Source organism: Enterobacter sp. NFIX59, from assembly GCF_900113755.1.
Lineage (GTDB): Bacteria > Pseudomonadota > Gammaproteobacteria > Enterobacterales > Enterobacteriaceae > Enterobacter > Enterobacter pseudoroggenkampii.
In genome coordinates, this window is sequence record NZ_FOQN01000002.1 from 55,658 (window position 1) to 113,328 (window position 57,671).

Annotated in this window: 50 protein-coding genes and 1 pseudogene (2 of these 51 running past the window's edge); 24 read left to right on the plus strand and 27 right to left on the minus strand. The window is 56.4% G+C overall.

Annotation, left to right across the window (positions count from 1 at the left end):
• From BM007_RS09035 to cspF, 3 genes and pseudogenes are all read right to left on the minus strand, one after another.
• A protein-coding gene (locus tag BM007_RS09035) for a GH36-type glycosyl hydrolase domain-containing protein (protein WP_049102035.1) crosses the window boundary here: on the minus strand, positions 1-6,566 show its 5' portion. It extends 2,017 nt beyond the left edge of the window; the window shows 6,566 of its 8,583 coding nt (coding positions 1-6,566); its start codon is at positions 6,564-6,566; the stop codon falls past the left edge of the window.
• 155 nt (positions 6,567-6,721) lie between these two features.
• A complete protein-coding gene (locus tag BM007_RS23265) occupies positions 6,722-6,892 on the minus strand; it encodes a YnfU family zinc-binding protein (RefSeq protein ID WP_305955329.1) in 171 nt (56 codons plus the stop codon).
• Positions 6,893-6,967: 75 nt separating this feature from the next.
• Positions 6,968-7,180 (minus strand): annotated as a pseudogene (cspF, locus tag BM007_RS09040) (cold shock-like protein CspF).
• A gap of 278 nt (positions 7,181-7,458) precedes the next feature.
• On the opposite strand from cspF, the gene BM007_RS09045 reads away from it, so the two are divergent.
• The 3 genes from BM007_RS09045 (at position 7,459) to BM007_RS09055 (ending at position 9,140) form a co-directional block, all read left to right on the plus strand.
• Positions 7,459-7,677 (plus strand): cold shock domain-containing protein, encoded by a 219-nt coding sequence (locus tag BM007_RS09045; RefSeq protein WP_032938040.1) that lies wholly within the window; start codon positions 7,459-7,461, stop codon positions 7,675-7,677.
• 268 nt (positions 7,678-7,945) lie between these two features.
• Positions 7,946-8,173, plus strand: coding sequence for a hypothetical protein (locus BM007_RS09050; protein ID WP_010434226.1), 228 nt, complete (start codon positions 7,946-7,948; stop codon positions 8,171-8,173).
• 562 nt (positions 8,174-8,735) lie between these two features.
• On the plus strand, positions 8,736-9,140 hold the full coding sequence (locus tag BM007_RS09055; protein WP_024274587.1) for an H-NS family histone-like protein: 405 nt from the start codon (positions 8,736-8,738) through the stop codon (positions 9,138-9,140).
• A gap of 303 nt (positions 9,141-9,443) precedes the next feature.
• Here the strand turns inward: BM007_RS09055 and arsC are convergent, their stop codons facing one another.
• The 3 genes from arsC to BM007_RS09070 are packed head-to-tail and all read right to left on the minus strand — an operon-like array spanning position 9,444 to position 11,536.
• The gene (gene arsC, locus BM007_RS09060; protein ID WP_024274588.1) at positions 9,444-9,869 is read right to left on the minus strand and encodes a glutaredoxin-dependent arsenate reductase; all 426 of its coding nucleotides are present in this window, start codon (positions 9,867-9,869) and stop codon (positions 9,444-9,446) included.
• 12 nt (positions 9,870-9,881) lie between these two features.
• Entirely contained in the window at positions 9,882-11,171 is a 1,290-nt protein-coding gene (locus BM007_RS09065) for an arsenic transporter (RefSeq protein ID WP_090418280.1), read from the minus strand.
• 44 nt (positions 11,172-11,215) lie between these two features.
• On the minus strand, positions 11,216-11,536 hold the full coding sequence (locus tag BM007_RS09070) for a metalloregulator ArsR/SmtB family transcription factor (protein ID WP_032938043.1): 321 nt from the start codon (positions 11,534-11,536) through the stop codon (positions 11,216-11,218).
• A gap of 85 nt (positions 11,537-11,621) precedes the next feature.
• On the opposite strand from BM007_RS09070, the gene arsH reads away from it, so the two are divergent.
• Together arsH and BM007_RS09080 are read left to right on the plus strand one after the other, a co-directional pair.
• Positions 11,622-12,320 (plus strand): arsenical resistance protein ArsH, encoded by a 699-nt coding sequence (arsH, locus tag BM007_RS09075; protein WP_032938044.1) that lies wholly within the window; start codon positions 11,622-11,624, stop codon positions 12,318-12,320.
• A 300-nt stretch (positions 12,321-12,620) separates the two neighbouring features.
• Entirely contained in the window at positions 12,621-12,839 is a 219-nt protein-coding gene (locus tag BM007_RS09080) for a hypothetical protein (RefSeq protein ID WP_010434242.1), read from the plus strand.
• Between the two features lie 484 nt (positions 12,840-13,323).
• Here BM007_RS09080 and BM007_RS09085 read toward each other — a convergent pair whose 3' ends face one another.
• The 4 genes from BM007_RS09085 to BM007_RS23005 form a co-directional block, all read right to left on the minus strand.
• On the minus strand, positions 13,324-14,370 hold the full coding sequence (locus BM007_RS09085) for a bifunctional transcriptional activator/DNA repair enzyme AdaA (RefSeq protein WP_090418283.1): 1,047 nt from the start codon (positions 14,368-14,370) through the stop codon (positions 13,324-13,326).
• The gene (locus BM007_RS09090; RefSeq protein ID WP_090418286.1) at positions 14,354-15,130 is read right to left on the minus strand and encodes an isocitrate lyase/PEP mutase family protein; all 777 of its coding nucleotides are present in this window, start codon (positions 15,128-15,130) and stop codon (positions 14,354-14,356) included. Before BM007_RS09090 ends, BM007_RS09085 begins: the two co-directional genes overlap by 17 nt.
• Before the next feature lie 132 nt (positions 15,131-15,262).
• Complete coding sequence (locus tag BM007_RS09095; protein ID WP_090418289.1) at positions 15,263-16,054, minus strand: hypothetical protein; 792 nt, start codon at positions 16,052-16,054, stop codon at positions 15,263-15,265.
• 305 nt (positions 16,055-16,359) lie between these two features.
• Positions 16,360-16,674 (minus strand): hypothetical protein, encoded by a 315-nt coding sequence (locus BM007_RS23005; protein ID WP_061714591.1) that lies wholly within the window; start codon positions 16,672-16,674, stop codon positions 16,360-16,362.
• A gap of 401 nt (positions 16,675-17,075) precedes the next feature.
• Here BM007_RS23005 and BM007_RS09100 point away from each other — a divergent pair, with 401 nt between their 5' ends.
• The 3 genes from BM007_RS09100 (at position 17,076) to BM007_RS09110 (ending at position 18,490) form a co-directional block, all read left to right on the plus strand.
• Positions 17,076-17,432 (plus strand): hypothetical protein, encoded by a 357-nt coding sequence (locus BM007_RS09100; RefSeq protein WP_008502540.1) that lies wholly within the window; start codon positions 17,076-17,078, stop codon positions 17,430-17,432.
• An 87-nt stretch (positions 17,433-17,519) separates the two neighbouring features.
• Positions 17,520-17,864: a cupin domain-containing protein gene (locus tag BM007_RS09105; RefSeq protein ID WP_090418290.1), complete on the plus strand. Its 345-nt coding sequence runs from the start codon at positions 17,520-17,522 to the stop codon at positions 17,862-17,864.
• 68 nt (positions 17,865-17,932) lie between these two features.
• Positions 17,933-18,490 (plus strand): YceI family protein, encoded by a 558-nt coding sequence (locus BM007_RS09110; RefSeq protein ID WP_032645317.1) that lies wholly within the window; start codon positions 17,933-17,935, stop codon positions 18,488-18,490.
• Here BM007_RS09110 and BM007_RS09115 read toward each other — a convergent pair.
• The 3 genes from BM007_RS09115 to BM007_RS09125 are packed head-to-tail and all read right to left on the minus strand — an operon-like array spanning position 18,482 to position 20,335.
• On the minus strand, positions 18,482-19,273 hold the full coding sequence (locus BM007_RS09115; protein WP_090418293.1) for an anti-sigma factor family protein: 792 nt from the start codon (positions 19,271-19,273) through the stop codon (positions 18,482-18,484). The genes BM007_RS09110 and BM007_RS09115 overlap by 9 nt on opposite strands.
• The gene (locus tag BM007_RS09120) at positions 19,270-19,800 is read right to left on the minus strand and encodes an RNA polymerase sigma factor (RefSeq protein ID WP_090418296.1); all 531 of its coding nucleotides are present in this window, start codon (positions 19,798-19,800) and stop codon (positions 19,270-19,272) included. The genes BM007_RS09115 and BM007_RS09120 overlap by 4 nt, the downstream gene beginning before the upstream one ends.
• A 7-nt stretch (positions 19,801-19,807) precedes the next feature.
• Positions 19,808-20,335 carry a tetratricopeptide repeat protein gene (locus tag BM007_RS09125; RefSeq protein WP_024908319.1) on the minus strand — a complete coding sequence of 176 codons (528 nt, stop codon included), beginning with the start codon at positions 20,333-20,335 and terminating at the stop codon, positions 19,808-19,810.
• 756 nt (positions 20,336-21,091) lie between these two features.
• On the opposite strand from BM007_RS09125, the gene BM007_RS09130 reads away from it, so the two are divergent.
• The 4 genes from BM007_RS09130 (at position 21,092) to BM007_RS09145 (ending at position 36,060) form a co-directional block, all read left to right on the plus strand.
• Complete coding sequence (locus BM007_RS09130) at positions 21,092-31,192, plus strand: BapA/Bap/LapF family large adhesin (protein WP_090418299.1); 10,101 nt, start codon at positions 21,092-21,094, stop codon at positions 31,190-31,192.
• An 80-nt stretch (positions 31,193-31,272) separates the two neighbouring features.
• Positions 31,273-32,676 (plus strand): TolC family outer membrane protein, encoded by a 1,404-nt coding sequence (locus BM007_RS09135; RefSeq protein WP_048992709.1) that lies wholly within the window; start codon positions 31,273-31,275, stop codon positions 32,674-32,676.
• Complete coding sequence (locus tag BM007_RS09140) at positions 32,673-34,880, plus strand: type I secretion system permease/ATPase (RefSeq protein ID WP_090418302.1); 2,208 nt, start codon at positions 32,673-32,675, stop codon at positions 34,878-34,880. Before BM007_RS09135 ends, BM007_RS09140 begins: the two co-directional genes overlap by 4 nt.
• Positions 34,881-34,890: 10 nt before the next feature.
• Entirely contained in the window at positions 34,891-36,060 is a 1,170-nt protein-coding gene (locus BM007_RS09145) for a beta-barrel domain-containing protein (protein ID WP_086374946.1), read from the plus strand.
• Here the strand turns inward: BM007_RS09145 and BM007_RS09150 are convergent, their stop codons facing one another.
• On the minus strand, positions 36,061-36,846 hold the full coding sequence (locus BM007_RS09150) for an AraC family transcriptional regulator (RefSeq protein WP_090418305.1): 786 nt from the start codon (positions 36,844-36,846) through the stop codon (positions 36,061-36,063).
• A gap of 97 nt (positions 36,847-36,943) precedes the next feature.
• Between BM007_RS09150 and BM007_RS09155 the strand changes: the two genes are divergently transcribed.
• Complete coding sequence (locus BM007_RS09155; protein WP_090418308.1) at positions 36,944-37,363, plus strand: nuclear transport factor 2 family protein; 420 nt, start codon at positions 36,944-36,946, stop codon at positions 37,361-37,363.
• Between the two features lie 2 nt (positions 37,364-37,365).
• Here BM007_RS09155 and BM007_RS09160 read toward each other — a convergent pair whose 3' ends face one another.
• The 3 genes from BM007_RS09160 to BM007_RS09170 form a co-directional block, all read right to left on the minus strand.
• Positions 37,366-37,884: a DUF6622 family protein gene (locus BM007_RS09160; RefSeq protein ID WP_048992716.1), complete on the minus strand. Its 519-nt coding sequence runs from the start codon at positions 37,882-37,884 to the stop codon at positions 37,366-37,368.
• A gap of 85 nt (positions 37,885-37,969) precedes the next feature.
• Positions 37,970-39,151, minus strand: coding sequence for an aminotransferase-like domain-containing protein (locus BM007_RS09165; RefSeq protein WP_090418310.1), 1,182 nt, complete (start codon positions 39,149-39,151; stop codon positions 37,970-37,972).
• A gap of 20 nt (positions 39,152-39,171) precedes the next feature.
• On the minus strand, positions 39,172-40,059 hold the full coding sequence (locus tag BM007_RS09170; RefSeq protein WP_090418313.1) for a LysR family transcriptional regulator: 888 nt from the start codon (positions 40,057-40,059) through the stop codon (positions 39,172-39,174).
• A 97-nt stretch (positions 40,060-40,156) separates the two neighbouring features.
• Here BM007_RS09170 and BM007_RS09175 point away from each other — a divergent pair, with 97 nt between their 5' ends.
• A complete protein-coding gene (locus BM007_RS09175) occupies positions 40,157-40,759 on the plus strand; it encodes a short chain dehydrogenase (RefSeq protein ID WP_061714584.1) in 603 nt (200 codons plus the stop codon).
• Here BM007_RS09175 and BM007_RS09180 read toward each other — a convergent pair.
• The 7 genes from BM007_RS09180 to BM007_RS09210 form a co-directional block, all read right to left on the minus strand.
• On the minus strand, positions 40,753-41,487 hold the full coding sequence (locus BM007_RS09180) for a class I SAM-dependent methyltransferase (protein WP_090418316.1): 735 nt from the start codon (positions 41,485-41,487) through the stop codon (positions 40,753-40,755). The genes BM007_RS09175 and BM007_RS09180 overlap by 7 nt on opposite strands.
• Before the next feature lie 102 nt (positions 41,488-41,589).
• On the minus strand, positions 41,590-42,969 hold the full coding sequence (locus tag BM007_RS09185) for an amidohydrolase family protein (protein WP_090418319.1): 1,380 nt from the start codon (positions 42,967-42,969) through the stop codon (positions 41,590-41,592).
• 1 nt (position 42,970) lies between these two features.
• Complete coding sequence (locus tag BM007_RS09190; protein WP_090418321.1) at positions 42,971-43,927, minus strand: carbamate kinase family protein; 957 nt, start codon at positions 43,925-43,927, stop codon at positions 42,971-42,973.
• Complete coding sequence (locus tag BM007_RS09195) at positions 43,924-45,504, minus strand: xanthine permease (RefSeq protein WP_090418324.1); 1,581 nt, start codon at positions 45,502-45,504, stop codon at positions 43,924-43,926. Before BM007_RS09195 ends, BM007_RS09190 begins: the two co-directional genes overlap by 4 nt.
• A gap of 11 nt (positions 45,505-45,515) precedes the next feature.
• Positions 45,516-46,931 (minus strand): YlbE family protein, encoded by a 1,416-nt coding sequence (locus BM007_RS09200; RefSeq protein WP_175557796.1) that lies wholly within the window; start codon positions 46,929-46,931, stop codon positions 45,516-45,518.
• Positions 46,931-48,472 carry an acyl-CoA synthetase FdrA gene (gene fdrA, locus BM007_RS09205; protein ID WP_090418328.1) on the minus strand — a complete coding sequence of 514 codons (1,542 nt, stop codon included), beginning with the start codon at positions 48,470-48,472 and terminating at the stop codon, positions 46,931-46,933. Before fdrA ends, BM007_RS09200 begins: the two co-directional genes overlap by 1 nt.
• Positions 48,473-48,578: 106 nt before the next feature.
• A complete protein-coding gene (locus BM007_RS09210; protein WP_090418331.1) occupies positions 48,579-49,184 on the minus strand; it encodes an ankyrin repeat domain-containing protein in 606 nt (201 codons plus the stop codon).
• A 320-nt stretch (positions 49,185-49,504) separates the two neighbouring features.
• Here BM007_RS09210 and BM007_RS09215 point away from each other — a divergent pair, with 320 nt between their 5' ends.
• Positions 49,505-50,434, plus strand: coding sequence for a LysR substrate-binding domain-containing protein (locus BM007_RS09215; RefSeq protein WP_090418334.1), 930 nt, complete (start codon positions 49,505-49,507; stop codon positions 50,432-50,434).
• Here BM007_RS09215 and BM007_RS09220 read toward each other — a convergent pair.
• The gene (locus BM007_RS09220) at positions 50,431-50,589 is read right to left on the minus strand and encodes a YqaE/Pmp3 family membrane protein (RefSeq protein WP_032645235.1); all 159 of its coding nucleotides are present in this window, start codon (positions 50,587-50,589) and stop codon (positions 50,431-50,433) included. The genes BM007_RS09215 and BM007_RS09220 overlap by 4 nt on opposite strands.
• A gap of 181 nt (positions 50,590-50,770) precedes the next feature.
• Between BM007_RS09220 and BM007_RS09225 the strand changes: the two genes are divergently transcribed.
• The 3 genes from BM007_RS09225 to BM007_RS09235 all read left to right on the plus strand — a co-directional run bounded on the left by BM007_RS09225 (position 50,771) and on the right by BM007_RS09235 (position 51,860).
• Positions 50,771-51,070: an ArsR/SmtB family transcription factor gene (locus BM007_RS09225; RefSeq protein ID WP_090418337.1), complete on the plus strand. Its 300-nt coding sequence runs from the start codon at positions 50,771-50,773 to the stop codon at positions 51,068-51,070.
• A 9-nt stretch (positions 51,071-51,079) separates the two neighbouring features.
• Complete coding sequence (locus BM007_RS09230; RefSeq protein ID WP_090418340.1) at positions 51,080-51,601, plus strand: rhodanese family protein; 522 nt, start codon at positions 51,080-51,082, stop codon at positions 51,599-51,601.
• A 79-nt stretch (positions 51,602-51,680) separates the two neighbouring features.
• The gene (locus BM007_RS09235; RefSeq protein ID WP_023308920.1) at positions 51,681-51,860 is read left to right on the plus strand and encodes a YodC family protein; all 180 of its coding nucleotides are present in this window, start codon (positions 51,681-51,683) and stop codon (positions 51,858-51,860) included.
• 38 nt (positions 51,861-51,898) lie between these two features.
• Here the strand turns inward: BM007_RS09235 and stpA are convergent, their stop codons facing one another.
• On the minus strand, positions 51,899-52,303 hold the full coding sequence (stpA, locus tag BM007_RS09240) for a DNA-binding protein StpA (protein ID WP_024907680.1): 405 nt from the start codon (positions 52,301-52,303) through the stop codon (positions 51,899-51,901).
• Between the two features lie 494 nt (positions 52,304-52,797).
• On the opposite strand from stpA, the gene alaE reads away from it, so the two are divergent.
• Complete coding sequence (gene alaE / locus BM007_RS09245) at positions 52,798-53,247, plus strand: L-alanine exporter AlaE (RefSeq protein WP_008502567.1); 450 nt, start codon at positions 52,798-52,800, stop codon at positions 53,245-53,247.
• 32 nt (positions 53,248-53,279) lie between these two features.
• On the opposite strand, the gene BM007_RS09250 is transcribed toward alaE, so the two are convergent.
• Entirely contained in the window at positions 53,280-53,624 is a 345-nt protein-coding gene (locus BM007_RS09250; protein WP_024907681.1) for a DUF2002 family protein, read from the minus strand.
• 160 nt (positions 53,625-53,784) lie between these two features.
• Here BM007_RS09250 and BM007_RS09255 point away from each other — a divergent pair, with 160 nt between their 5' ends.
• From BM007_RS09255 to nrdF, 5 genes are all read left to right on the plus strand, one after another.
• Positions 53,785-54,111: an ElaB/YgaM/YqjD family protein gene (locus BM007_RS09255; protein ID WP_008502569.1), complete on the plus strand. Its 327-nt coding sequence runs from the start codon at positions 53,785-53,787 to the stop codon at positions 54,109-54,111.
• Between the two features lie 252 nt (positions 54,112-54,363).
• A complete protein-coding gene (gene nrdH / locus BM007_RS09260) occupies positions 54,364-54,603 on the plus strand; it encodes a glutaredoxin-like protein NrdH (RefSeq protein ID WP_008502570.1) in 240 nt (79 codons plus the stop codon).
• Positions 54,600-55,010 carry a class Ib ribonucleoside-diphosphate reductase assembly flavoprotein NrdI gene (gene nrdI / locus BM007_RS09265; protein ID WP_024907682.1) on the plus strand — a complete coding sequence of 137 codons (411 nt, stop codon included), beginning with the start codon at positions 54,600-54,602 and terminating at the stop codon, positions 55,008-55,010. Before nrdH ends, nrdI begins: the two co-directional genes overlap by 4 nt.
• Complete coding sequence (gene nrdE / locus BM007_RS09270) at positions 54,983-57,127, plus strand: class 1b ribonucleoside-diphosphate reductase subunit alpha (RefSeq protein WP_090418343.1); 2,145 nt, start codon at positions 54,983-54,985, stop codon at positions 57,125-57,127. Before nrdI ends, nrdE begins: the two co-directional genes overlap by 28 nt.
• Before the next feature lie 9 nt (positions 57,128-57,136).
• A protein-coding gene (gene nrdF, locus BM007_RS09275; RefSeq protein WP_090418346.1) for a class 1b ribonucleoside-diphosphate reductase subunit beta crosses the window boundary here: on the plus strand, positions 57,137-57,671 show its 5' portion. Its footprint extends 425 nt past the window's final position; the window shows 535 of its 960 coding nt (coding positions 1-535); its start codon is at positions 57,137-57,139; the stop codon falls past the right edge of the window.

The following is a 57,671-nucleotide window of genomic DNA, read 5'->3' on the forward strand; positions in this document are numbered from 1 at the left end:
ACCGTCAACTCGCTGTCTATACCACTCTCACGATGGGCAAAAACGCTGTAGCCAAAACCATGGCGGGTCAGGTAATCACCGTGTCCGCGAACAGGTAAAGCCGTCGGCGACCAGCACTCCCCGCTCTCTTCATCGCGCAGGTAAAATGCCTCGCCGCTGCGATCGCTCACCGGATCGTTCTCCCACGGCGTCAACCGGTATTCATGGGCATTCTCATACCAGGTATAGGCCTGCCCTGCCTCTGAGATCACACTGCCAAAACGAGAATTTGCCAGTATGTTCGACCAGGGAGCCGGTGTAAGCGCATTTTCCCGAAGGACGATCTGATACTCCCGCCCATCCTGAGAAAATCCACCGTACCCATTGAAATGGCATAACTGACTGGTATCAGGGCTCCAGTCCGTATGTTGATTACGCTCGCGCACAGCACGCGGAATGAATGCCCTTGCCGGCGATTTCAGGGTATGAATACGCTGGTTAAGCTGCTCATTAATCCCCCCTGCGCGGTCATCAAGATAAAGACAGGCCACGCTCATCAAAAGCAACTTATCCTCAGCGGAGAGATGCTCACCGTTGCGGACAAAAAGCCCGCCCTTTTTATCCAGCAGACTGGCTTCAGACCCGGCATAAATTAACTCCATAATCTGATTTTGTAATCCCTGCTGGTAGCCGCCGGGGCTGTTATTCAGGATAACTAAATCAACATCCAGCCCTTTCTGTCTCCAGTAACGGTGTGCCTGAATCAGTGTGGTCACTGAGGTGATACTTTCCTCGCTGGTTATACTCAGCAGCACTATCGGCAGATCCCCTGAAATTGCCCAGCCCCACAGTCCGGACTGGCCACGCCGGTTGCGGCCGATCACCTGGCCTTCGGCGCGCAGCTCCTGGACAGGGTAAAGCACAGCGCTGGCGAGACTATTGAACAACGTGGCATCATCTTCACTGGCGTTCATCTGGCGCAATACCACCAGACTGTGAGACCAGGCCAGTTCAAAGACGCGATCGGCGATAGGGTAATCGCGATATTTCTCCAGCAACGCCAGGCTCTGCTGACGGGTCTCGCTGATGCCATAAATGATATCAATCGTAACCGGCTGCCCCGGCTGCAGAATAATGGCGTTGCGAATTGCCAGTATCGGATCCAGCACCGAGCCCGACGTGTTGCCTAGCATCCCTCCCGTCTCTATTGCCTGTGCATTCGTAGGGTTTCTGCCACGTCCAATAAACCTTGCCCTGTCCGTTTCAAACGACACGTTATGTCGGTTATCGCCGTGCACCACCATCATGTGAAACAGGCAAGGGCCCGGTTCATCCGGTGAGCGCGGGCGCCGGTGGCAAAGAATAGCGTCACGCTCAGGAGCCAGCTCAGTCTGAATAAACAAATTGCTGAATGCCGGGTGTGCCAGATCGCTGGCATCAGGTGCCAGTACCACTTCAGCATAGGTTGTCAGCTCCAGAGAGCGAGGCTTGCGACCACGATGAATCAGTGTGAGCCGTCGCAATTCAACATCATCCTCCGGAGAGATCACCACCTGAGTTTTGACGCTGAGTCCCCCTAAGCTGCGTCTGAATTCTGCCCCCGCATCGGTGAACAACACTTCCTCGTCTTGTCCGCTGGTGTAGCCTGTTGGTTGCCAGGTATTGCTCCACACATCTCCCGTCTGGGTATCGCGGATGTAGCAGAATGCTCCCCAGTTATCACGGGTGGTATCACTGCGCCAGCGCGTTAGTGCAATATCATTCCAGCGACTGTAACCGCCGCCGCCCGCGGTCAACATCAGATGATAATGGCCGTTGGACAGGAGTTGAATATCCGGGGCGGGGGTATCCACGCTATAGAAAATACGGGGTTCATAGCGAACGGGTTTGACCATGCCCTCATGAGATTCAAAATGACGGCGCGGACTGTACAGATCGACCGCATCCGGCACGCGCTCCTGTAACAGCAGACTCGCTGACCGGAATACCGTACTGGACATAAAGCGTTCAGTCATGGGGGCATCAAGCAGCACATGAGCCAGCGCCTGAAATGCCATACCCTGATGATGCGCCATCCAGGACTGTACCACCGCATAGAGCTGACCGGTTGCAAGACGTGAGGGGGTATAGTCCAGCGCTTCATAAAAACCGTATTCTCCGCATGCACCATTTTTTTGCAGCCTGAACAGGTTCTCACAAGCTTTCTGCGGGGAAACCATCAGCGCCAGCAGCGTGGCGTAAGGAGCGACAACCATGTCATCGGCAAGTCCCCTGCGTAGACCGAGCCCCGGTACGCCAAATGCCTGATACTGATAATTATGCTGAACATCAAAAGCATGATAGCCAGACTCTGAAACACCCCATGGTACCCCGCGTTCTTTCCCCCAGTGAATCTGGCGCATAACCGCCGACTGACTCATTTCATCGAGCAGGCTGCCGGGCCAGGTGGGCATCACCAGATTCGGCATCAGATATTCAAACATGGATCCGCTCCATGACATCAGGGCAGTTTCATTATCAATCGTGGTAAACAATCGACCCAGCGCGTACCAGCTTTTAAGAGGCAGCTGATTAGTCGCAATGGCAAGAAAACTGGTCAGGCGGATTTCAGACGGCAGGAGATCGTAGTGGCTCTTGTCAGGCATATTGGTGTCACAGTTATAACCGACGCTGAGCAGACTGGTTGCTTCACTGTACAGAAAGGCGAAATCCATCCGGGCATGCTCATCCAGCCGCTGTTCCAGCTCGGTGATAATATTGAGTCGCATTCGGGCCTGCTCCGCCACTGACGCCGGAGGCGTTCCTGTACCGGTTAATGTCGGACGGGCAAGCTCGCTCAGCGTCGGCAGCGTCTGTTCATTCCAGGATGCAGGCAACCAGCCAAGCAACAGAGACCACTCATGGCAAAGCTGAACCAGTTGATGCTCCAGATGTCCAGCCCAGCGCATCTGAAGAGGAGATCCCTGATGACATGCGCTGGTCAGATGGTTGCACTGGGTGCGCATGCTTTTCAGTTCGCTGAAAAGCGCCTGCGGAGAGAGCGACACCGCGTTCAGGCAATGCTTGCGCAGCAGTCTCAGGCTGTCAGGTGGGTTCTTACCCCACTGTTTTTCCAGAATATCCAGCGTATCGTTCAGTCCTGCCAGTATCTGTTGGTTGCTTAAAACAGGCTGATGACGCATGGCGGACAGGCCTGCACGCAGGGTCAATAAATGCCCGGCCATATTGCCGCTGTCGACGCTGGAGATATAGCGTGGACTGAGGGGGACCAGCGTACGGGTGTCATACCAGTTGTAGAGATGGCCCCGGTAGTGCTCCATTTTATCCATCGTGTCGAGCGTGAGCGACACGCGCCGGAGCACCTCTCCGCCAGGCAGGTAGCCAAAGTCCCATGCCGTCAGGTTAGCCATAAGTGAAAGACCAATATTGGTAGGAGAAGTTCGGTGTGCCACCGTCGGTTGTGGTATTTCCTGATAATTATCAGGCGGAAGCCAGTTCTCTTTTGCTGTGGCAAATGTTTCAAAAAAAGCCCAGATTTCACGGCTTGTCTGGCGTAACAGCTGTTTTTGTTCCTGATTAGGCGAAAAAACCTTTCGCACGGGCTGGCGACTCAGCCAGCTCATCAGCAGCGGTGCCACACACCATACCAAACCGATCGGTAACGCAATCCCCAGCAGCTGTGGGGCAAATTGTCCGGTCAGTATTGTCAGCGCCACGCCACCGGCAGCGTTCAGCCACATCGCCTGATAAAAACGTGCAACAGTGGGTCTGGCCTGACTGCTGTCCTGGCTGTGGCTGACCCACTGGCTGAGGTGACGCCTGCTTATCCCCAGTCGCCATAGCGTCACGGCGATCGCTTTCAGCGAATATCCGGCTTCGTGCGGCAGTATCGCAAAATTAAGGCTGATACCTGACAGACGCTTTAGCGCGCCCGCCCCCACCAGTAACAGATGCGACTTCACGCGGCGACGCAGAGGTTTATGCAGAAGGTCGTGGCTAATGCAGAGGATGGCTGGCAACAACCATATCAGCAACAGTATGCCCAGCCAGTAAACCGGATTGGGTACCCAAAGCAGAGTGAAGAACAGCAATATCAGTAAGGAGGGGGCGACCAGACTGCGACGTAGATTATCGAGTAATTTCCAGTAAGAAAGCGCGGTCAGCGGATTCCTGACCCGGGTTCCATCGGCTTTTCTGACGCGTGGTTTTAGCCAGTTAAGCAGTTGCCAGTCACCCCGGATCCAGCGTGAACGTCGTGCAACATCCGACAGATAATTATTAGGGTACTGTTCGTACAGTAACACCTCGCTCAGCAGACCCGAACGTGCATAGCATCCTTCAAGCAGATCGTGGCTGAGTACCAGATTTTCCGGGCAGATGTTCGTAGTGGCCTGCATAAAAATATCAACATCGTAAATCCCTTTGCCCACAAACGAGCCTTCCCCAAAGAGATCCTGATAAATATCCGAAGACATCATCGAATAAGGGTTATTGCCCGGTACGCTGCTGCGCAGGGCTGCGTAACGCCCCTGACCGTTGCGTGGTATCTCCTCCGCAAGACCGGGCTGTAAAATACCGAATCCTTTGACAACCCTCTGGCGTACCGGATCATACTCAGGCGTATTCAGCGGATGCGCCATCGTCGCGACGAGTTTGTGTGCCGTATCGCGCGGGAGCACCGTATCGCTGTCCAGGGTAATGACGTATTTTATGTGACCCGGTAAAAGGTGGGCAGGCATCTCTGCAACGCTGACGAATTGCGTTCCGGGATGGCGCAACCAGCTGTTCAGTAACGCCAGTTTTCCCCGCTTGCGTTCATAGCCCATCCACGCGCCTTCCGAGGGGTTCCATTCAGGCTGGCGATGTAACAGATAAAAACGTGGTCTGCCGGAGGGGTAGCGGCGATTAAGCGCCTGCGTATCGGCGATAGCCTGTCTGAGCAGTGCGTGACTTTCCGGCGAGGGTTCATTTTCAGAATCAGCAAAATCAGTGAGCAGCGCGAACCTGAGATTTTCGTTTTCATTCCCCAACCAGCAGACTTCAAGACTGGTGAGGAGCTGGCTGAAACTTTCGTGGCTGGTCAACATGCAGGGAATGACTAACATGGTGGCACTGTCAGCGGGAATACCGGCTGAAAAATCCATCCCCGGCAAGGGTCGAGGAACGCGAAAACGGGTGGTTGCATCACTGAGCAAATCGCTCATTAACTGAGTTAATGCGATAATCAGAGGTAATATCACCGCGATCAATAGCCAGTCTGCGCCCTGCATGGCGGTTTCGTGCAATATTGCTGCGGTCGCTGCGGTTGTCAGCAACGCCAGGCTTCCAAGCCATGACAGCAGGGTTATTCTGTTGAAACTGTGCCGCAAGCGTATGAGCCTTGAGGCGTCTGCCAGGAGATGAATATCCAGCGCCTGTCGACCTTCGCCCGCAAGATAATAACCAACATGATGTTCCGGTGTATCAGGCGCTTTTTCCTCTGAAAACGCCAGCGCCTTCTCAGCAACCTCAGGCTCGCTGAGACCGCTGTCTCTGGCCAGAACCTCAACTACGTGCCGGTAATGATCCCGGGTATTGAAATGCATCCGGGGATAGATGCCGGCAGGATCATTGCGTAATGCCTGTTCGACAACGCTTATCGTTTCGGCGAAATCAGCCCAGTCCGTTTCACTCAATAAACGCAGGCCCGCGATGCTGTTACTGACGGACAGCTGGCTGGCGGCAAGCTGCTGATTGAAACTATGTATGAGAACGTCAGTGGTGATCCCCTGTTCCCGAAGGCACTGATCAACCCAGGTCAGAGGTAACGACAGCGCGTTGCCATGCCCCTGCAGGCGCCGCACCAGCTCTGCGACAAACGCACTGGTTAACGGAGGTCGGAAGCGCGCCATATCGGCAACCACCATGATTAAATCACCAGGCGCACTCTCTGCACATTCGACAATCCTTGTTATCCACGTATCAGCAAGGTTTCTGTCCTGCTGCGCTTTTATCACTTCCATACTGATACGACGAAGATTTTCAATCAGCGCAAGGCGCAGCATTCCCGGTAACGCCCAGACTTCACCCAGCGTCAGCGGCGTCACCTGTTGATAGGCAGTGAGATAGCTGGTCAGGCTGGCGGCATCCCAGCGGCCATCGCCGTGAGCAATGGCCTCTGATGCAATATGATAAATTCGTGGGCAATTCAACGGCGATACCAGCGACGGAAGACCTTTGCCAAAGCTTTTCGGCAGATGCTGGCGGACAGTGCGGATTTGTTCCTCAATCAGATAATAATTGTCCAGCAGCCATTCACCGGCGGGCATGATACTGGTCTTTTTACCCGCGTTAAGCTCATAGCAGTTTTGGGTAATGACGGCCTCATTGTCGCCAAGCCGTTTCAGAAGATAATAAGGATGCCTATCCGGTGATACTTTATGAGTCCGCGCCAGCTTCTGGCCGTAGCGTTCCATCTGGACGGTCGAAAAGAGTTCTGACCGCGGCGAGCTTTCACCGGCAGGATCGTTCGCCGAAAACGTTATGTTTTCGGCAGCATTCATCAGAATACGGGAGCGGTTAAACCACGCTCTGGGGATCATTTTCATAGCATTGCTCTGATGCGACGTTAGCGCGCAGGAGCAGTTGCGAAATCAGTTCAGAAACGTTCTCTCAGGATGGGCGTCAGGCATCAGGGATTTAACAGCTGCCGGAATCTAACATAAGTATAGGACATGAGCTCTGTTCTGCGATTTTGGTCGAGCTAGCGTCGGGAGATAAACAGAGCCTTACATCCGGGGCAAAGCATGGTTTGGTTGAGCCGGATTTTTGACAACGGTTGTACTGATTTTAAGCCACAAACAGGACAGGCAGCAGTGGCAGTAGACGCACTGCTGAAGAATTTCATTGCGTAATTGATAACAGACATAACCATTAACCTTTCAATGAATGAGCTTCACCGTACCACATGTGGTTAAGTTTTAATCTATCTATTTTGACATACTGAAAATCAGGAAAGATAAATGTTCGCAGCCACAGGCCCCCTGAGACCGTTTATCCGGCAAGACTCTATGCGGCTTCCAGGGATGAGTAATTCTGATTAGCGAGAGTTAACGGCTGAAATGTGAAGCAGAACGTCTTTTCGTCCATCAGATGGGATGATGAGGCCTTTACCACTAAGAATATCAAAGCTTTTGACAATTCCTGTCATTTTATGGGACAAGTCAATTCCTTATTGAAAACACTTAAAGACTATACATTGAAAATGGCATTCAGCCACTTTTATTTTCCCTACAGGACCTCTGGACGGCTAAAAGATAATTTGCTTATATCGATTCCCTGTGTCTTAATGAATCCCATCAGTTCGATGTACTAATGAAAGTTAGAAATTTTCCGGGCAGTTCTCATTACCAGGTGCTATCGTTGATATCCCCTCTTTTGAGTCCATACGTTTAATCTTATACGTTTACTATCAATACAATCATGTATAACGGAGTCAGTATGACCTCGAGAATTATGGGCCTGGTTAAATGGTTTAACGAAGTCAAAGGTTTTGGCTTCATCTCTCCTCTTGATGGCAGCAAAGATATCTTTGTCCATTTGTCTGCACTTAATGGCGACAACTTTAAAACTTTATTTGAAGGTCAGAAAGTTGAATTCGCCATTCACCGCGGAGACAAGGGTCCTGTTGCTGCAAATGTAACACTTTGCGATAAATAAATCATTGTGGGTCTGCGATAACGATGAAGGATTATTCCTGAGTAGACAGATCCATAACTTAAATCAGATGAAAGTCGTTTATTCTTAATATCTGATCAGCATATTTTTCAAAATTATGAGTATGCTAAGCGATGTGATGAAGTGCAGTACTACTGCATAAAAAGTCTAAAAGCACAAGCTAACCACATGTTAAATAAGAAGTGCGTAATGGCTTTGACCTTAATGGCATCTGCCAGTTAATATCCACGAGAGAACAGGGTAATAGAATATGATTAAAGTCCTTGTTTTCTTTAATGCTGAATCCTGTAAAGTCATGACCGTTCTGGAAGGTATATCCTCTATCAGGCAGGAATATCCAAACGGTGAAGAAACACATCTTCGGATTATGTCTGCAGGTTTTCCTTCCTTAACTGGCGATCATGGTATTGTTTACGTGGCTACTGACAGGGAGTTAACGTCACAGGAGATACTTGATGCGGCCAGGAAATATTTATAGAATTTTTGTCATGCTCTCTGCTCCACGTTTAATTGCATGCTTACCCTATTTATCAGAATCGAACAAAAAATGAGTTAAAAGCATTTATGGCCTGCTAACAGCAGGCTTTTTTTTACATTACACTTTTTTAGAAACGTCTCTATAAAGAGAGAGTAATTCGCTACCCTCTGACAAAATGCAGGTGTCTCCCCCCTGCGTGCCATCTTGCCATTTGTGAAAACCTTGCTAAGTGGCGGCGCTGTCTCTCCTCATTTTAAATCTCATCAGGTGTGACTGAAGCAATAAGTTATGAGGGTATAAAAAGGCTCTCCGGATGACTCCTGGCATCATAGTTTTAAGTACCTTCAAAAATGCATGGACATTTCGTAGGAGTTGTAATTTAGTTCTTGCACATTCTTCTTAATTTTGTCTTGCGATAAGAGATTTATATAAGTAGTCTAAACCTCGTTAATAACAATATGTACCAATCGGATAAAAATGCTCAGTAAGAAAAATCGGGTTGATGAGCAACCGTCGACATTGGTATTTGCTGAACAACGAAAAAACTTTAAAAGGTCTCTTTATGTCAGATGCTCTTACACAGTTAAACAATATCCGTACCTTACGTTCTCAGACTCGTGAAATGTCATTAGATGTACTGGAAGATGTTCTGGAAAAGTTTAAAATTATTCTTATAGAACGACGAGAAGAAGAGACATTACGTCTTGCAAATGAAAGTCAGCGCCGCGATAAACTGGAAACACTTCGTCAGATGATGCTTGATGAGGGTATCGACCCCTCCGAACTTTTAGCTGCTATTGGCTCTCCGGGTAAGGCTAAAAGGACGCGCTCCCCCCGCCCCGCGAAGTATCGATATACTGACGAAACTGGAGAGTCAAAAACATGGTCAGGTCAGGGGCGAATGCCGAAGCGGATCTCAAATCTGATTGCTGAAGGTGGAGAATTAAAAGATTTCGAAATCAGCTAAAAAAGAGCCGGGCATACCCGGCTCTTTTTACGGATAGCCCACAACCATCCTTAGAGGATCGTCGAGAAGCATCTGGTTCGTAACCGGCTTCAACAAGGTGTTTCATGAAGAGATTATGTTGCGCTATAAACTGGGTAAAGAAGGTATTAATGGTGACATTACGCAGTTGTAATGCAGCCAACACCACAGTTTTTCCTCTCATAGCATAATGCGGACGGGGTTAGTAGGCTGGAGGTCTTTAGTGAACGGCAAGCGGACGCCCTCGTAGATTAAACAGGCGTCCGATATCTTGAAGTGGACAGATTACCTAACCCGCTTTCCCGTTTCGTCAATGACCTTCTCGCCATCCTCTTTGGTAAACGCTCCTTTCTGACCTTCCGGAAGAATATCCAGCACTATTTCCGAAGGGCGGCAAAGACGAGTACCGAGCGGCGTAACGACTACCGGCCGATTAATCAGGATTGGATCTTGAAGCATGAAATCAATCAACTGCTCATCACTAAATTTCTCTTCATCAAGACCCAGGCGTTCATAAGGTTCAGCGTTTTTACGCAGCAAGGCGCGCACTGTAATCCCCATATCTGAAATAAGTTTAATAAGCTCATCACGGGTCGGGGGAGTATCGAGATAATAAATTATTGTCGGTTCGTTGCCGCTGTTGCGGATCATCTCCAGCGTGTTACGTGAGGTGCCACAGGCCGGGTTGTGATAGATGGTAATATTGCTCATATCAATATCTCGCTACAAGGTGACAGAGAGCCGCCACGCCAGCACAGCCAGAGTGACGAAAAGCACGGGCAGGGTCATGATTATGCCGGTGCGGAAGTAATATCCCCAGGTGATGGTCATGTTTTTCTGTGCGAGCACATGTAGCCACAGCAGGGTTGCCAGACTGCCAATCGGAGTGATTTTCGGGCCTAAATCGCAGCCAATCACGTTGGCATAAATCATTGCCTCTTTGACGACGCCTGTCGCCGTACTTCCGTCAATCGACAGCGCACCAATCAGCACCGTCGGCATGTTATTCATTACCGACGACAGGAACGCGGTCAGGAAGCCGGTGCCGAACGTTGCTGCCCATAACCCCTTTTCTGCCAGCAGGTTTAGCACGTCAGACAGAGACTCCGTGAGCCCTGCATTGCGCAGGCCATAGACCACCAGGTACATGCCCAGTGAAAAAATAACTATCTGCCATGGTGCATCGCGCAGGACTTTTCCTGTGTTGATGGCGTGACCTCTTTTCGCCACTATGAACAGTACTGCTGCGCCAGTAGCGGCTATCGCACTTATCGGGATCCCAAGAGGTTCCAGAACAAAGAAACCGACAAGCAGCAAAAACAGGACAATCCAGCCCGCCCTGAACGTTGCCGGATCCTTTATCACACTGGCAGGCGTCTTCAGCAGCGAAACGTCATACGTCACCGGAATATCCCTGCGGAAGAAGAGATGCAGCATGACCAGCGTGGCCGTAATCGCGGCCACATCTACGGGGATCATCACGGAGGCATACTGCGTAAAGCCCAGACCGAAAAAGTCCGCCGAGACGATATTCACCAGGTTAGAAACAATGAGCGGCAGGCTGGCCGTATCTGCAATGAATCCTGCGGCCATGACAAAGGCCAGTGTCGTGCCCTGACTGAATCCCAGTGCGAGCAGCATCGCAATTACGATCGGCGTCAGGATCAGTGCGGCTCCGTCATTGGCAAACAGTGTAGCAACAGCAGCCCCAAGCAAGACTATCCAGCAAAACAAAAGGCGGCCACGTCCGTTACCCCAGCGGGAGACGTGCAGTGCGGCCCATTCAAAGAAGCCGGACTCATCGAGCAGCAGGCTGATGATGATGACCGCAATAAATGCCGCTGTCGCGTTCCAGACGATATTCCAGACAACGGGAATATCAGCGATATGGATGACTCCAGTTACCAGCGCCAGCACAGCCCCGATACTCGCACTCCAGCCAATACTCAGGCCTCCGGGTTGCCAGATCACCAGTATCAACGTCAGTAAAAATATACTCCCCGCCAAAAGCATCTCAGACTCCGTTATATATGATTATGTGAATTTGTTTTCTTTTCTCAGCAGGAGGTGCAGGCTGATTTATCCAGCCATTTACACAAATCCTCCCGCATACACTGCCAGGACGTCGTGATTGTCTCAGCTGCCCATGCCGGTATGTGGGGTGACAGACGATAGTGGATCCATTTGCCTTCACGACGGTCCAGAACCAGCCCGGCCTCACGAAGGATAGCCATATGTCGCGAGACTTTGGGTTGTGATTCGGAAATGGCTGCGCAGATATCACAAACGCACAGTTCTCCTGACTCCCGGAGAATCATGACGATGGCGAGCCGAGTTTCATCCGACAGGATTTTGAAAAGCTGAACAGGTTGTAGCATTTTTCACTCCGTTCCCTTTAGAATATATATATGATAAATCATATGTGTTAAATTTGAAATCATCTACTCTCTCCGGAGGAGAAAAATGGAACAATTTCCTGCCCTTAATATTGAATTCTTTGATCAACACATCGCTGAACGCCTGAACCTGCAAGCGCCACCACGGATTCTTATCCTGTATGGCTCAGTAAGAGAGCGCTCCTACAGCCGCTTTGCCGCGGAGGAAGCCGGTCGTCTTCTGACTGCAATGGGCGCGGAGGTGGAATTCTTTAACCCCTCTGGTTTACCCCTGCCTGATGATGCGCCAGACACGCACCCTAAGGTCACCGAACTACGCGGCCTGGTCAGATGGTGTGACGGGATGGTGTGGAGTTCCCCTGAGCGGCATGGGACGATGAGCGCGGTGATGAAGGCGCAAATAGACTGGATACCCTTAAGTGAAGGAGCGGTTCGTCCTTCGCAGGGCAAGACACTTGCAGTGATGCAGGTCTGCGGTGGTTCGCAGTCCTTTAATGCGGTGAACCAAATGCGCATTCTGGGCCGATGGATGCGGATGTTCACTATCCCCAACCAGTCCTCCATTGCTAAGGCATGGCAAGAGTTCGACGAAAACGGCCGAATGAAACCTTCGTCATGGTATGACCGTATCGTCGATGTAGCCGAGGAGCTGTTTAAAATCACGGTGCTGCTTAAGGGACAAACTGGTTATCTTGCAGATCGTTACAGCGAGAGAAAAGAGAGCTATCAGGAGCTTTCATCCCGTGTCAATCAGGACAAAATTTAACGTATATTTTTCGTGAATCCATACTGCATGAGATTAATAACATCCACTATAGCACAAAGGAGATATCCCATCCTGTGTCAGAATATGAAAAACTACCTTGAGGTGAACTAGTAACTCTGGTTATGACGTGGCGCTTGCGCGTCATGATGCAAAACTAATTTTGATGTTTAATGAAATCCTGGTTGCACCCAAGCTAAGCGCTTCATGCTAAATTTTAGGCGAAGGAATAACAGAAGTCCTGTCCATTGCGTGTTATAACCGAGGTTGAAAACCGGCACACTGGCGGTTGAGAGGCATCGCATGAAATTACAAATCACAAGAGCAATTGGCCTCAGTAAGCTCTCTCCACGTTGGGTTAAGGTTATCTGCTTACGGTTAATTAAAAATGATATTGAACGCTCTCTCAACGCTCTTCTGGTCAAAATTGATGAATCTGAACTCTCTACGGAGCAACTTAAAGCGTTTAAGGAATGCGTTGAAAGAATTAACCTGGCACGGGGTAAGGGGATGCAGGCGTGAGCATTTTTAATTAGCATTTTTCGATGCTGCATTGGTGATGATGGCTTTTATCCAAAAAATTTCGCAGGCGAATAGTAGTCTAAGCGTTTGATAAAAGGTAAGCCCAAACCGTATATGCGCGGCGCGTTTGCTGCGCAAGAAATGGTTACCAGGTCAAATCTGTTTTTCAGTGTGACGACTCAACTAGATATCACCACCCACAGTCCCTATCTCGTCTTCTTTCTCATCAAAAGGAGAAAAAACTTTTAGGCACCCAAATAGGCCCCTAAGAAAAGTTGAACTAGCAGTTATTCAAATTAATTCAATGAATTACACAACCAATTCAGACTCCGCCAGCCCACCAAAATTCTCCATCGGCGATCACCAGAGTCGACTGATGAAGTCCTGAAAGCCCGCATGGCGCAAGCCCTGCGGGCTTTTTTGTACCCTCAATATGTCCCGCGAAGTTCATAAAATATCCCGGCGACACAGCAACATCACGCCATTAAACATTATTTCTCTCATGCTCAATGAGCCATTCTTTGCGTGAAATCCCCCCTCCGTAACCTGTCATCGCGCCATCTTTTCCAATTATCCTGTGACAGGGGATCACAATCGCAATCCGGTTGGCACCGTTAGCGGCAGCGACGGCGCGCACAGCATTTGGCTTATTAAGCCGTAGTGAAATGGCCTGATAGTGTGAAGTTTGTCCATAGGGAACAGCACGCAACGCATGCCAGACAGATTGTTGAAAATCACTGCCCGGGGCATCTAAAGCGAGATCAAACTGTCGGCGCGTTCCGGCAAAATACTCGTCGATCTCTTTTACTGTCTGTCGGGTATGGTTGTTTTCGCCGGTGACGATTCTGGCGTTAAATAAACGCTGTATATCGCGGAATTCTGTTTCTAACATCCGGCGATCGGTAAACTCCAGCAGACAGACTCCCCGCTCTGTCGCGCAGACAAACATCGGTCCAAGCGTCGTGGTGAACCGGTGAATGACTATCACCTGGGTTGCCTGAGTCGGCGCTGCGCCAGTAAGCCGCTTGTAGGTGTAACCAAACCCGCTCAGGGATTCATAGCCATTGTCCAGCGCAACGTCAGTCGCCGCTCGTCCGCTTTTCAGCTCCTGCAAGGCAACGTTCACCCGCTGCATTCGCTGAAAAGCCTGAAAAGTGATGCCGTGATGTTGCAGGAACCAGCGTCTTACCCGCTCCGGGCTGATTCCATGCTGACGAAGCTCCGCGTCTGCTACACGGGATTTAATATCGCGCCTGACAAGCGCAAGCGCCTGCTCAACGAATAATGGCGCGCTGTGCGCATTTTCAGCGGGCCTGCAGACCTTACAGGGACGAAAGCCGTCCGCCAGGGCAGATTTGGCATCTTTATAAAATTCGACATTTTCACGTTTGGGCTTTCGCGCCCGGCATACCGAAATGCAGAATACGCCAGTGGTTTTGACGCCAACAAAAAACACGCCAGTATATTCTGAAGAACGTTCAAGTAATGCCTGATACCAGATATCGCATAAATTCTTATCGGTTATTTTCATCACAAAAAAGTCCTTCAAACGTCTGACGCGCTCGGATCGCATGCATGACATCAGTCAACGTTGACTGCATCGCTGAATGAACAAAATTGCCCATTGAAATGCGGCTTGCCCCGGCCCGTTTCAGCCTGTCGAATGACGGTAGATCGGGCATACACATGACATTCAGGGGCAATCCCGTTGCCTCTGCTATGAGGCTAATGTCTTTCTCTGACGTCAGGCAGGGAACAAAAAGGCCGTCGGCACCTGCAGCTTTATAGCGTTGACCCCGTAATATCGTCTCCTGCAACGCGTCTTCATGCCCGAGCAGGTACGTGTCAGTCCGGATATTCAGAAACAGACGATAATCTTCCCTTCTCAGCATATTGCACACTGCTCTCAGGTTACGGGAAAAATCAGAGGCATCGTCAAGCTGACGAACCCCGTTTATGACTCGGCTGTCTTCGAGATTAACGCCTGCGACGCCTGTCTGAGCAAGGCGCCGCAGATTGTCTGCTATCTCTTCGGCTGAATCACCATACCCTGCTTCCATGTCAACGCTCAATGGCAGGTTGCTGACAGCCCGGATCCGGGTGACCATATAAAATAACTCATCAAACGGCATTCCCTGGCCGTCGTCATATCCCAGTGTGGACGCTATAGCTGCACTGGACGTTCCCAGAACCTGGTAGCCTGCTTTTTGCGCTGCGACAGCACTGGCGGCATCCCAGACGTTGGCGATAAGAAGAGGCTCATGCTGATAGTGGCGTTCTGCAAAGTTCATATTCATATCCTCTCGATAGATTGAAAATGAATCTAAGCACTCAGGAAGAACCTCACAACCGAAATTCAGACGACCATTTTTTAGCAAAAGTCGTCTGAACATGGGGAGCGGAACAGACCAAACCTTTTAAGGTCAGGTTCTGGCTTCGAGCATGGCAAGAACCGCCCAACGTGCCGCATCGTCTGCGATATTTTCCGGCAGCGCATCAGCCCGCAGCGTGATATAAGCATCAACAGCCTTTCTGAGGGCCATGCTGACGGAATCACGATCGTGCATTGCCAGCGTGGAAGCCAACAGGTCATCAGGATCAATGCTGAGGAATTCGATGCGGCGACCCCCACGTTGCGGTAGATTTGCTCGACGGTACAGCATAGGTCCCAGCACTTGCTCCCGGAAGAATGCCAGCATGCCTATCGCTTCAAAGAGTTCTCCCCTTCCCAGTTTCACCACCGCGTAATGAAGCCAGATCCAGGCTCGGGACTCAAACCACTCCGGCGTCATATCAGGCCAGTTAGCGCTAAATTTTGCCAGTTGGCGCTCCAGAGCGGTGTTATCACGGGTAAATAACACCACGGCCTCCTCAACGCGCTGAGTGAGCATTTCCAGGGTGACAAATTTCAGATCGACATGAAGGAGTTCGGGACCATACAGGCAGATAAGCAGACGAGGCTCTCCCACATGTTCCCCGGTGAAAGCATGGAGCAGGTGACCCAGTGTTCCGGCGAACACAATACGCTGAGCCATGATTTCGTCATAGTAGAGAGGCTCTACCACAACGACAAAATCAAGATCGGAGTATTTATCAAACCCGCCATGAACAAGCGAGCCGCCAGCGAGAAGGGAGTGAATCCGCGAATCAGCCTGAAATTTAAGCTTAAGTTGCTCTGCAAAACTTCTGTGTAAATCGGGTAACGTACTAAGCATACTTTTTCCTGTTCACAAAAAAGACAAAGCATTACAGGATATCGCGCAGTGAACAGGCAGGCCAGATATTTTTTGCAGGAACAATAATGTCCTAAGAGGGTTCTCCCGATGCGTTATATTGCCCTGTAAATTCGGAGAAATTTCTGACCATCGTCGATTACTCGGATATCTGACTAACATAGTCGTACCAGTAAAGGCATCAAAGCAGTCCTTATGAGATTATATGGACTCTATGAGTCGGCCAAAACTCACCATGAAAATCATTGGATATGGCATAAACGCAAAAATTGTTTTTGACTTGCTGTCTATTGATAATAATCCTGCTTAAAACGCCAGGCTTTATACGTTAATTTGAGGGGGGTCATCCAACAGAAGATACCAAAGATAAACACTACAGCAATGCATGATGAGATGATATTTTCTCGGGAAGCAAAGCATACCCCCAGGATGAACAGAACCGTAAGTACGACGGAAAGAATGATTGTCCCTTTAAACCGATTTGAAAGCGCAGGAAGCAAAATATCCAGCGTCGAATGCTGAGTATCCACATAACGTTTAAGCTTTTGCAGCTCTTCTTTTGTGAAACCCGACCTAAGCAACGCTTCTTCTGTTATCGCCATAACATTCCTCTCCTTCTAATCAGAGCCAGTATACTGTGGTCTTTGCAAAAAAACCGACCAACGGGCCAGTAGTTGATATTGTTAACCTCCTGACATTGACAAATATCAACACCCTCTCTCTCCCTCCTGTGCAAAATTACCCACACCACCCAGCGCTACGGAATAGCCGCTCAACCCGGAAGGAACTCCACCATGTACAGACCTATAACCGTCATAATATTCATTCTCCTGACGCTCGCCGCCCTCGCGGAAATAGGCTTTTTATCCTTTGGATAATCCTCAGGCGAAATCCCCCTCATCAGGGCACATTGATCTCATTACAGTTTTTTCCTAAAGCCATCCCGCTTCGCCTGTGCCATGCTGAATCACGCTCATAACCGATAACGTTAAATGAGGATATTATGAAAAAAACAATTATCGCATTATCTGCCGTTCTGCTGGCTTCCCCAGTATTTGCTGCGACCACACATGCAACTGACGATACCGTCGCGGCGGCGAACGCAAACGCCAACGAGGCGAAGCAAAAACTGCACGAAGAGCAGAATAAAGGTGAAGAGCTGAAGCTGAAACAGAAGCACGCTGCGGAAGGTAAAAGCGAAAGCTTTGGCAGCAAGGTCAGCGAAGATTCCCAGAAAGCCTGGCATAAAACCAAAGAAGGCACCGAGAAAGGGTGGGATGCCACCAAAGAAGGCGCTGAGAAAGGCTGGAACAAAACCAAAGAAGGTGCCAGCGAACTGGAAAAGAAAGTCACTGAGTAATCCCTTCGAAAGGCCGCATACGCGGCCTTTTTTATTCCCTCCCACCCTGCTTCCTTAAGGCTAAACTTGTTTCAGGAGGGCACCGTCATGAGCCACAAAGAAACCGCACCAGAAACCCAGGGCGTTACCGTTGAACTGCTTTCCATCGTCGATCTGGGCCCGGAGATCGCAGGCATGGACGGTCGACAGCTTCGCATGCGCAGGGTGACGCTCGCCCCCGGCGCGGTCTTTGGTCCGGTGCACGATCATATCGATCGCCCCGGTACCATTTTTATCCTTGAGGGGACCATCACCGATCATCGTAACGGTATCGCCACCGATTACGGTCCCGGCGTCGGGTGGCCGGAAGACCATAATACGGTCCACTGGCTGGAAAATCGGGGCCCGATCGCCGCCGTCGAAATCTCGGTGGATATCGTTAAAACACCCTGACGCACAAAAGTCGAATAGATCCCGGGGGTGACGCGTTTACTCCCTGCCCCCTTAAAAGAGATCCTGAGATGCTGCGACGCCTGGTGATAGTGCTGATTTTGTTTTGTCCGTGGGCGTTAGCTGCCCCAAAAAGCTACATTATCGACACCGATAACACCGCCATTCGGCTATCGTGGCATGCCTTCGGCGGCATCCTCTCATGGGCGACGTTCAGCGGCGTGACGGGCGCCGTGACGCTCAACCCGGAAAACGACGTCGACGATCATATTCACGTCACCATTCCCGTAGCAACTCTGGTGGCATCAAACAAGCTGCTTACCTGGCAGCTGAAAAGCGATATGTTTTTTGATTCTGAGCACTACCCGACTATCGAGTTCATCAGCTCTCGCGTGGTCGCCTTGGGTGACGGACGGTTCAGGGTGTTCGGCACGCTGACCGTGCGTAACATTGCCCGCCCGGTGCTCCTGGAGGCCGTGGTGAAAGACCCGCATGCGCAAGTCCTCACCCTGGATGCCACCACGGCGATCTCGCGCGCGTCCTACGGGATGGATAAGTTTGCGCTGGTCGTGGACGATCGTATTGCCATCGCCATTGCGATTAAGACAAACGACGTGCCGTCATCCTGAAATGAGCCGCTGTAGCTGCTCCGCATTTCCCCGCAGGTGAGACGGCGGATTGCGACCAATCAGGACAAACTGGTAGCCCGCCTCCTGCCACCACGCCAGGTTCATGCTGTGCCGCTGCTCCTGGCGCAGAGAGGCCCTGGTCTTCTCGTCAACAGGAGAAATACAGAGCGCCATCGGGCCGTAGTCGGCGTTGATCCAGGCAATCTGCGCGATAGAGGTGGTTTCATAGCGCAGCATTCGCACCATCTTCAACTCTGCCCCATGCAGGACTAGCTGCGACATGTGCAGCTTTATGCCGATATCCTGTGCGGCCCGTTCCAGCCCGCGCTGCAGTAACGGCGTTGCGCTGTCCATATCCAGCAGCGTCTCGACGCTGTACAGGGACATATATTGCGCTTCGAGGTCGCGAATATGGGCGTTCTCATCCGCTGGCGCGGAAGCGGGCCGCAGCAGATAGCCCAGCCCGGAGCCGATCATCAAAAAGCTGATCGATGCGGCAATCAGCGACCGCCTGCTAACGCCAGGCGCCGTGGAGGACTGTGGTTCGGGAATAGCAGCCAGACGCGCCTGCATTGTCTCCAGAGGCGCGTCATCCAGCAGGGAGGCAAACGCCCCGGCGTAATCCTGGCTGCTTTTCATCAGTTCGTTGGTTCGCCCGGCGAGGCGTTCATCACGTTTCAACTGTTCTTCAAAATGCTGCGCGTCGGCGCGGCACATCTCGCCATCTATCCATGCCACGATAGCGTCGTCGTTATAGGGCGGTGCAAAACGGTGCGCGTTCAATAGCGTTTCTCCTTTACCGGAGGCAGTGCGTCAGCGGACCTGGCAAGCCGAGCCCGTGCCGTTGCCAGCCGGCTCATCACGGTACCGATCGGCACCGCCAGGGTGTCCGCCGCCTCCTGGTAGGTAAATCCTTCGACATAAACCAAAAATACCGCGTTGCGCTGGGCTTCAGGCAGCGTGTTGACGCGCTGCATCACCTTAAGGTAATGCAGACGCGTCTCATCCTGTTCGCGGGTGTCCGGTGCCAGAAGCTCGTCGCTGGCCACAAATCCCTGTCCCTGACGCAAGTGTCGAGCCCGAAGCTCAGAGATCCAGATGGAGTGCAGTATCGCGAACAGCCACCTGTCGATGCGCGTGCCAGGCGTATACTGGCTGCTCCTTTCAAGCGCACGCACGCAGGTGGACTGAACCAGCTCTTCGGCGATATCCCTGTTTCGCGACAGCACCAGCCCATAGCGCCAGAGACGCGACAGATGTGCGGCTAACTGTTGACGAACCTCACTGGTAGCGATGGGCTTTCCCTCCACGAGAAAATCAGGATTCCGGATGTCCGTTAATGGCGGCCTGCAGGTCACGGTATTCCTCGCAGGACTGGCCACAAATACCGGCAATGACCTTCAGCTGTTCTTTCGCGAGGTCAGGACGTCCTTTTACCATCCACGCTTCACCGAGATATTCCCGGGCTTTGGCATAATCCGGAGCGATAGCCAGCGCACGCTGATAGTAACCAATGCCTTCGTCCGTGCGGCCAAGCTTGCGCGTGGCGAACCCGCGATAGTTCCACGCTTCAGCCGTATTGCCATTTTTCAGCGAATCAAGCAGATTCAGCGCCGCCTGGTACTCTCCTTTCTTCGCGAGATGGTACGCATAGTTGGTTTTGTCCTGGTCGCTGAGGCTGCTGCTCTTGTCCGGCACGCATTTCTGAGTAGCGCTGTCATACACCTGTCCGGCAGGACAGTCGGGCGTTTTGCTCTCGGTACTATTATTGCCCATCGCCAGCGCCAGTGGGGACAGCAGGGAAAAAATCAGCACCGGGATCAAACGAAACGAGGTCGTGTTCATATAAAGCTCCAGGGTGAGTGGGGAGTGACGTCAGTAAACGTCCGACTGATGAGTTTTATTCATTCTCCCCGTAAATTTTTTGCTGTCGCGAAATCATGCTGACGTTGTAGCCCAATGAAAATAAATCAGGTTATTCATCCTCACCTTAACGTTATTATTTCGCGTGATAGCAGAGTTTTCACCTCACATAAGAATATATTTTATAGTGCAAGTGACATAATATATTTTATATCAAAAACGTTACCTTAACTTAAATGAACATTAAGCAAACCTAAAGAATATCGTTTTACATTATATTCAAAACATTCCCTACCAATTATCGCAGTGCGTAAACCACGCTAAGAAAAAACATTACACACTAAAATTAAAGTCATATAAAACAAAGGATTGCACCAACCTAATTATTGACGACATCACTATACCAATGCCTTCCACCTTGTTTTCGCACTTATTTGCGAAAGCTTAATTTGCACAACCCATGTTTTCTGTCTATATCAATTTTATATCCTCAAAAATAATTCCTCTATTAATTACAGGGTTTTACAAAACATAAAACACGAATAAAACGGTTCTCTTTCATAAAAAATTAGATTCGCTCTGATGTTGCCACTCTGAATCCTGGCGGGCATCGTGCGCGCTAAAAAAACGGTCAGTGCTGCGTTATAACAGCGACTGCGCCGGGGGCGCCCTTTACCTTCTGCAGAGATGGCTCGTCTTGCTCGCCGTTTATGACACATCTGCTGGAGTAATAACTAAATGAGCCAAATCTCTGTTATCTCGAAACTTACTGGCGTAGAAACGAAAATGGAAGGCACACAGGTCACGCTGAGCCATTCCTCCATCGTTGAGCTTCACGTCGAGCGAGCGAGTGTCTCCCACTTCGCGCGAAGTGGTAACGATCTGCTGGTTACGCTGCACTCCGGCGAGGTGATCACTGTAAAAAATTTCTACGTCACGGACGCGCAGGGCGTGAGCCAGCTGGTACTGCAGGACAGCAACGGCGCGTTATGGTGGATTGAAGATCCAGCCGGGGCCGCCACGTACGAATCTATCGCGTCTACGAACGTACTGCTTGCGGCGTCAGGAAGTGATGCCGGTGGTGCCGCCTTCTGGCCATGGGCCCTCGGCGGCATTGTCGCTGCAGGCGGTATCGCGGCTGCGGCAAGTACCGGCGGCGGTGGCGGAGATGGCGGTAATAACAATAGTACCACCCCCCCCGTCGATCCTGCCGATCCGGACACAACGCCGCCGAATGCACCTTCCGGTATTAAGTTCTCTTCAGATGGCAAGACCGTTACCGGTACCGCCGAACCCGGCAGCACTATCACGCTGAAAGACGCGAACGGCAATGTCGTTGGCACCGGAAAAACGGGCAGCGACGGCAATTTTACCGTCTCCCTCGGAACACCGCTGACCAACGGCGAGCAGGTGACTGCCACCGCGACGGATAACGCCGGGAATACCAGCCCGGGCACAACGCTCAACGCGCCGGACATAACCGCGCCCGATGCGCCAACGATTGGCAGTGTAATCGACGATATTGCCCCGCAGACGGGGACGGTGTCCAACGGCGGCAGCACCAACGATCAGCGCCCACAGCTTACCGGCACCGGCGAGGCGGGCTCGACCGTGACGATTTATGACGGCGGAGTCGCTATTGGTACGGCAATCGTCGCCAGCAACGGCACCTGGACCTTTACTCCGTCAGTTGACCTGAGTGAAAGCACTCACCAGATTACCGTGAAGGCAACCGACGCCGCCGGCAACACCGGGCCAGCCTCACCGGTGTTTACTCTTACGGTGGATCTTACTCCGCCGGACGCCCCGACCGCGATTGTGCTGACCGACGATACAGGTCTTATCAGGGGGACCATTACGTCGGGCGCGCCTACGGATGCTTCACTGCCGCTCCTGGCGGGAACGGGCGAGCCAGGAGGAACCATCACCATTTATGATAACGGCGTGGCGATTGGCACAACGACGGTGCAGCCCAACGGTACCTGGAGCGTTACGCCAAACGCTCCGCTGCCGGACGGGACACACTCCATAACCGTCACTGAAACCGATGCGGCCGGAAACCAGAGTACGGCATCAGCACCTGTCACCTTTACTGTGGATACTACCCCGCCGTCAGCCCCTGGAAACCTCGTCGTTTCGAATGATGGCGGCACCATCAGCGGCATTGCAGAGCCGGGCAGCACCGTGACTATCCGTGAAGGCGGCGCACTCGTTGGCAATCCAGTTGTTGCCGATAGCCAGGGTAACTTCAGCCTGACGCTGACCCCGCCGAAGCTCAACGGCGAAATCCTGACCGCTGACGCCACCGACACGGCAGGCAACACCAGTCCAACCACCTCCGCGGCGGCACCGGATATTACCCCGCCGCAGACACCGGTTATCATATCTGTGATTGATGACGTGCAGGCCACCACAGGCCCCGTGGGCCCTAACGGGCTTACAAACGACCGGGCGCCAACCGTTAACGGAACGGGTGAAGCTGGCTCGACCATCACGATCTCCAACGGTAGCGATGTCCTCGGTACGGTGGTTGTTCCCTCCTCTGGCCAGTGGAGCTTTACGCCGCCCACACCGCTGACCGATGGCACGTACGTGCTGACGGCAACGGCGACGGATGCCGCCGGTAACCAGAGCGGAATATCAACCGCATGGACAATTAACGTCGACGGGACGGCACCTGACGCCCCGGTGATTTCACAAGTCGTGGACGATGTGCCCGGTGGAATTGTTGGCTTACTCGGCCCAAATGCCACGACCAACGACGCCACCCCGACGCTCAGCGGTACCGCCGAAGCAAACGCGACGATCAGCCTGCGCGTGGACGGTGTTGAAATTGGCACAACCGTTGCCGATGGTCTCGGCGCATGGACCTTTACGCCGTCCTCGCCAATCGGTGAGGGTCCGCACGCCCTGACCGCCGTCTCGACCGACGCGGCAGGTAACACCAGCGGCGTCTCCAACACCTGGACGCTGACAATTGACAGCGTCGCGCCTGCTGCCCCGGTTATTACCCAGGTGCTGGATGATGTGCCGGAGCGCCTCGGCGCGCTCAACCCCAACGACAGCACCAACGACACCACGCCGACGCTCAACGGCACGGCTGAACCAGGCTCGACGGTCACCATCCGCCTGGATGGCACCGTTCTTGGCACGGCCCCGGTCGACAACAACGGCGTGTGGACCTATACCCCCACCGTGCCGCTTGGGGAGGGGCCTCATACCTTTACCGTTGTCGCCACCGATGCGGCGGGCAACACCAGCCAGCCGTCAAGCGGCTTCACCCTGACCGTCGATACCACACCGCCAACGGCTGCCACCATTGCCACCGTGACCGATGACGTCGGCGGCGTTCAGGGCCCGCTCACCAGCGGCGATACCACCGACGACACCCAGCCGCTGCTGCAGGGCTCCGCTCCGGCGGATGCGGTGATCACCGTCTATGACGGCACAACCCTGCTCGGCACCGCTTCCCTCGACGGCAGCGGCGGCTGGAGCTTTACGCCGGTCACCCCGCTCACCGACGGCCCGCATTCCCTGACGGTTCACGCCACGGATGCCGCCGGCAATACCACTATCTCCAGCCCGTTTGTATTGACGGTGGATACCGTCGCACCTGCCACGCCGGATATCCCGGCAATTACCGTCAATCCTGACGGCGGCACAACGCAAACGCCGCTGAACCCGGGAGAAATCACCCGCGACACCACGCCGACCCTGAGCGGTACCGGCACGGCGGGCGATACCGTGACGATCTACGGCAACGGCGTCAAAATCGGCGACGCTGTCGTGGACAGTGCTGGCAACTGGTCCTGGACGCCGCCATCCCCCCTGGCCGGCGGCACCTATGACATCACCCTGACCGTCACCAACGTGGACGGCACGGGCAACGAAAGCGCCCCGTCGCAGCCGGTCACCATCACCATTGACACCGACCCGCCGGCTCCCCCTGCGGCACCGATCGTCACCGACAGCGTCACCCAGATCACCGGCCCCGTTCCCGATGGCGGCACCACCAACGATCCGCGCCCGGTGCTGAGCGGCACCGGTACGCCGAACGACGTTATCAACATCACTGACACGGTCAACGGCGGCACGCCGACTATCGTTGGCACCGTCACGGTAGACAGCAACGGCAACTGGAGCTGGCGCCCTGGCAGCGACATTGCGGAGGGCAGCCACGTCTATACCGCCACCGCCACCGATGAGGCAGGCAACGTCTCTGACCCGTCGCCAGCGATTACGATCACCGTAGATACCGTGGCGCCGGATACGCCAGTGATTGGCGCCGTGGGCGGCGAGCCTAACGGGGGCTACATCACGGATACCACGCCGACAGTGGGCGGAACCGGCGTTAACGGTGAGACAGTGATCGTCTACAACAACGGCGTCGAACTGGGCCGTGTCGTGGTCGCTAACGGAGAATGGAGCCTGACGCTTCCAGTGCAAACGGACGGCCCGCTGAACATTACCGTTGCGGGCGTGGATGCGGCGGGCAACGTCAGCGCGCCGAGTGCGGTCTTTACCGTCACGCTCGATACCGCTGCGCCTGAGATTCCGCAAATTAATGCCGTTTCAGACAGCCAGCTCACCAACAACGTGCTCTACACCCGCGACGGCACGCCGACCCTCACCGGAACCAGCGAACCCGGCACCACCGTTATCGTCTCCATCGACGGTACCCCGTCGGGCGTGCCGGTCACGATACAGCCGGACGGCAGCTGGAGCTGGACGGCAGGCACAACGCTGTTGGATGGCCCGCACACCTTCACCGTCTCTGCTACCGACCCTGCGGGTAACGCCTCCGGAAACTCTACGCCGCTGAGCGTGACGGTGGACACCGCCGCACCTGCCGACCCGACCAACATGTCCCTGGCACAGGAGGGGACCCCGTTGACCGGTAATGCCGAAGCGGGAACCACCGTTACCGTGAAAGACAGCGGTGGGACCGTCATTGGTACCGGCGTTGTCGCAAGCGACGGCAGCTTCTCCATTGCGCTGAGCCCGGCGCAGCTGGATCCGACCACGCTGATCGTAAGCGCTACCGATGCCGCAGGAAATGCCAGCCCTGGCGCGTCCTTTATCGTTACCGATTCACCGCTCGACCTGCCGCAGGTGCCCGTCATCACGGCGATCAACGATGACGTCGCCCCAATCACGGGCGATGTGAAAGACAAAACCACCAACGACACCACCCCGACCCTCACCGGTACGGCTCAGGCGGGGAGCCAGATCGCTATCTACCTGGACGGTAGCGCGACGCCATTGACGACAGTCACTGCCGACGGCAGCGGCAACTGGAGCTATACGCCAGCCGCGCTTGGCGAGGGGCTACACACCTTTGAGGTGACCGCGACCCTCAATAACCTGACCAGCGGCCGCTCTCCGGCGGCCAGCGTTACCGTTGACCTCACCGCACCGGGCACGCCGACAATCGGCGCCGTAATTGACGACGTCGGCCCAGGCACCGGTCCGCTGACCAGCGGGCAGACCACCAACGACAACCAGCCGACCCTCACCGGCACCGGCGCGGTGGGCGATACCATCTCCATCTACAACAACGGCGTGCTGCTGGACAGCGTGGTGATCGGCAATACCGGCACCTGGAGCTACACCACGCCCCCTCTGGCAGAGGGGAATAACGTCCTGACCATCCGCGAGACAGACCCGGCGGGGAATCAGAGCGGTCCTTCTGCAGGCTTCACCGTCGTGGTGGACTCCGTTTCCGCCACGCCGGTCATCACCAACGTTACGGACAATGTCGGTAACGCTGCCACCACGGTGGTCAGCGGCAGCGAAACGAATGACGCCACGCCAACCCTTACAGGGACAGCGGACGCAAACAGCGTGGTCACCATTTTCGACGGCGGCACGCAGATTGCTGTGGTCACGGCTGACAACACAGGTATCTGGACGTTTACCCCTGACACCGCGCTCGGCGAAGGCTCGCACAGCTTCACCGTTCGGGCGACCGATCCGCAGGGCAACGTCAGCGCGGTCTCAGCCCCCTGGAGCGTGGTGGTTGACCTGACGGCACCGACGGTTCCGACGCTGGATACGGTAAACGACAACGTCCCTGGCGGCGTCACGGGCAACCTCACCAGCGGCCAGGTGACCAACGACAGCACCCCAACCATCAGCGGTACCGGGCAGGCGGGCAGCACTATTCACATCATGAATAACGGCACGCAGATTGGTACTGCAACCGTTGACGGAGGCGGCAACTGGTCCTTTACGCCGACCGCGCCGCTGGGCGACGGCAGCTACGCCCTTCGCGTCTATGCAACGGATGCGGCAGGCAACGCCTCGGCGAACTCATCGGTCTTTGCCTTTACCGTTGATACCGCAGCCCCTGGCGTACCGGTGGTGACCAGCGTAATTGACGATGTCGCGCCCGTCACCGGGACGCTCACGTCGGGCAACACGACCAACGACGCGCGTCCGACCTTCAACGGCACGGGCGACGTGGGTGCCACAGTGCACGTGATCGTTGATGGCAGCGAAATTGGCACGGCGGTGGTGAATGCCCAGGGCAACTGGACCTTCACCCCGGGCACCGATCTGGGCGACGGGCCGCACGCAATCACCTTCAACGCCACCGACGTGGCAGGCAATACCGGCAGCACGACGACGCCGTTTAACCTGACGGTGGATACGGGCGTACCGTCGGCGCCGGTCATTTCGACCGCGGGTGACAACGCGGGCAGCATTCAAACCCCGCTCTCTTCCGGGCAGAGCACCGACGATACCACGCCGACGCTGAACGGCACCGCGACCGCCAACGCCACGGTCACCGTTTATGAAAACGGGCAGCCGGTCGGCACCGTTCAGGCGGACGGTACCGGGGCATGGAGCTTTACGCCGTCAGCGCCGCTGGCCAGCGGCAGCCATACCTGGACCGCCACGGTCACCGATGCAGCGGGCAACGTCAGCCCGACCTCGCCGGACTTTACCCTGATTATTGATACCGCGGCACCGAACGCGCCGGTTATCAGCCAGGCGATAGACGACGTGGGCATCCTCACCGGCCCGCTCACGTCCGGGCAGACAACCGACGACACCGTACCGCGCCTTGTCGGGACCAGTGAACCGTTTGCCACCGTGAAGATCTATGAGGGAACCACGCTTGTCGGAACGGGCACCGCGGATAGCGGCGGGAACTGGAGTATCTTGCTCACCACCACGCTGGCGAGTGGTCCGCACAGCTTTACCGCGCAGGCCACGGATGCGGCAGGCAACACCAGCGTGTCCTCCAGCAGCTTCAGCCTCACTGTCGACACCACGCCGCCTGCGCTGCCGGTGCTGACCAGTATCGTGGATGACGTGGGCAATGCGGCGACGCCGATTGCCAACGGCGGGATCACCAACGACGCGCAGCCAACGCTCAGCGGCACGGCAGAAGCGGGTTCCACGGTGAAAATCTTTGATAACGGCGTGCAAATCGGCAGCGTGACGGCGACCGGTGGGGCGTGGAGCTTTACGCCATCTCCGGCGCTGAGCAACGGCGCGCACAATTTAACCTTTACCGCTACCGATGCGGTAGGCAACGCCAGCGCGCCCACCGCCGGGTATGTGATTAACGTCGATACCCTCCCGCCAGCCGCGCCGGTCATCAGTTCGGTCATTGATGATGTCGGCAGCGTCACCGGGCCGGTGACCGGTACGAATCCGACCAACGACACGCGCCCAACGCTGAGCGGGACAGCCGAAGCGAATGCCACGGTGCGGATCTACGATGGCATCACGCTGGTGGGTACGGTGACCGCCGATGGCAGCGGCAACTGGACCCTGCCGCAAACTACCACCGCGCTGGCGGAAGGCACGCATAACTTCACCGCCACGGCCACCGATGCGGCGGGCAACACCAGCGTGGCGTCCGCCGTGACGACGATTATCGTCGATACGATCGCGCCAACGGCACCGACCGGGACCTTCAACGCTGACGGTAGCGTCCTGTCCGGGACTGCGGAAGCAGGCAGCACCGTCGCTATCCGCCTTGCGGACGGCTCGACGGTGACCGCCACTGCGGGCAGCAACGGCACCTACAGCTACACCTTCATTAACAAACAGACCGAAGGCCAGACGCTGCAGATCACCGCCACCGACGCCGCTGGCAACACCTCGCTGCCGGGCTCTGCCCTTGCGCCGGTGGTGCCGCTCTCCGCCAGCAATAACGTCGAAGAGCTGAACCTCAGCACCACGGCAACCGTGACCAACAGCCAGTACAGCGATTACGGCTTCCTGCTGGTCGGCGCCGTCGGCAACGTCCTGACGCTGCTGGGCAACGATACCGCCCAGGTGAACTTCACGGTGGGCAGCGGCGGCAGCGCGGATATCGTGGTGAACGCCAACGCCACGGGGGCGGTGCTCTCTCTGCTCAATACCCTGGAGCTGGTGGTTCAGCATTACGTCAACGGCGCCTGGACCACCGTGGTGGATACCGGCCAGCCGCAGTTTGCCGATCTGCTGACCCTCGGTGCAACCGGCGTCTCACTGAACCTGACCGGGCTGGCTGACGGCAACTATCGCGTGCTCAGCTACAACACCAACCTGCTGGCGACCGGCTCCTACACCAGCCTCGACGTGGCGGTGAAAGAGACCGGTCCGGGTACGGTCACCGGTGAAACCAGCCTCAACGGCAACGTGATCCTCGATACGGATCCAACCGCCGGCAGCGACAACGCGCCAGCAGGGACCACTATCTCCGCGGTCACTAACGCCCAGGGCGCCACCACCAGCGTGAACGCCGACGGCACGGTGATTCAGGGCCAGTACGGTACGCTGACCATTAACCGCGACGGCAGCTACACCTACAGCCTGACCGACACCAGCGCCGCGGTCATTGGCCGCACGGAGAGCTTCACCTACACCATCACCCATAACGGCGTCAGCGCGTCGGCACAGCTGGTGCTGTCCTTGGGTGCCGGTACGGTAGTCAACGGTATTGTCGCCGTTGACGACACCAACGCCCTGACCTTCGACACCAGCGTGCACGAAGTTAATAACGGCGCCTCGTCTCAGAACGGTTTTACCCTGGTGGGCATTAATCTCGGCAACACGCTGGGGCTTAACCTGCTGGACGACATGACCAACCCGATTATTTACAACGTGGAGGAAGGCACGACCCGCACCATGACCATCCAGGCCTCCGTGGGCGGCGTGGCGCTGGCGTCGGTATTCGATCTGTACGTCTATAAGTTCAACAACGCGACCCAGACCTTCGAGCAGGTTCGCGTCGAGTCGGGCTGGCTGCGCGCCCCGCTGCTGGGGGGCACGTCACCGCAGCTGACGCTAAATCTGCCTGCCGGGGAGTACCTGTTCTTACTCAATACCGCATCGGGGATCGCCGTCCTGACGGGCTACACGCTGAGCGTCCTGCAGGATCATGTCTACAGCGTGGCAAGCATCAGCGAAACCACCACGGGCGACGTGCTGGCGAATGACCCGGTTCCAGCGGGCACGCTGGTTACGGAAGTGAACGGCGTGGCGGTCAACAGCAGCGGCACCACCACCATTCAGGGGGAATACGGCACGCTGACCATCAATGCGTCCGGTCAGTACACCTATACCCTGAGAAGCGGCGTGGGGGCGGACCATATCAGCACGCCGGATACCTTCGTTTACACCGTTACCGCGCTTGACGGCTCGAAGGATACGGCATCGCTCAACATCACTCCAACCGCGCAGGCAATGAATGCGGTCAACGATGTCAGCGCCACGATGGACCTCACCTCGGTGCATCACACGTCGGTCTACTCGGATACCACCGTGGGCGTCGCCAGCTGGACGACGGCCCTGTTCTCATCAACCCAGGGCAGCGGAAGCGGAACCTTCGTGGTCGACCCAAACACCGCGCTGCACAACGCGTCGCTGCACTTTAGCGTGACCTCGGGGCTGGCGCTGGGCGGACTGACGGTGAACTGGTCCATCAGCGACGGCTCGGGCGTCATCCGCAGCGGCTCCTTCAGCGGCGGCTCGCTGCTGGGCGGCAGTATCGACGTTCCGTTGACCGGGCTGGATCTCAACGCCGGGACCTATACGCTGAACTTTACCGGCAGCGTCCCGGGGCTCAGCGTGGGGACCATCACCATCACGCCAAGCGTGAACGGCACCACCTACTCGCTGAGTGATTTTGACGTCACAGGCAGCCACACCGTCAACGGCAACATCTTTGACGGTACCGACTCTGGCGGCGTGCTGGATCAGCTCCACTCGGTGGATACCCGTCTGAGCGTGACCGGTTACAACGGCGTGACCACCACGCTGGATCCGTATACCGGCAGCGCAACGGTGAACATCACCGGCCATTACGGCATCCTGGCGATCGGCGCAGACGGTCATTACACCTATACCCTCAACAGCGGGGTATCGCTCTCAACCATGACCTCGAAGGAGACCTTCAACTACACCCTGACCGATGCCAACGGCAACACGGACAGCGCCACGCTAACCATCAATATGGCGCCGCAGTTCATCAGCTCGGAGCATAACGACGCCATCACCGGTACGGCCTACGGCGATACGCTGATTTACCAGGTGCTGAACAGTACGGTGGGGAATGCCACGGCGGGTAACACCAGCAGCGCCGGAGGCGATCACTGGACCGGGTTCTCGCTGGCGCAGGGAGACAAGATCGACATTGGCGATCTGCTGGTGGGCTGGGACGGTAATACCGCCTCGCTGGGGAATTATATCCATGTCACACAAAGCGGTAGCAACACTGTGATCTCCATCGACCGTGATGGTGCGGGGTCCACCTACACTAATACCACGCTCGTTACGCTTGATAACGTTCAGACCACCTACGACGAGCTTGTTAACCAGCAACACATCATTACCTGATAGCACCTGCAAGAGATGACCCGGGCGCACAGCGCCCGGGCATAACAATAAAGCTTTACTTATTTTATTAGGGACATGACATGGGAATGAAGATGCCTTACTGGTGGCTCTCGTGCTGCCTGATATCTGTGCCCGCTTTCTGCGCAAATCCGGCGGCAACCATCAATACCGGACAGCTTCGCGAAACGCAGGAACTCCCCTCACTCAACGGGCGCGTGGCCCCGGTAGCAGGCAACGCCGCTCCAGGTTCATTGCAGCTTGGCGAGGCCGTCAACCGCGCCGTTACCTGGCACCCGGCCATCAGCGAAGCCGTGGGCAAACTCTACCAGCAGAGCGAAGAGGTGGACGTCGCGAAATCAAAATACTATCCGCAGATTAATGCCGGCGTGGACAACGGTTATTCCCACGACGGCGATCAGAACGGCTTTACGCCGTCGCTGGTGCTTTCTCTCTCACAAATGCTCTACGACTTTGGCAAAGTGGCCAGCCAGGTGCGCGCCGAAAGTGCTGGCGTTGCCCAGCAGCAGGCCAACGTGCTGGTGAGTATCGACACCATCGCCCACGATACCGCCGTTGCCATGGTACAGGTGCAAACCTGGCAGCAGATGGTCGACACCGCCAAAGAGCAGCTTGAAGCCCTCTCTTCCATCGGCACGCTGACCCGCCAGCGTAACGACGAGGGCGCCACGTCGCTCTCTGACGTGGTGCAGACCGATGCGCGTATCGAAGGCGCTCGCGCCCAGCTGATGCAGTACCAGGCCAGCCTGGACAGCGCCCGCGCCACGCTGATGAGCTTTCTCGGCTGGAACAGCCTGAACGCGATCAGCAATGACTTTCCGCAAAAGCTGGCCCGCAGCTGCGATGTCGCCGAGCCGGACGACCGTCTGGTTCCCGCCGTTCTCGCTGCCTGGGCGCAGGCTAACGTCGCCCAGGCTAACCTCGACTACGCCGATGCGCAGATGACGCCAACCGTCTCACTGGAGCCGGAGGTGCGTCACTACATGAACGATCGCTACGCGGGCAGCGAAACGCGGGATCGCACCCAGTATTCCGCATGGGTGAAAGTGCAGATGCCGCTCTATCAGGGCGGCGGCCTCACCGCCCGGCGTAACGCTGCCGGACACGCGGTGGAGGCGGCGCAGTCCACCATTCAGCGCACGCGCCTGGATGTCCGCCAGAAACTGCTGGAAGCCCGTAGCCAGGTGATGAGCCTGCAAAGCACGCTGCAAATCCAGGGCCGCCAGGAAGCCCTCAGCGCCCGCACCCGTGAGCTGTACCAGCAGCAATATCTTGACCTCGGCTCGCGCCCGCTGCTCGACGTGCTCAACGCCGAACAGGAGGTCTATCAGGCGCGCTTCACCCAGCAGCAGACCCTCGGTCAGCTGCACCAGCTGCAGCTCAACTGCCTGTATAACACCGGGCAGCTGCGTCATGCGTTCGATCTTGATAACCGCACCATCCAGACCGTGGAGATCCAGCCATGAAGCAGCGTGATATCCCGCAAGGTGAAAACATGACGGATGAGGCGCTGGCGCAGTGGGCGCAGGCCTTTGGCTTTATCGCCACGCGCTACCGCGTCGCCTGCTCGCCCGGCGCGCTGATCGCAGGCGCACCGTGGCTGAAAGGCAAACCGATGGTACCCGCCCTCACCCAGCTGGCGCGTGAGGCGGGGTTGTCGTTTCAACTGCTCACCGCTGACCAGCAGTCGATCAACAGCTGGCGTCTGCCGGTGGTGGTGGCGCTGAATGACGGCCGGGTCGGTGCGATCGAGCACTTCGACGGCGATGACACGCTGGAAGTCAGCTTTTTCGGCGATGAGACCTACACCAACCGGCTGTCGATGACGGCGATGCTGCCCGCTATCCGCCACGTTATTGCCCTGCGTCCACTCGCCGCGCTGAAGGACAGCCGCGTGGACGCCTATATCTCAAAATACCGACCGGACTGGCTCTACCGCCTGGTGATGCGCGATCTCCGCCCCTACAGCTGGGTGATGCTCGCCGCGCTGTTTATCAACGTGCTGTCGCTTTCCGGGATCGTCTTTTCCATGCAGGTCTATGACCGGGTGATCCCCGCCCAGTCCTACCCGACGCTGTACGTCCTGACCATCGGGGTGCTGATCGCCACCCTGTTTGGCTTCGTGCTGCGCGTGGCGCGCGGCCACATTATGGATCTGCTCGGCAAGCGCTCGGATATGCGCGTTTCGGATCGCGTCTTCGGCCACGCGCTGCGGCTGCGCAACAGCGCGATTCCCCGATCCACCGGGAGCTTTATCTCACAGCTGCGCGAGCTGGAGCAGATCCGCGAGATGGTCACCTCGTCCACCATCTCGACGATTGTCGACCTGCCCTTCTTTTTACTGTTCGTGGTGGTGCTGGCGATCATCGCCCCACAGCTGGCGTGGATCGCCCCGGTCGCGGCGGTGATCATGGTCCTGCCCGGCCTGCTGCTGCAGAAAAAGCTGGCGGAGCTGGCAAAGCAGTCGGCCCATGAATCAACCCTGCGCAATGCGGTGCTGGTGGAGAGCGTGCAGGGGCTGGAGGACATCAAGCTGATGCAGGCGGAAAACCGCTTTTTGCAGCAGTGGAACAGCTATATCCAGATCACCGCGGAATCCGGCCTGCGCACCCGCGAGCTGACGCAGAACCTGATCAGCTGGGGGATGACCATCCAGAGCCTGGTTTACGCCGCCGTGATTGTGGTCGGCGCGCCGATGGTGATCGACGGTACCCTGACCACCGGCTCGGTGGTCGCTGCGTCGATGCTGGCCTCCCGCATGATCGCCCCGATGGCGACGCTGTGCGGCGTGCTGGCCCGCTGGCAGCAGGTTAAAGCGGCAAAAGAGGGGCTGGACAGCATCATGCAGCTCCCCACCGAAAACCAGCGCGAGGAGACGCCGATCCGCCAGGACGTGCTGCGCGGACACTATCTCTTCGAGCAGGCGCAGTTCCGCTATCAGCCGGACGATCCGCGCATGGCGCTGCGCATTAACCGCCTGGAGATCGTGCCGGGTGAGAAAGTGGCGATCCTCGGGCGCAACGGCGCGGGCAAATCGACCCTGCTGCAGGCGATGGCGGGCGGGATGGATCTGGCGGCGGGCGAGCTGCGGCTCGACGGCTTCAGCCTGCCGCATCTCGACGTGGCGGACGTGCGGCGCAACGTCGGCTTTATGACCCAGAACGCGCGGCTGTTTTACGGCACCCTGCGCGAGAACATCACCCTCGGCATGCCGCGCGCCACCGACGAAGAGATCTTCGAGGCGCTGGAGCTGACCGGCGCGGCGGGCTTCGTGCAGAAGCTGCCCAAGGGGCTGGACTACCCGATCATGGAAAACGGCGTGGGACTCTCCGGCGGGCAGCGTCAGTCGATTCTGCTGGCGCGGATGCTGCTGCGCGATCCGAATATCGTGCTGATGGATGAACCCACCGCCTCGCTGGACGAGCATACCGAGCGGGAATTCATCCAGCGCCTGGGCGACTGGCTCGGGCACCGCACCCTGATCGTCGCCACCCATCGCGTACCGGTGCTGGAGCTGGTGGAGCGCGTGGTCGTGTTGAAAGAGGGCATGCTGGTGATGGACGCGCCAAAAGCCCAGGCGCTGAGCAACAGCCGTATGCAGCAGCAACAGCAACAGCAGCAACAGGCAGCAACCGGACGGGAGTGGAAAAATGAAAATCAGTCAGCGTGACGTGGCGGCAATGGACGATCTGGATAACGCCCTCGACTCTGAAAGCGGCTACACCGGCGCGCGTCGGATCGTGATCTTCTCGCTGCTGATGTTTGTGGTGCTGGGCGTCTGGGCGTGGTTTGGCGTGCTGGATGAGGTGTCAACCGGATCGGGGAAAGTGATCCCCAGCTCGCGCGAGCAGGTCTTACAGTCTCTCGACGGCGGGATCCTCACCGAGCTGAACGTCCACGAGGGCGATCAGGTGCAAGCCGGGCAGGTGCTGGCGCGGCTTGATCCGACCCGTTCCGAGTCAAACGTCGGCGAAAGCGCGGCGCGCTACCGCGCCTCGCTGGCCTCCAGCGCCCGCCTGTACGCCGAGGTAAACGATCTGCCGCTGAAATTCCCGCCGTCGCTGGCGAAATGGCCGGATCTGATTGCCGACGAAACCCGGCTGTACAACTCGCGCCGCGCGCAGCTGGAGGATACCCAGCGGGAGCTTCGCGCCGCGTTAGATCTGGCTAACAAAGAGCTGGCCATTACCCAGCGGCTGGTGAAAACCGGGGCCGCCAGCCACGTGGAGGTGCTGCGCCTGCAGCGGCAGAAAAGCGATCTGGAGCTGAAGCTCACCGACGTGCGTTCGCAGTATTACGTCCAGGCGCGCGAGGCGCTCTCCAAGGCCAACGCGGAGGTGGATATGGTCTCGGCGATCCTGAAAGGCCGTCAGGATTCCGTCACCCGTCTGACGGTGAAATCGCCGGTGCGCGGGATCGTCAAAAACATCAAGGTCACCACCATCGGCGGGGTGATCCCGCCCAACGGCGAGCTGATGGAGATAGTGCCGGTGGACGATCACCTGCTGATCGAAACCCGCCTCTCGCCGCGTGATATCGCTTTTATCCACCCGAACCAGGAAGCGCTGGTCAAAATCACCGCCTACGACTACGCCATTTACGGCGGGCTGCACGGCGTGGTCGAGACCATTTCCCCGGACACCATTCAGGACGAGGCCAAGCCGGAGGTGTTTTACTACCGTGTGTTTATCCGCACCAGCCAGGATTACCTGGTCAATAAGGCGGGCAGGCATTTCTCGATTGTGCCGGGGATGATTGCCACGGTAGACATTAAGACCGGCGAGAAAACGGTGCTGGATTATCTGATTAAGCCGTTCAACCGGGCGAAAGAGGCGCTGAGGGAGCGGTAGTCAATCGCCGGGTGGCGGCTTCGCCTTACCCGGCCTACATTGTATAGCTGAGCGGGACGTGGGGAGGGCATCAGACCGCAACATCGCCCACTGCCCCGGTGTTTTACCGGTCCATGCTCTGAAAACCTCAATAAATGCGCTGACGCTGCTGTAGCCGCAGGACAGCGCAATCCACCCTACCGGCTTCCCCGCCGCCAGCCACTCCATTGCCTGCATGACGCGCGCCAGCTGCCGCCAGTTAACAAAGTTCATTCCGGTCTGGGCACTAAACCGACGGTTGAACGTACGTACGCTCATCCCAGCATGAATAGCATGACTCTCGACCGTCTGGTTATCATCGACAAACTGCAGCAAATGGCTGACCACGTTCTTCAGACGCGGATCCGTCGGCACGGGAAGAGAAAAGTGAGCCTGGGGCGTCAGGGCAAGCTCATCCAGCAGCAAAGTCAGCTTTCGCGGATCGTACTCACTCTCTGCACCACATAAACGGCTAAACAGAGCATGGGTCAGATCGTCGGGCTCGAACAGCGCGGGCGTATCGGGAAGCCCTGCACAGCTGGCGGGTTCAAGATAGATAGCGCAGCCTTCTATCTCACTTTCAGAAAAAGCGGCGTGCTGCTGACCTGGCGGGATCCAGCCGATGTGTTTTGCCGGTACGACCGAGCGCGCCTGCTGCGTCTCAATGACCAACAGACCCGTTGCAATGCGCCACAGCTGGCCGGTGCGATGACTATGCAACGGCGTTCGATACCCGCCGGGATGACGGAGCGTTTCAAAACTGACCATCTCATTTTGACCGAAAATCGTTATTCATCGACGCATTACAGAAACTACGTCTTCGGCTGTCAAGGATAATGGGGACTCAATCACATAAGGAGCCCGCATGAGCATTATCACGTCCCTGATAGCCGACACCGACAACGCCGCGCAGCGCGAAAAAATGGCGTGCCTGTTAACCCGCTTGTTCAACGGCGATATCGGTCCTGAAGAGGTATTTACGCCCGATTACCAGCAGTTTACGGACGGTCACGCCCTTGACTACCGGGGTTTTATTCAGCACCTGAGCCACGTCCGCTCGCAGATCCGCGCGATCGCCTTTAGCGTGGCGGAGATAGCCTGTCATGACGAACTTCTGGCTGACCGGCATATCGTGACGGTCACATATCCTGATGGTCGTCAGGCAGAGATCGAGGTTTACCTGTTTGCCGCGCTGCGTGAAGGGAAAATCTGGCGGATCCATGAAGTCACGCGAGCACTCAGCGGCGATGCTGCAGACCGCACGCTGGCACACGCGACAGAATAACGTCACTCCGCCGGGCGCGGTGCGGCACTGTTATACACTCCAATATAGCGCGCAAATTTCCCGATAAACACGCCGGCAAACACGCCGCCGGAGACGATCGCCAGCGCGCTCATGGCGGGCTGCTGCATCGTCTGGGGAGAGACAGCGCTCATCACGCCCAGCACATACTTGACCCCGAACGCCAGCATCATAAACGGCAGCGCGGTGTAGTCTGCCTGGCGGAAAAGGGTGCGCGGCGCCTCTGCGCGGGTGATAACCGCCTGCTTAATCAGGAAATACCCCAGCGCGGCCCCGGCGAGGATCCCCGCCGTCCACAATGCGACAGTCCCGGGGGTTAACGTGCGGTAGACCACCAGATCGTAGATATCCCAGAGAAGAAAGATAGCGGGAATGATGGCAAGCCTCTCCAGCGTAACGGTAGCGGGCCTGCGGGCTTTAATGCCGCGAGAGATGAGGAAGATAAACAGCACCCACACCCAGACGGGCGTGTGGGTAACGACACCGATCAGAAATTCAAACATGGAACTCACCATGAACGATAGCGGCCCGTGCCGCCCTGAACGCGTATTGCGCATAACGGCAGGAAAGCCATTATGCGCAGCTCTTTTAGAGCGATTTTTTCAGGCGTTGAACCGCCTCTTTCAGATCTTCATCCGTTGGCGTCACAAATGACATGCGCAGCGTCGTTGGGTCTGGCTCATTGCAGTAGAAAAACTCGCCAGGAACAAATACTACGCCGTTGCTTAACGTTTTTTCAAGCCAGCGGGTGGTGTTACTACCATTATTCATCTTCGCCCACAGGAACATGCCGCCCTTCGGCTTGTGGAACGACATCACGTCGCCCAGCTCGGTTTCCAGCTCGGTTGCGAACGTCTGGTATTTCTGGCGATAGGCTTCACGGATCATTTTAATCTGATCGGCCAGACGACCGGTTTTCAGGTATTCATACGTCATCAGCTGCGACAGCGTGCTGGTGTGCAGATCGGTGGTTTGCTTAAGGTTCACTACCGCGCGCTTCAGCCATTCCGGTACCAGCACCCAGCCTACGCGAGTCCCCGGCGCGAGAATTTTAGAGAAGGTTGAGGTATACACCACGTTCTCTTCATTGCCGATATCTTTGGCATGGGCGATTAACGGGCGGAAGACTTCATCGGTATAATTAATTTCGCTGTACGGATCGTCTTCAATAATCACGAAGTCATAGCGCTTTGATAATTCCACCAGCTGCTTACGGCGCGCTTCAGAAAGGGTTACCCCGCCAGGGTTGCCAAACGTCGGAACAATATAGACCGCTTTGATGGCTTTCTTTGCCGCCAGCGCTTCAAGCTCATCCACCTTCATGCCGTCGCCGTCGGTGCCAACGGATTCAAAATTCGCCTGCGCCAGGCCGAAGACCTGCAGCGCGGCGAGATAGGTTGGACGCTCAACCACAACGGTGTCACCCGGGTTGATTAACGCACGCGCCAGCACGTCAAGAGATTGCTGCGAGCCGGAAGTAATAACGACATCATCGGCCTTACAGGCGATACCGCGCCCCTCGCAGATGCGTTTAATTTCCTCGCGCAGTCCCGGTACGCCTTCCGTCAGGCCGTACTGGAACGCCTCGCTAAAATGCTGAGATAAGACGGCATCGGCAGCAATTTTAAGCCCTTCGTGATCGAACAGATCGGGATTAGGAATCCCCCCGCCCAGCGATATCACCCCTGCCATTTTGCTATGTTTTAATAATTCACGGATGGCAGATGATTGCAGGCCTTGCGCGCTGCTGGCGAGTTTGTTTGCAGACATTCTTTGATTACCTTCTTTTTTTATATTGTGCCCAATCTTAGCAGAATATGGGCGATAAATTCCGTAAGCTTAGGCAGTTGACGTAAATCCTGACGCCACAATAAATGCACCGACCTTGGCGCGGGCGTGAACGGCTCAAGCACGCGCACCAGCCTGCCGCTTGCCAGCTCTTCCGCCACCAGCACTTCCGGTTGCAGCAACAGCCCCGCCCCGGCCCGCGCCGCCATGCGTAAGCCGTAGCCGTCGTTACACCGTAATACGGCATCGCGCTTCCAGCGCACCTCCCCTTCCACGCCCGGCAGCCGCCACTCGTTGCGTGCCGTCCACACCGTGTGCGAAAGACAGAGATGATTCACCAGATCGTCTGGCGTTTGCGGCGTGCCGTGTCGCGCTAAATAGTCCGGTGCGGCGCAGATCACCATGTTGTAGGGGCACAGGTATTTCGCCACCAGATCGTCGTTGCGAACGTCACCAATGCGAATGGCCAGATCGACGCCCTCCTCCACCAGATCGACCATCCGATTGGTGAGATCCAGCTCGATGCGTACCTCCGGGTAGCGCTGCAAAAAGGTGGCCGTCAGCGGGGCAATCACGCAGCCGCCAAACGACGTGGGTGCCGTGACGCGCAACGTTCCGGCAGGTGCAGCACGGAGCCGCTCGACTGCATTCTCAGCAATGGAGACCTGCTCCAGCACCCGCTTCGCCTCGTCGAAATAGACGCGTCCGGCATCCGTCAGGCTCTGACGGCGCGTGTTACGCTCCAGCAGGCGGGTACCAAGCTGTGATTCCAGCAGCGCAACGTACTTGCCCACCATCACCGCCGACATCTCCAGCCGTGCCGCCGCACCGGTAAAGCTGCCGCTTTCCACCACCGCAATAAACGTCTCCATGCTGCGAAGCTTATCCATATTCCAAACCCCTGGTTAGCAATCTTCTAACTTTAGCCCAGTTTATCTGCATTTTTATTTATTAAAGAATAAAGGCTCACAACAGAAGGAGGCAGCTATGAAAATCGTCATTATTGGTGCCAGCGGTACGGTCGGTCGTGCGGTAACGGAAGAGCTGAGTCGTCGCCACGAGGTCATCCGCGTCGGTCGCACGCAGGGCGACGAGCAGGTGGATATCACCTCGCAGGCGAGCGTTCAGGCGCTGTTCGAGAAAATCGGCCAGGTGGATGCGATTGTGTCCGCCAGCGGTGGCCTCTATTTCGGCCCACTCTCGACCATGAAAGACAGCGACTTTAACCAGGGGCTGCAGGATAAGTTGCTGGGGCAGGTGCGCCTGGCGCTGACCGGCCAGCACTACCTGAATGAAGGCGGCTCGATTACGTTGATAAGTGGGATCGTGGCGCACGAGCCGATTGCGCAGGGCGTGAACGCCACCACGGTGAATGCCGCGCTGGAAGGGTTTGTTCGCGCGGCAGCCTGCGAACTGCCGCGCGGGATCCGCATCAACCTGATTAGCCCGACGGTGCTCACCGAATCGGTCGACACGTACGATGGCTTCTTCCCGGGCTTCGAAAGCGTGCCTGCCGCCACGGTGGCGCAAGCCTATCGTCGCAGCGTGGAAGGCGTGCAGACCGGGCGCGTATACAAGGTCGGCTACTGATCCTTACGGGCGGCGATCAGCACCAACATCGGGCGCTCCGCCTCTTCGGCCAGCGCGGGCCAGGCGTCAATCTGCGCCTGCGTTGGCCCCCACTCGTTGACGTTGCTTATCGTTAATCCGGCCCTGATGAGCGCGTTAAGCGTGGTGCCCAGCGTGCGGTGGTATTTGATCACCCCGTCCGCCAGCCAGTTGCTGACGCGCTGGCCTTCGTCCTGATAATGGTTCACGCCCCAGAACCGCTCGCCGTTATCGTCGGTCAGCCAGCCCTGACGGGAGGCGCAGGTGTAAATGGGGTGCTCCATCGAAAAGACCAGGCAGCCGCCGGGCTTAAGCGCGCGCTGAACCTTCGCAAACAGGGTATCCAGCTCCGACAGGTAGTGCAGCGCCAGCGAGCTGTAGACCAGATCGAGGCTGTTCTCGTTGAGCTTAAGTGATTCCAGATCGCTACGCTGATAGTGAATCCGTGCATCGTCAGTCAGTTCAGCCGCGCGGGCGAGCATCTTTTCTGAGATATCGACCCCCGTGACGTCAGCAGCGCCCAGCTCGCGCGCGGCACGGCAGAACCAGCCGTAGCCGCAGCCGAGATCGACAACCGATTTACCGGTTAAATCCGGTAGCATGCTTTTTAGTGCAGGCCACTCCGGCGCGCCGTCCAGACCCTGCACCGAACGCGGAAGCTGGGCGTAGCCTTCAAAAAACGCCGGGTTGTCGTAGATGTTTTGTGCCATGGCAGATCCCTCTTTAAGAATGTGACTCCCAGTATAAAGCATTGCCTGCGGCCTGATGCCCTCACCCCAACCCTCTCCCACAGGGAGAGGGAGAAATGCACATCAACCCACTACGCCCCAGACCAGATTTCCCTTATGGAACGTTGCGGTACGCGGGGAAATACGCGCCACGGCTTCGGCGGAACAGGAGGCGTCCACCAGCACAAAGCTGGCGTCATCCTGCGCTTTCGGCCACACGCGCTCCCCTTTGTCGTTCAGCGGCAGCACGTCGCCGGTCGCAATTCCCAGCGCGCGGGAGAGCGTCTGCTCGTTCGGGCGGATGTAGAGCTGGGCGTAAAGATTGGCTTTTTCCAGCATGTCCCCCAGACCGTACGGCGACCAGTGGTCGATCACGCTGTCGGTGCCGGTCATCACAAACACGCCCTTGTCCCGCAGCTGCTTCAGCGGCATATGCAGGGTGCCAATCGGCACGGTGGAGGCGATGGTTACCTGCTGCGCCGCCATGCGGGTGGCAATCTCATCCACCTGCTGCTCGTTGAGCGTCGCCAGCGCGAAGGCATGGCTGATGGTCAGCTTGCCCTTCAGCTCCGGCGTTTTCTCCACGGTTTCGACCATGTAGTTCACCGCCGCCACGCCCGCCGGGCTGGTTTCGTGCAGGTGAATATCCACCCCTTTGTCGTAGTCCAGCGCAATCTGGAACATGGTATCGAGAGATTTCTCCATCGCGCCGTCAACGTTGGTTGGGTCCAGTCCGCCCACGTAGTGCGCCCCGGCCTGCATCGCTTCGCGCATCAGCTTTTCGGACTTCGACAGCAGCAGCCCGTGCTGCGGGAAGGCGACGATTTCGCAGTCAAAACCCGCTTTGCGGCGCGCCAGGACCGCCTGCAGGTTTTCCAGGTTTTTCAGGCCGGAAACCGGCTCAATGTTGCAGTGGCTGCGGGCGAAGGTGGAGCCTTTCGACTGGATCAGATCGATCAGCTTTTCCGCCCGCTCCTGGGTGTAGGGCTGCAGCTCGGGCAGCAGCTTCTGCTCAAGGCGGATCATGTCCTGAATCGTGGTGCCCGCTGGGCGGTTCAGGGATCGCCACGGGCCACCGTAGAAGGTTTTATCCAGATGGATGTGCATGTCGCGCATCGCCGGGAGCATCAGCTTGCCGCCTGCGTCATAGTGCGGCAGCGTGGCGTCGGCACGGCTTTTGTTGTCGCGCAGGGCGACGATCTTCCCGTCCTTGATTTCCAGCGTTTTCAGCTCGGTACGGGTGCTCGTCGCCACGCCGCCGTCGACGTTAAACCCGTCTTCGAGCAGCACGTTGTCCAGATAGTAATGTTTCGCGGTGATATTCATAGGCTTACCGGTCTCGCAGAGTGGCTTTGCGGAGTCAGCAGCATACGCGACGGAGCCGGTCGCGCCAAACAGCGCGCAGGCGGTGACCATTTTGCCGCTCTGGCTGATAAACTCGCGGCGGCTTTTGTTTTCACTCATCTTATCTTCCTTCATTCACAATATGGGTGCCGGTTTCTCCACGCAGCGCCGCGGGCAGGCAGTCCGGCGAGGTGATAATCACGCGTTTGCCGCCGTGGTGTAAGAATTCCAGCGAAGCGACGATTTTGGGCAGCATGCTTCCTGCCGGGAAGTGGCCTTCCTCCATATAACGCCTCATCTGCGCCACGTTAACGGTGTCCAGCGCCTGCTGGTTTGGCTTGCCGAAGTTCACGCACACCTTTTCCACGCCGGTGGTAATCACCAACACGTCGGCGCCAATCTCCCGCGCCAGCAGCGCGGTGGAGAGATCTTTATCAATCACCGCGTCGACGCTCTGGTAATCGCCCTGTTCGCTGCGCACCACGGGAATACCGCCGCCGCCCGCGCCGATCACCACGTATCCTTTTTGAGTGAGCGTCTTAATGGCATCCGCCTCGACAATCCGCAGCGGCTGCGGTGAAGCCACCACGCGGCGATAGCCACGGCCGGAGTCCTCAACAAAACGCCAGTCCGGGTGCGCGCGCTGCAGCTCGTCGCGCTGCGCCTCGCTGAAGAACGCACCGATAGGTTTCGTCGGGCGCGTAAAACCGGGATCGTTTTTATCCACCTCCACCTGCGTGACGACCGTAACTGCTTTTTGCTCCCCGCGCGCGGCCAGGCGGTTGTTCAGCGCCTGCTGGATCAGGTAGCCGATGCCGCCCTGGGTGTCCGCCACGCAGTTTGCCAGCGGGGTCAGCGGCAGTCCTTCCCGCTCGTGGGCGATTTCGGCACGGCGCAGATCCAGCCCCACCTGAGGGCCGTTGCCGTGGGTGAGCACGATGTCATAGTCGGAGGCCAGCATTTCCAGCACCGACTCTGCCACCGCTTTCACCGCCTGCGCCTGATGTTCAACCGACTGGCTGGCGTTGTCTTTGATAATGCTGTTACCGCCAATGGCGACAACCATAAGCTCTTTCATTTTGTTTCCTTTAGAAGGTGCGTTCTGGTGCCCTCACCCCGGCCCTCTCCCACAGGGAGAGGGGGATTAACAGAGATATCCAACATATGCTTCACCACAAACATGCCGCCCATCATCAGATACGCGGTGACGAACATCAGCGAACTGCCTTCGGCAAAGCCCACGACCGGGGCGTGGATCACCCCAAACAGCGCCAGCAGCGCCCCACCTGCAGCCGCAACGGCGCCGCGCAGCGGTTTGTTGATGATGGCGAAAATGGCGATACAGCCCCACAGCATGCTGGCGAGCGGTGCCCCGTTCCCCAGATGGACTAATCCCTCGTAGTAGATCCCTTTGCTGTGCAGCACGTCGGTACCGATTTTGGCGGCATTCGTGCCCGCCGCCCCCATCACGCTGTTCATCATGGTTAGCGCCCAGTTGGCGATCCACGGGAACAGGCAGATGAAGATGACGGGTACCTCCACTTTGGGCGTTTCCCTCACCACCTGGTTGGCGGTGACCACGCCGATAAACACCAGAATCGGCACGATGGCGGTCATCGGAATGATGGCGAGCATAAACGCCCCCAGCCCGAACAGCGGCACGATGAACATGGTTACGCCGGAGGCCAGCGTGTAGCCGATGCTCGCGCCCATCGCTTTCCAGCCGGGATGGCCGACGTAGACCGTCACCGGGAACGGGTTCCCCATCAGGCAACCGAGCATGGAGGCCAGACCGTTCGCCAGCATGACTTTACGCGTCGGGTATTCATCCCCCGCCGCATGGGCGCTTTCGATGTTTTCCAGGTCAAAGATGTAGTTCGCCAGCCCCAGCGGCACGGCAGAGGCAAGATACGGCAGCGCGTGCGGCAGGCCCTGCAGGAAGCCCTCCACGTGCACCTGCGGCGGGTTAAAGCCGAAGGATGACATGGAGGCTTTGATCGCCTCCGGGCTCTGCAGGCCGGAGATCCACGCCAGGGCCGTGCCGGCAATCAGCAGCAGAAGACCGGTTGGGATGCGGGCAAAGATCGGCTTTTTACCGAACCAGTTGATGAAAATCAGCAGCAGCACGATAAACGACACGGTCGGCGCCTCGAACGCCTGCAGCATCGGGTTCATCGCCAGCAGCAGCAGACCCAAACCGGACAGGCACGACAGCAGGACGGTGCGCGGAATCATCTTGCGGATGGTTTCCCCTAAAAACGAGCCGCCCGCGAGGATCATCGCCTCAACAAAGCACCACACCAGGCCAATCTGGATGGCGAACTCCGCATCACCGGTCTGCTGATAGACCGGCATCAGCACCAGGAAGGTCACGGTAAAAATTGACGGCGCGCTGGGGCCGGACGGCAGCGCGGTGACGTCCGTTCGTCCGGTGGCGCGTGCCATCTGCATGCCGAACCAGGCATAGCAAATACTCGCGGTCAGCACCGCCAGCCCGAAGGCCGGCGCGATGCGTCCATAAACAATCTCCTTCGGGATGCCGACGACAAAAATGAGCAGCCCCATCATGGTCAGCAAATTGGTCAGGTTGTTGGTCATCAACCCGAAATACGCCGCCCAGTCACCTCTTTTCCACTCCAGCTTCATGTTTTTCATGGATGCTTGCCTTATAAAAAGTAGCGATCGCGGAAGGTCAACAGCGCCTTTTCAAAACAGCTAAACGGCGGGTGAACGATGCCCGCCCCAATCATGCCGATGCCCGCGTCTTTGTGGGCAATGGCGGTGTTAATCACCGGCAGAATGCCGTTGCCCGCGACTCTGGTGATGTCGATGGCGGTCGGGATGCCCATAAACGAGAGCAGCGGAATGGTGACGTTCGGGTTTTCGCCGAGGGTGATTTCGCGCATCTGGCGGGAGAAGTCGATAGCTTCCTCCACCGTGCCGCCCACCAGCGCAACGATTGCCGGGGCCGTCGCCATCGCAAAGCCGCCGATGCCGTAGGTTTCGGTGATGGCGCTGTCGCCGATATCCAGCCCGGAGTCTTCCGGCTTATAGCCCGCGAACATCGGGCCGATCACCTGCTGCGCCGGGCCGGTGAACCACTGCCCCGGCAGGCCGGAAATGCGCAGGCCAAACTCGTAGCCGTTGCGCGCCATGGTGGTGACCACGGTGCTGTACTCAATGCCGTGGGCGGCGTCCAGCGCGGCTTTACACATCGCCATCCACGTCGGGCCGGAGAAGTAGTCGCTGCTGGCGACAAACTCAAATACCTCGCGCTGCTGCGCCACCGGATAGCCCGCCTGAATCAGCCCCGGCGTCAGCGCCTGGATCAGCAGCGTGGTGCCCGCGTTGTTGCGGTTGTGGCACTCGTCGCCCATGTGCAGCGCCTGGGCCAGCATCAGCCGCAGGTCAATTTCGCCGATAATCTTCATCGCGTCGCGCAGCATCGGGCCGAGCACGTCGCGCATCCAGTTCAGGCGGTCGATGACGCTCTGGTCGTTGGCCCCCATGCGCAGGATCTTCGCCATCTGCTCGCTGAGGTTAGTGAAGGCGCGGTTGCCGTAGGTTTTGTTCTCAACGATGTGCATAAACATCGACGCGGAGGTGACGCCCGCCATCGAGCCCACGCAGTCGTGCTCGTGGCACGGCGAGAACGTAATATCCCCGGAGGCGGCAAGCCGTGCCGCGTCGTCCAGATCTTTCGCCAGCCCTTCAAACACCAGCGCCCCGGTGACCGCGCCCTTCATCGCGCCGCACATGTTTTCCCAGGAGACAGGCGGACCGGCGTGCAGAATGGTGGTGCGGGTCATCCCCGGCACAACGTTAATCGCCTGGTCATAGCCCACCAGCACCGGATGGGACTGAATAATGCGCTCAAGCGCAAGCTTGTTGGCGGCGGCGATCTTCTCCGCCAGCGGTTTTTCCGCCAGCTGGTCGAGCGCCTCAACGACCTGCATATTACCCTGCCCCGGCGGCGTCCAGTCGAGCTGGGTGACGGGTACGTGCTGTTTTTTAAGATCATCGCTGAACATCGCGATGCCAACGTTGATGACGTTCAGCGGCTGGTTGAATAAGGTGGTCATTATGCGTTCTCCCCTTTGCAGACAAATTCGCGTGCCAGTAATCCGGTATTGGTACTGCTGCTGGCCCAGATGACGCCTGCGTCGGTCAGCAGCTGGCACTGCTGCGCCAGCGACTGCGGATCCTGGTCGGTGCCGAGCACGTAGCCGAGGATTTCCAGCGGACGGTTATCGGCCTTTGCAATTGCCTGCGCCTCTTTAATGGCGTCGAGCATCACGCCGACCGGCTCCTCGTGCGCGCCAAAGCCCAGCACAAAGTCCATCACGATAACGCCCACCTCCGGGTCGCGGGCCTCCTGCAGCAGGCGGCTGATGCGGTTGGTCGGGTCGATCATTGGGTGCGGCTTGCCGTTGGTGAAATCGTCGTCGCCAAAGTCGAGGAAGGTATGGGCTTGACTGACGCTGATGTCGCTCAGGCGCTTAGACGGATCCGGCTGGATGTTGCTGTAGACGTCGTCGAATTTCGCAAGCGCCGCGAACATTGCCTCGTCGCACAGGGTGCCGCCGCAGAACAGGCCGCGAATGTACTTCTGCTGCGGAGTCAGGCGGGCGCGCACCTCTTCAATCAAAGGCCAGTTGAGCGGGTGCAGGTCCAGGGACTCTTTTTTGATGCCGGTGAGCAGGACCGCCTTCAGGGCTGCCTCTTTGGTGCCGCGCGCAAACTGCAGGCCGTCCTCATCGGCGGGCGGTTCATTGCGCCCGAGGAAGCAAACAACCACCGGCTTGCGGCAGGCTCTGGCGCGGGCCAGCACCTTTTCTGCCACGGCAGGCGCCGCTGGTTTGGAGATCAGCGCAATCACCTCTGTGCCCTCGTCGGCTTCCAGCATGTCGATGGCGTCGAGCATCATCAGACCGCCAATTTTCTCGCTGAGATCGCGCCCGCCGGTGCCAATCAGCTGCGATACGCCGCCGCCGAATTCGTGAATGCGCACGCTCAACTCCTGGCTGCCGGTGCCGGATGCGCCGACGATGCCAATCGAGCCGCGGCGCACCGCGTTAGCAAAGCACAGCCCCGCGCCGTTGATGATGGCGGTGCCGCAGTCCGGCCCCATCATCAGCAGCCCTTTCTGGTGCGCCAGCTGCTTCAGCGCCAGCTCGTCGTCGAGCGACACGTTATCGGAGAAGAGCATTACGTTGAGATCGTTTTCCAGCGCCTGACGCGCCTCGCGGGCGGCGAAGGTGCCGTTGACGGAAATCACCGCAAGGTTGCTGTCCGGGCGATGGGTTTTGGCACTGGCAATCGTCGCGTAGCGAGCTTCATGGGAACCTGCGCTCTCTTTACGCGTGAACAACGCTTCAATAGCGGCCAGCGTTTCATCATTCGCCGCGTCGCCTTTAATCACGATCATCAGGTCGCCGTTTTTGGCTTCCGCTAATTCCGGCGTTAATAACCCGAGGTTTTTTAATACGCCTTTATTCATCTCCGTCGCCATGGCCACAAACGCCTGGTCGACGCCCGGCAATTTATTGGCTTTGGTGGAAACGGACATTAATGACACCGAATCAAAATACGTATTCTTTTTTATAACGATTTTGGTTGGCATTGTTTTCTCCTGAATACGGATAAAAGGGGGCCGCCGTCGTGCAAAATGCACGTCGGTAAAAATATTTTTGAATTAACGGCCAGCCGGAAATGGCTGGCCGAATGCGCTATGCGCCCGCCGCCAGCAGCAGGTCGGCAATCTCAGTGAAGCCTTTCTCCCGCGCCAGCTCGAGCGGGGTTTTGCCATATTTGTCGGTCATGTGCGGGTTCGCGCCGTGATCCAGCAGCAGCTTCACGATCGCCTGCTGCTTTGCGCCGCCGTCGTTTAGGACGATGGCTTCCAGCAGCGGCGTCCAGCCAACAAAGTTGGTGTGGTTGACGTTGATATCGGTTTTTTCCAGCAGCTCGCGTACGATCTCCACGTGCCCTTTTTCACTGGCTGGCGTAATGCCCACGCCGCCAAAGCGCGTCAGGCGGTCGAGATCCGGGTTCGCGGGCAATACCAGCCGCAGGAGAGTTAAATCATTCGTCAGGCAGCTAATGAGGAAAGGGTTAAAGCAGGTCTGGTCCTGTTTATCAATATCCGCTCCGGCGGCAATTAATAACTCTACGCAGGCATAATGTTTTTTCAGGCTGGCAATAATAACGGCGGTTCTTTTCTGGCGGTTGCTGGCGTTAATATCCACGCCTTTCTCCAGACAGGCTTTTAGCGCATCGCTATTGCCCTCCTCTGCCGCCAGCAGAAATTCAGTAACGAGTTCAGTTGCAGACATATTCAGACTCCTGATGTTTTTATTTCTGTTGACCTGAGAATAGCAACAGCCTGGTCATAAAAGAATCCGCTTAAAAATGATTCATCGACAGTCAATTCATTGTTGAGTTAAATTCAACAAACCGGTCAAAACGTGCGTCTGTGCAACCTTTTTCTTATGTTTATCCGCTTTTTAGCGCTCGAGACTGCATTATGCTTATGCCTGATGAAGCCTTACGCACCAAGGCTTTCAGCAAAGAGTCAGAACTGTGATCGGCTTCAAATGCGTTGTAACAACGCTGTTAAAATATGTTCAAAACTGATGGCTGAAGGGAGTGAGATATGAATTCCATCTTTACCGAAGAGAACCTGCTGGCCTTTACTACCGCCGCACGCTTCGGCAGCTTCAGCAAAGCCGCCGCCGAGCTGTGCGTCACCACGTCCGCCATCAGCTACACCATTAAGCGCATGGAGACCGGGCTGGACGTGGTGCTGTTTGTGCGTAACACGCGCAGCATTGAGCTGACCGAGTCCGGCTTTTACTTTTACCGTAAGGCCACCGACCTGCTTAACGACTTTCACGCCATCAAGCGCGGGATTGATACCATCTCACAGGGCATCGAGGCGCGGGTGCGCATCTGTATTAACCAGCTGTTGTATACGCCGCGCCATACCGCGCGGCTTCTGCAGGTGCTGAAAAAGCAGTTTCCCACCTGTCAGATCACCGTAACCACGGAGGTCTATAACGGGGTGTGGGACTCCATCATCAACAACCAGGCCAATATCGCCATCGGCGCACCGGACACGCTGCTCGACGGCGGCGGGATTGACTACACCGAGATCGGCGCCATCCGCTGGGTCTTTGCCATCGCGCCGGAACACCCGCTGGCCTTCGTCCCGGAACCGATAGCGGAGAGCCAGCTGCGCCTGTACCCCAACATCATGGTGGAAGATACTGCGCATACCATTAACAAGAAGGTAGGCTGGCTGCTGCACGGACAGGAAGCCATTCTGGTGCCGGACTTTAATACCAAATGCCAGTGTCAGATCCTGGGCGAAGGGATAGGTTTTTTACCGGAGTATATGGCGCGGGAAGCGGTGGAAGACGGGCTGCTGGTGACGCGGCGTATCAATAACCCGCGTCAGGACTCGCGCATGCTGCTCGCCACGCAGCATGCCGCGACCGGCCAGGTCACGCGCTGGATCAAACAGCAGTTTGGCCCCCAGGGCGTGCTGACCGGGATCTACAGCGACTTACTCTGGCGCGCTTAGTTCTTACTCTGAACCCAAAAGGCATGGATAAGACCCGGGATGTAACCCAGCAGCGTCAGAATAATGTTGATAATAAACGCCCAGCCGAAACCTTTGCCCAACAGCACGCCCAGCGGCGGCAACAGGATGGTAAAAACAATACGCCAAAAACCCATATCAAAACTCCGTGCAAGCTAATCCATTGAAAATAATAAAGAGAACTATCTCTAAGCATAGCCAGTTTACCTGTCTGCGCCAGTTCTCTCCCCTGCGTTTACCCTCTTTTACGCTTTTGACGCTGGCGTAATGCGTACAATTACTTTAGCATTACCTTAATTAAGTAAATGCTAAACTATAATGACCGAACTCGAACAGCTTCAGGCCAGCGCAGAGCAGGCCGCAAACCTTTTAAAAGCGATGAGCAACCCGCGTCGGCTGCTGATCCTCTGCACCCTGTGCGGCGCCCCCGGCACCAGCGCGGGGGAACTGGCCCGCGCGACGGGGCTAAGTCCTTCCGCCACGTCGCAGCATCTGGCGCGCATGCGTGAGGAAGGTCTTATCGACAGCACCCGCGACGCGCAGCGCATTCTCTATTTCATTAAAAACGATGCGGTGCATCAGCTCATCAGCACCCTGAAAATCCTTTATTGCCCGTAAGGAGCCGCCATGTCACTTCCCCTTATTTCACCGCGCGAGGCCAGCGCCCGCATCGCTGAAGGCGCAAAACTGATTGATATTCGTGATGCCGACGAGTACGCCCGCGAGCATATTCCTGCCGCGCAGTCCGTGCCGCTGGATACCTTACCCGGCGGTCTTAACGCTCAGGCGAGGGATACGGTGATTTTTCACTGCCAGTCTGGTGCCCGCACCTCAGGCAATGCCGACCGCCTTGCGCAGGCCGCCGCGCCCGCTCAGGCATTTGTGGTCGAAGGGGGCATTCAGGGCTGGAAGCAGGCCGGGCTGCCGACCGTCGAAGACAAATCCCAGCCGCTGCCGCTGATGCGTCAGGTGCAAATTGCTGCCGGGCTGCTCATTCTCTGCGGCGTGGTGCTGGGCTATAGCGTCTCCGGCGCTTTTTTCCTGCTCAGCGGTTTTGTCGGAGCCGGGCTGCTGTTCGCCGGTGTGACGGGCTTTTGCGGTATGGCGCGACTGCTCAGGGTAATGCCCTGGAACCGGCGTACCTCATAAGCAGTAATCGGTGAAATACACTGTACCCGGCGTCATGCGTGGGCTAAGGTGAAGATCGCTAAAACGATGAGGAGGTAATATGTTTTCTGTCGGTGATTATGTGCAACCGCGTAAAGGCGGCCCGAAACTCAAAGTGCTCGAAGTGAACGGTGACAGCATTGTGGCGGTTCAGGCCAGCAATGAGCAAGGCGAGAAATATACTCTGAAAGCTGCCGATGTGGCGCCGTATACCGAAGAAGGCGATTTCGGCGTCTGCTGAACAGCCAGCCGGGCGGCGTGTACCGCCCGGCTCACCTGTCAGATCAGAAAATCATCCAGCGATTTACCGTTTGCCAGCGCGTTGGCAATAGGCTTCGGCGTGCGGCCCTGGCCGGTCCACGTTTTCTCTTCACCGTTCTGGTCAATAAAACGATATTTTGCTTCACGCGGCTTGCGCTTTTTCGCTGGATTACCCGTCAGCGCCCTTTCAGAGCCCAGAAGGTCAGTCGGTGAAATACCATCGGCTTTCATCAGTTCCAGCAGGGCATTAATTTTTTCCTGCTGTTCAGCACGCTGCTGCTCTAATTCCGCCAGCTCACTCCGTTTCTCTTCAGTAACGACCCTGACCTTTTCCAGCGTTTCCTCAAGAACGTCCAGGGATAATTCACGCGCCATGGCGCGCAGAGTTCGGATATTATTAAGATTCTGTAACGTCAAAGACATATTATTTGAAAACCTTCTCTTTAGGGTAAATAGATAAATCGTCGACAGAATAATTCATTTCCGCTGAAATATCTACCCGTGGGGGCGCCCTGCCTGTAGGGTAAATATGTTTAAATATCACTGCGAATATTATCTTATAACGCCTGCGGGATATGCATGGATTCAATCATCGCATCAATATAAATGGTCAACTTTAATCAAAATTTCAGCATTCTACGCCTCGCACAAGAGGAACGATTCTCCCCCTGGCGCCATAAACACCAACCATCTGATTTACCTGAAAAAACAGCCAATCGAGACAGATTATAACGAACCGGATAAAAAACAATCACTTTTAGAGAATTTTGTGGACAAAAGGCGATTAAATAAAAATTAATCACTAGTTGTTAGTTCAAACGCAGAGATATACGCTATACACGTCAAGCAAACCAACCTAAAGAACTAATCGCTTCAGGAAAATCGTTTCTTTTGTGTTCTTCTCAAGGAGTTCAGACATGTTCTCACCGCAATCACGCCTTCGCCATGCCGTGGCGGATACTTTCGCGATGGTTGTCTACTGTTCCGTTGTGAACATGCTGATCGAAATATTCCTCTCCGGAATGTCCTTCGAGCAGTCACTTTCTTCTCGTCTGGTGGCGATCCCGGTCAATATAATTATTGCATGGCCTTACGGCTTATACCGCGATGCCGTCATGCGTTTTGCGCGTCGTATCAGCCCCGCAGGCTGGGTGAAAAACCTGGCGGACGTTCTGGCCTATGTGACGTTCCAGTCGCCGGTTTACGTGGCCATTCTGCTGACAGTGGGTGCAGACTGGCACCAGATCGCTGCGGCGGTCAGTTCGAATATTGTGATTTCAATGCTGATGGGTGCGGTTTACGGCTATTTCCTCGACTACTGCCGCCGCCTGTTTAAAGTCAGCCAGTACAGTCAGGCAAAAGCGTGATGTGAAGCGACTGGCGCACGCCAGTCGCGAATTTACTGTACGTCGCCAAACAGTCCCTTCAAAAACCGCTCCAGCGCCATGCGTGAGCTGAAGCCATGCGGAATACCATAATGCTCATGCCGTTCACCGCCCAAATAGAGCGGAAATTGCTGATAGTGATCGCAGGTTTTAATATCCGAGGCAGGCTCAGCAAATGACAGACTTCTGTCTTTCAGCGTCGGGTGAATAATGAGAGCGGTACGTCCCATTCTTGCTTCACGATTAACGTAAACATAATTATCGCCACGGCGATATCCATACGCTTTTGGTGTCACCTCATCCATGGTGAATCCCTCTTTTTCAAGAACGCGCGCCACCTCATCAGGTCGTAAATACATATCTTTTCCTCGTTATCTTTTCCTGCCCGGCAACCTTACAGTATTCAGCATTAGCAGGGCTTTCAGAATAATCCATAAACTGCCGGATAACGCGTGATGCGCTTCAGATATTAAATTTCTGAACTAAACTGAACGGGAACACAAAATTACGGAGGATCGTATGTTTAACAGACCGAACCGAAACGATATTAATGACGACGCTCAGGATATTCGTAATGATGTCAGCCAATTAGCGGACACGCTCGAAGAGGTGCTGAAGTCCTGGGGAAGTGACGCGAAGGACGAAGCGGATGCCGCAAAACGTAAGGCTCAGTCTCTGCTCCGTGAAACCCGCGCACGCTTAAACGGCCGCACGCGTACGACACAGGCTGCCTGCGATGCGGTCAGCTGCGCAACGACCTTCGTGCGCGAGAAACCGCTCTGTACGCTCGGCACGGTAGCGGCCGTCGGTATCTTTGTGGGCGCTCTGCTTAGCCTGCGTAAATAACCCGCTCACGCACCGTTATCTGCCCCGGTGGTCAGTGGCTGCCGGGGCTTTTCTTTGCCTTCTCGCCTGTAAAACCCGTATAGCCTGCCCTGCCCCGCTGTGCTCATCATCGGGACAACATCAATCTAAATTTCCCATATCTTGTATGGTTGAAACTTAAGACAACTACATCTAGTATTCCTTTTAGCAAGACACACACAACCTGACGCGATGACTCGCGCCGTTCTCTCATTTTAAATGGAAATACGAATCATGAGCATTATTATTTACACTCGTAACGATTGTGTTCAGTGCCACGCGACCAAACGGGCAATGGAAAGCCGCGGCGTGGCGTTTGAGATGGTGAATATTGACCAGCAGCCCGAGGCCGCCGATACCCTTCGCGCGCAGGGTTTCCGTCAGCTTCCGGTGGTGGTGGCCGGGGAGACCAGCTGGTCTGGCTTCCGCCCGGACATGATCAACCGCATCGCCGCGCAGGCCGCACGGGCATGAGCAGACTGGTGTTCTTCTCCAGCAGCTCGGAAAACACGCTCCGCTTTATTGAGCGCGTCGGGCTGCCTGCGGTGCGCATTCCCCTTAACGAGCGGGAGCGGATCCGGGTAGAGGAACCTTACATTCTGGTGGTGCCCAGCTATGGCGGAGGCGGTACGGCGGGCGCTGTGCCTCGCCAGGTGATCCGCTTTCTGAACGATCCCCATAACCGGGAGTTGATCCGCGGCGTCATTGCGGCGGGGAATCGCAATTTCGGCGATGCCTTTGGCCGCGCCGGAGATGTCATCTCTCAAAAGTGCGGCGTGCCGTATCTCTATCGCTTTGAGCTGATGGGGACGCAGCAGGACGTCGAAAACGTGCGTAAAGGAGTGAACGAATTTTGGCAACGACAACCGCAGAACGGGTAATGCAGGCGACGCCGGATTACCACGCATTAAACGCCATGCTTAACCTCTATGACCGGGAGGGACGCATTCAGTTTAATAAAGACCGTGAGGCGGTGGATGCCTTTTTTGCCGCCCACGTGCGGCCCAACAGCGTGACTTTTGCAAGCCAGAATGAACGTCTCGACTATCTGGTTAACGAGGGCTACTACGACGCGCGCGTCCTCACCCGCTATGAACGCGCCTTCGTCGTGAAGCTGTTTGAACGCGCCCATGCCAGCGGCTTTCGTTTCCAGACGTTCCTTGGCGCGTGGAAATACTACACCAGCTATACCCTGAAGACCTTCGACGGTAAACGCTACTTAGAAAGCTTTGAAGACCGCGTGGTGATGGTCGCGCTGACCCTGGCGCAGGGTAATGAAGCGCTGGCGGAGCAGCTCACCGACGAGATCCTCTCCGGACGCTTCCAGCCCGCCACGCCAACCTTTCTCAACTGCGGCAAGGCCCAGCGCGGTGAGCTGGTCTCCTGCTTCCTGCTGCGCATCGAAGACAATATGGAGTCGATTGGCCGCGCGGTGAACTCGGCGCTGCAGCTTTCCAAACGCGGCGGCGGCGTGGCGTTTCTGCTCTCTAACCTGCGTGAAGCGGGCGCGCCGATCAAGCGCATCGAAAACCAGTCCTCCGGCGTGATCCCGGTGATGAAGATGCTGGAAGATGCGTTCTCCTACGCCAACCAGCTTGGCGCGCGCCAGGGCGCGGGCGCGGTTTACCTGCACGCGCACCATCCGGACATTCTGCGTTTTCTCGATACCAAACGCGAAAACGCCGACGAAAAAATCCGTATCAAAACCCTGTCGCTGGGGGTGGTGATCCCGGATGTCACCTTTAAGCTCGCCAAAGAGAATGCCGAGATGGCGCTCTTCTCGCCGTATGACATCGAGCGAATTTACGGCAAGGCCTTTGGCGACGTGGCCATCAGCGAGCTCTACGACGAACTGGTGGCCGACGATCGCATTCGCAAAAAAACCATCAACGCCCGCGATTTCTTCCAGATGCTTGCCGAAATTCAGTTTGAGTCCGGCTATCCGTACATCATGTTTGAGGATACGGTGAACCGCGCGAACCCGATTGCCGGGCGCATCAACATGAGCAACCTGTGCTCGGAGATTTTGCAGGTCAATAGCGCGTCAGCCTACGACGAAAACCTGGACTACGCGGAGATCGGCAGAGACATCTCCTGTAACCTCGGGTCGCTGAATATCGCCCACACCATGGATTCACCCGACTTTGGCCGCACGATAGAAACCGCCATTCGCGGGCTGACGGCGGTGTCGGACATGAGCCACATCCGCAGCGTGCCGTCTATTGAAGCGGGCAACGCCGCGTCGCACGCCATCGGGCTGGGGCAGATGAACCTCCACGGCTATCTGGCGAGGGAAGGCATCGCCTACGGCAGTCCGGAAGGACTGGACTTCACCAACCTCTATTTTTACACCGTCACCTGGCACGCGCTGCACACCTCAATGATGCTGGCGCGCGAGCGCGATCAGCGCTTCGCGGGCTTTGAGCAGTCCCGCTACGCCAGCGGGGAATATTTCAGCCAGTATCTGGAAGGCAACTGGCAGCCGAAAACCGAAAAAGTGCGCGAACTGTTTGCTCGCGCGGGGATTACCCTCCCGACGCGTGAGATGTGGCAGCAGCTGCGTGACGACGTGATGCGCTACGGCATCTACAACCAGAACCTGCAGGCGGTGCCGCCAACCGGTTCGATCTCCTATATCAATCACGCCACCTCGAGCATTCACCCGATCGTATCGAAAATTGAAATTCGCAAAGAAGGCAAAACCGGGCGCGTTTACTACCCTGCCCCGTTTATGACCAATGAGAACCTGGCGCTGTATCAGGACGCGTATGAGATCGGGCCTGAAAAAATCATCGATACCTACGCGGAGGCGACAAAACACGTGGATCAGGGGCTGTCGCTGACGCTGTTCTTCCCGGATACCGCCACCACGCGGGATATCAACAGAGCGCAGATCTACGCCTGGAAGAAAGGCATCAAAACGCTCTACTACATTCGCCTGCGCCAGCTTGCGCTGGAAGGCACCGAAATTGAAGGCTGCGTGTCCTGCGCGCTGTAAGGAGAAAGGATGAAACTGTCACGCGTGAGTGCCGTTAACTGGAACAAAATCCAGGACGACAAAGACCTGGAGGTGTGGAACCGCCTGACCAGCAACTTCTGGCTGCCGGAAAAGGTCCCGCTCTCCAACGATATTCCGGCCTGGCAAACGCTGAGCCACGCCGAGCAGCAGCTGACGATCCGCGTTTTTACCGGCCTGACGCTGCTCGACACCATTCAAAATACCGTCGGCGCACCGGCGCTGATGAGTGACGCGCTGACACCGCACGAAGAGGCGGTGATGTCGAACATCAGCTTTATGGAGGCGGTGCACGCCCGCTCCTACAGCTCGATTTTCTCCACCTTGTGCCAGACCAAAGACGTCGACGCGGCCTATGCCTGGAGTGAAGCGAGCGAGTCATTGCAGACAAAGGCGGAGCTGGTGCTGACGTATTATCGGGCCGACGAGCCGCTGAAGAAGAAGATCGCCAGCGTGTTCCTGGAATCGTTCCTCTTCTATTCCGGGTTCTGGCTGCCCATGTACTGGTCGAGCCGGGGCAAGCTCA

Coding starts and splice junctions, on each gene's coding strand:
- nrdI (WP_024907682.1), top strand. CDS start 54,600: ATGAGCAGACTGGTGTTCTTCTCCAGCAGCTCGGAAAACACGCTCCGC.
- BM007_RS09185 (WP_090418319.1), bottom strand. CDS start 42,969: ATGAGTGAAAACAAAAGCCGCCGCGAGTTTATCAGCCAGAGCGGCAAA.
- BM007_RS09155 (WP_090418308.1), top strand. CDS start 36,944: ATGAGCATTATCACGTCCCTGATAGCCGACACCGACAACGCCGCGCAG.
- BM007_RS09130 (WP_090418299.1), top strand. CDS start 21,092: ATGAGCCAAATCTCTGTTATCTCGAAACTTACTGGCGTAGAAACGAAA.
- BM007_RS09160 (WP_048992716.1), bottom strand. CDS start 37,884: ATGTTTGAATTTCTGATCGGTGTCGTTACCCACACGCCCGTCTGGGTG.
- BM007_RS09085 (WP_090418283.1), bottom strand. CDS start 14,370: ATGAAAATAACCGATAAGAATTTATGCGATATCTGGTATCAGGCATTA.
- BM007_RS09230 (WP_090418340.1), top strand. CDS start 51,080: ATGTCACTTCCCCTTATTTCACCGCGCGAGGCCAGCGCCCGCATCGCT.
- alaE (WP_008502567.1), top strand. CDS start 52,798: ATGTTCTCACCGCAATCACGCCTTCGCCATGCCGTGGCGGATACTTTC.
- BM007_RS09080 (WP_010434242.1), top strand. CDS start 12,621: ATGAAATTACAAATCACAAGAGCAATTGGCCTCAGTAAGCTCTCTCCA.
- BM007_RS09175 (WP_061714584.1), top strand. CDS start 40,157: ATGAAAATCGTCATTATTGGTGCCAGCGGTACGGTCGGTCGTGCGGTA.
- stpA (WP_024907680.1), bottom strand. CDS start 52,303: ATGTCTTTGACGTTACAGAATCTTAATAATATCCGAACTCTGCGCGCC.
- BM007_RS09235 (WP_023308920.1), top strand. CDS start 51,681: ATGTTTTCTGTCGGTGATTATGTGCAACCGCGTAAAGGCGGCCCGAAA.
- BM007_RS23005 (WP_061714591.1), bottom strand. CDS start 16,674: ATGGCGATAACAGAAGAAGCGTTGCTTAGGTCGGGTTTCACAAAAGAA.
- BM007_RS23265 (WP_305955329.1), bottom strand. CDS start 6,892: ATGGTTATGTCTGTTATCAATTACGCAATGAAATTCTTCAGCAGTGCG.
- BM007_RS09210 (WP_090418331.1), bottom strand. CDS start 49,184: ATGTCTGCAACTGAACTCGTTACTGAATTTCTGCTGGCGGCAGAGGAG.
- BM007_RS09100 (WP_008502540.1), top strand. CDS start 17,076: ATGAAAAAAACAATTATCGCATTATCTGCCGTTCTGCTGGCTTCCCCA.
- BM007_RS09135 (WP_048992709.1), top strand. CDS start 31,273: ATGGGAATGAAGATGCCTTACTGGTGGCTCTCGTGCTGCCTGATATCT.
- BM007_RS09180 (WP_090418316.1), bottom strand. CDS start 41,487: ATGGCACAAAACATCTACGACAACCCGGCGTTTTTTGAAGGCTACGCC.
- BM007_RS09220 (WP_032645235.1), bottom strand. CDS start 50,589: ATGGGTTTTTGGCGTATTGTTTTTACCATCCTGTTGCCGCCGCTGGGC.
- BM007_RS09150 (WP_090418305.1), bottom strand. CDS start 36,846: ATGGTCAGTTTTGAAACGCTCCGTCATCCCGGCGGGTATCGAACGCCG.
- BM007_RS09215 (WP_090418334.1), top strand. CDS start 49,505: ATGAATTCCATCTTTACCGAAGAGAACCTGCTGGCCTTTACTACCGCC.
- BM007_RS09140 (WP_090418302.1), top strand. CDS start 32,673: ATGAAGCAGCGTGATATCCCGCAAGGTGAAAACATGACGGATGAGGCG.
- BM007_RS09055 (WP_024274587.1), top strand. CDS start 8,736: ATGTCAGATGCTCTTACACAGTTAAACAATATCCGTACCTTACGTTCT.
- arsC (WP_024274588.1), bottom strand. CDS start 9,869: ATGAGCAATATTACCATCTATCACAACCCGGCCTGTGGCACCTCACGT.
- BM007_RS09190 (WP_090418321.1), bottom strand. CDS start 43,927: ATGAAAGAGCTTATGGTTGTCGCCATTGGCGGTAACAGCATTATCAAA.
- BM007_RS09070 (WP_032938043.1), bottom strand. CDS start 11,536: ATGCTACAACCTGTTCAGCTTTTCAAAATCCTGTCGGATGAAACTCGG.
- BM007_RS09110 (WP_032645317.1), top strand. CDS start 17,933: ATGCTGCGACGCCTGGTGATAGTGCTGATTTTGTTTTGTCCGTGGGCG.
- BM007_RS09195 (WP_090418324.1), bottom strand. CDS start 45,504: ATGAAAAACATGAAGCTGGAGTGGAAAAGAGGTGACTGGGCGGCGTAT.
- BM007_RS09090 (WP_090418286.1), bottom strand. CDS start 15,130: ATGAACTTTGCAGAACGCCACTATCAGCATGAGCCTCTTCTTATCGCC.
- BM007_RS09050 (WP_010434226.1), top strand. CDS start 7,946: ATGATTAAAGTCCTTGTTTTCTTTAATGCTGAATCCTGTAAAGTCATG.
- BM007_RS09200 (WP_175557796.1), bottom strand. CDS start 46,931: ATGACCACCTTATTCAACCAGCCGCTGAACGTCATCAACGTTGGCATC.
- BM007_RS09095 (WP_090418289.1), bottom strand. CDS start 16,054: ATGCTTAGTACGTTACCCGATTTACACAGAAGTTTTGCAGAGCAACTT.
- fdrA (WP_090418328.1), bottom strand. CDS start 48,472: ATGCCAACCAAAATCGTTATAAAAAAGAATACGTATTTTGATTCGGTG.
- BM007_RS09045 (WP_032938040.1), top strand. CDS start 7,459: ATGACCTCGAGAATTATGGGCCTGGTTAAATGGTTTAACGAAGTCAAA.
- BM007_RS09250 (WP_024907681.1), bottom strand. CDS start 53,624: ATGTATTTACGACCTGATGAGGTGGCGCGCGTTCTTGAAAAAGAGGGA.
- BM007_RS09105 (WP_090418290.1), top strand. CDS start 17,520: ATGAGCCACAAAGAAACCGCACCAGAAACCCAGGGCGTTACCGTTGAA.
- BM007_RS09255 (WP_008502569.1), top strand. CDS start 53,785: ATGTTTAACAGACCGAACCGAAACGATATTAATGACGACGCTCAGGAT.
- BM007_RS09225 (WP_090418337.1), top strand. CDS start 50,771: ATGACCGAACTCGAACAGCTTCAGGCCAGCGCAGAGCAGGCCGCAAAC.
- BM007_RS09165 (WP_090418310.1), bottom strand. CDS start 39,151: ATGTCTGCAAACAAACTCGCCAGCAGCGCGCAAGGCCTGCAATCATCT.
- BM007_RS09170 (WP_090418313.1), bottom strand. CDS start 40,059: ATGGATAAGCTTCGCAGCATGGAGACGTTTATTGCGGTGGTGGAAAGC.
- BM007_RS09065 (WP_090418280.1), bottom strand. CDS start 11,171: ATGCTTTTGGCGGGGAGTATATTTTTACTGACGTTGATACTGGTGATC.
- arsH (WP_032938044.1), top strand. CDS start 11,622: ATGGAACAATTTCCTGCCCTTAATATTGAATTCTTTGATCAACACATC.
- BM007_RS09125 (WP_024908319.1), bottom strand. CDS start 20,335: ATGAACACGACCTCGTTTCGTTTGATCCCGGTGCTGATTTTTTCCCTG.
- nrdH (WP_008502570.1), top strand. CDS start 54,364: ATGAGCATTATTATTTACACTCGTAACGATTGTGTTCAGTGCCACGCG.
- BM007_RS09145 (WP_086374946.1), top strand. CDS start 34,891: ATGGACGATCTGGATAACGCCCTCGACTCTGAAAGCGGCTACACCGGC.